The organism is Achromobacter colocynthidis, assembly GCF_057334535.1.
In genome coordinates, this window is record NZ_JBHFIZ010000038.1 from 301,604 (window position 1) to 359,274 (window position 57,671).

Annotated in this window: 55 protein-coding genes (2 of these 55 running past the window's edge); 17 read left to right on the forward strand and 38 right to left on the reverse strand. The window is 60.8% G+C overall.

The features are described from left to right. Together ACE04A_RS25525 and ACE04A_RS25530 are read right to left on the reverse strand one after the other, a co-directional pair. Positions 1-684, reverse strand: partial view of a metal ABC transporter permease gene (locus tag ACE04A_RS25525; RefSeq protein ID WP_485820687.1) — the 5' portion only. It extends 183 nt beyond the left edge of the window; the window shows 684 of its 867 coding nt (coding positions 1-684); its start codon is at positions 682-684; the stop codon falls past the left edge of the window. Beyond that, entirely contained in the window at positions 681-1,403 is a 723-nt protein-coding gene (locus ACE04A_RS25530) for a metal ABC transporter ATP-binding protein (RefSeq protein ID WP_259251061.1), read from the reverse strand. The genes ACE04A_RS25525 and ACE04A_RS25530 overlap by 4 nt, the downstream gene beginning before the upstream one ends. 417 nt (positions 1,404-1,820) lie before the next feature. Here ACE04A_RS25530 and ACE04A_RS25535 point away from each other — a divergent pair, with 417 nt between their 5' ends. The 5 genes from ACE04A_RS25535 to hslU all read left to right on the forward strand — a co-directional run bounded on the left by ACE04A_RS25535 (position 1,821) and on the right by hslU (position 6,456). After that, on the forward strand, positions 1,821-2,324 hold the full coding sequence (locus ACE04A_RS25535; RefSeq protein WP_100853858.1) for a Fur family transcriptional regulator: 504 nt from the start codon (positions 1,821-1,823) through the stop codon (positions 2,322-2,324). Positions 2,325-2,646: 322 nt separating this feature from the next. Continuing rightward, positions 2,647-3,774 (forward strand): CobW family GTP-binding protein, encoded by a 1,128-nt coding sequence (locus tag ACE04A_RS25540; protein WP_046802983.1) that lies wholly within the window; start codon positions 2,647-2,649, stop codon positions 3,772-3,774. Between the two features lie 126 nt (positions 3,775-3,900). Further along, positions 3,901-4,365, forward strand: a complete 465-nt coding sequence (dksA, locus tag ACE04A_RS25545; protein WP_006216410.1) for an RNA polymerase-binding protein DksA — start codon at positions 3,901-3,903, stop codon at positions 4,363-4,365. A gap of 132 nt (positions 4,366-4,497) precedes the next feature. Continuing rightward, complete coding sequence (gene hslV / locus ACE04A_RS25550; protein ID WP_006216412.1) at positions 4,498-5,037, forward strand: ATP-dependent protease subunit HslV; 540 nt, start codon at positions 4,498-4,500, stop codon at positions 5,035-5,037. Positions 5,038-5,121: 84 nt separating this feature from the next. Continuing rightward, positions 5,122-6,456: an ATP-dependent protease ATPase subunit HslU gene (gene hslU / locus ACE04A_RS25555; protein ID WP_485820662.1), complete on the forward strand. Its 1,335-nt coding sequence runs from the start codon at positions 5,122-5,124 to the stop codon at positions 6,454-6,456. 196 nt (positions 6,457-6,652) lie between these two features. Here the strand turns inward: hslU and ACE04A_RS25560 are convergent, their stop codons facing one another. Next, positions 6,653-6,958, reverse strand: a complete 306-nt coding sequence (locus ACE04A_RS25560) for a copper-binding protein (protein WP_448718288.1) — start codon at positions 6,956-6,958, stop codon at positions 6,653-6,655. A gap of 207 nt (positions 6,959-7,165) precedes the next feature. Here ACE04A_RS25560 and ACE04A_RS25565 point away from each other — a divergent pair, with 207 nt between their 5' ends. From ACE04A_RS25565 to rfbC, 5 genes are read left to right on the forward strand one after another with little or no spacing between them, the layout of a single operon-like run. Further along, on the forward strand, positions 7,166-7,720 hold the full coding sequence (locus ACE04A_RS25565) for a cob(I)yrinic acid a,c-diamide adenosyltransferase (protein WP_259251066.1): 555 nt from the start codon (positions 7,166-7,168) through the stop codon (positions 7,718-7,720). 48 nt (positions 7,721-7,768) lie between these two features. Beyond that, entirely contained in the window at positions 7,769-8,830 is a 1,062-nt protein-coding gene (rfbB, locus tag ACE04A_RS25570; RefSeq protein WP_259251068.1) for a dTDP-glucose 4,6-dehydratase, read from the forward strand. Between the two features lies 1 nt (position 8,831). Next, on the forward strand, positions 8,832-9,740 hold the full coding sequence (gene rfbD / locus ACE04A_RS25575) for a dTDP-4-dehydrorhamnose reductase (RefSeq protein WP_448718287.1): 909 nt from the start codon (positions 8,832-8,834) through the stop codon (positions 9,738-9,740). After that, complete coding sequence (gene rfbA / locus ACE04A_RS25580) at positions 9,737-10,618, forward strand: glucose-1-phosphate thymidylyltransferase RfbA (protein ID WP_259251070.1); 882 nt, start codon at positions 9,737-9,739, stop codon at positions 10,616-10,618. The genes rfbD and rfbA overlap by 4 nt, the downstream gene beginning before the upstream one ends. Continuing rightward, on the forward strand, positions 10,618-11,160 hold the full coding sequence (gene rfbC, locus ACE04A_RS25585; protein WP_448718286.1) for a dTDP-4-dehydrorhamnose 3,5-epimerase: 543 nt from the start codon (positions 10,618-10,620) through the stop codon (positions 11,158-11,160). Before rfbA ends, rfbC begins: the two co-directional genes overlap by 1 nt. Here the strand turns inward: rfbC and lipA are convergent, their stop codons facing one another. Next, entirely contained in the window at positions 11,161-12,183 is a 1,023-nt protein-coding gene (gene lipA, locus ACE04A_RS25590) for a lipoyl synthase (protein ID WP_259251072.1), read from the reverse strand. It abuts the gene before it with no gap. Between the two features lie 174 nt (positions 12,184-12,357). Between lipA and ACE04A_RS25595 the strand changes: the two genes are divergently transcribed. Further along, entirely contained in the window at positions 12,358-13,170 is an 813-nt protein-coding gene (locus tag ACE04A_RS25595; RefSeq protein ID WP_448718285.1) for a substrate-binding domain-containing protein, read from the forward strand. A 325-nt stretch (positions 13,171-13,495) separates the two neighbouring features. On the opposite strand, the gene ACE04A_RS25600 is transcribed toward ACE04A_RS25595, so the two are convergent. From ACE04A_RS25600 to ACE04A_RS25645, 10 genes are all read right to left on the reverse strand, one after another. Continuing rightward, the gene (locus tag ACE04A_RS25600; protein WP_438859899.1) at positions 13,496-14,218 is read right to left on the reverse strand and encodes a tetratricopeptide repeat protein; all 723 of its coding nucleotides are present in this window, start codon (positions 14,216-14,218) and stop codon (positions 13,496-13,498) included. Positions 14,219-14,238: 20 nt separating this feature from the next. Next, complete coding sequence (gene lipB, locus ACE04A_RS25605; protein ID WP_485820663.1) at positions 14,239-14,889, reverse strand: lipoyl(octanoyl) transferase LipB; 651 nt, start codon at positions 14,887-14,889, stop codon at positions 14,239-14,241. 12 nt (positions 14,890-14,901) lie between these two features. Continuing rightward, positions 14,902-15,174: a YbeD family protein gene (locus ACE04A_RS25610; RefSeq protein WP_006216435.1), complete on the reverse strand. Its 273-nt coding sequence runs from the start codon at positions 15,172-15,174 to the stop codon at positions 14,902-14,904. A gap of 114 nt (positions 15,175-15,288) precedes the next feature. Further along, on the reverse strand, positions 15,289-16,155 hold the full coding sequence (locus tag ACE04A_RS25615; protein WP_448718283.1) for a D-amino acid aminotransferase: 867 nt from the start codon (positions 16,153-16,155) through the stop codon (positions 15,289-15,291). A 134-nt stretch (positions 16,156-16,289) separates the two neighbouring features. Then, positions 16,290-17,552, reverse strand: coding sequence for a D-alanyl-D-alanine carboxypeptidase family protein (locus ACE04A_RS25620; RefSeq protein ID WP_485820664.1), 1,263 nt, complete (start codon positions 17,550-17,552; stop codon positions 16,290-16,292). Between the two features lie 145 nt (positions 17,553-17,697). Then, positions 17,698-18,351, reverse strand: a complete 654-nt coding sequence (locus ACE04A_RS25625; protein WP_050446133.1) for an alpha/beta hydrolase — start codon at positions 18,349-18,351, stop codon at positions 17,698-17,700. A gap of 54 nt (positions 18,352-18,405) precedes the next feature. Beyond that, the gene (locus ACE04A_RS25630) at positions 18,406-19,047 is read right to left on the reverse strand and encodes an ABC-type transport auxiliary lipoprotein family protein (protein WP_448718421.1); all 642 of its coding nucleotides are present in this window, start codon (positions 19,045-19,047) and stop codon (positions 18,406-18,408) included. A gap of 2 nt (positions 19,048-19,049) precedes the next feature. After that, positions 19,050-20,006: an MlaD family protein gene (locus ACE04A_RS25635; RefSeq protein WP_259251080.1), complete on the reverse strand. Its 957-nt coding sequence runs from the start codon at positions 20,004-20,006 to the stop codon at positions 19,050-19,052. After that, positions 19,993-20,832 (reverse strand): ABC transporter ATP-binding protein, encoded by an 840-nt coding sequence (locus tag ACE04A_RS25640; protein WP_100853848.1) that lies wholly within the window; start codon positions 20,830-20,832, stop codon positions 19,993-19,995. Before ACE04A_RS25640 ends, ACE04A_RS25635 begins: the two co-directional genes overlap by 14 nt. Further along, positions 20,832-21,962 carry an MlaE family ABC transporter permease gene (locus ACE04A_RS25645; RefSeq protein ID WP_448718281.1) on the reverse strand — a complete coding sequence of 377 codons (1,131 nt, stop codon included), beginning with the start codon at positions 21,960-21,962 and terminating at the stop codon, positions 20,832-20,834. The genes ACE04A_RS25640 and ACE04A_RS25645 overlap by 1 nt, the downstream gene beginning before the upstream one ends. A 95-nt stretch (positions 21,963-22,057) precedes the next feature. Here ACE04A_RS25645 and ACE04A_RS25650 point away from each other — a divergent pair, with 95 nt between their 5' ends. From ACE04A_RS25650 to ACE04A_RS25660, 3 genes are read left to right on the forward strand one after another with little or no spacing between them, the layout of a single operon-like run. Next, a complete protein-coding gene (locus ACE04A_RS25650; protein WP_447992186.1) occupies positions 22,058-22,909 on the forward strand; it encodes a biotin--[acetyl-CoA-carboxylase] ligase in 852 nt (283 codons plus the stop codon). Then, positions 22,906-23,712: a type III pantothenate kinase gene (locus tag ACE04A_RS25655; protein WP_279994243.1), complete on the forward strand. Its 807-nt coding sequence runs from the start codon at positions 22,906-22,908 to the stop codon at positions 23,710-23,712. Before ACE04A_RS25650 ends, ACE04A_RS25655 begins: the two co-directional genes overlap by 4 nt. Before the next feature lie 15 nt (positions 23,713-23,727). Further along, positions 23,728-23,928, forward strand: a complete 201-nt coding sequence (locus tag ACE04A_RS25660; protein WP_448718279.1) for a hypothetical protein — start codon at positions 23,728-23,730, stop codon at positions 23,926-23,928. A gap of 31 nt (positions 23,929-23,959) precedes the next feature. Here the strand turns inward: ACE04A_RS25660 and ACE04A_RS25665 are convergent, their stop codons facing one another. The 19 genes from ACE04A_RS25665 to ACE04A_RS25755 form a co-directional block, all read right to left on the reverse strand. Beyond that, the gene (locus ACE04A_RS25665) at positions 23,960-25,357 is read right to left on the reverse strand and encodes a 3-deoxy-D-manno-octulosonic acid transferase (protein WP_448718278.1); all 1,398 of its coding nucleotides are present in this window, start codon (positions 25,355-25,357) and stop codon (positions 23,960-23,962) included. A gap of 1 nt (position 25,358) precedes the next feature. Further along, entirely contained in the window at positions 25,359-26,396 is a 1,038-nt protein-coding gene (gene waaC / locus ACE04A_RS25670; protein WP_259251086.1) for a lipopolysaccharide heptosyltransferase I, read from the reverse strand. A gap of 32 nt (positions 26,397-26,428) precedes the next feature. Next, positions 26,429-27,478 (reverse strand): UDP-glucose 4-epimerase GalE, encoded by a 1,050-nt coding sequence (gene galE, locus ACE04A_RS25675; protein ID WP_448718277.1) that lies wholly within the window; start codon positions 27,476-27,478, stop codon positions 26,429-26,431. Positions 27,479-27,493: 15 nt separating this feature from the next. Further along, positions 27,494-28,348: a glycosyltransferase gene (locus tag ACE04A_RS25680; protein WP_485820665.1), complete on the reverse strand. Its 855-nt coding sequence runs from the start codon at positions 28,346-28,348 to the stop codon at positions 27,494-27,496. After that, positions 28,348-31,068: a glycosyltransferase gene (locus ACE04A_RS25685; RefSeq protein ID WP_448718275.1), complete on the reverse strand. Its 2,721-nt coding sequence runs from the start codon at positions 31,066-31,068 to the stop codon at positions 28,348-28,350. The genes ACE04A_RS25680 and ACE04A_RS25685 overlap by 1 nt, the downstream gene beginning before the upstream one ends. Positions 31,069-31,105: 37 nt before the next feature. Continuing rightward, positions 31,106-33,163, reverse strand: a complete 2,058-nt coding sequence (locus ACE04A_RS25690) for a glycosyltransferase (protein WP_448718274.1) — start codon at positions 33,161-33,163, stop codon at positions 31,106-31,108. Continuing rightward, positions 33,153-34,271: a class I SAM-dependent methyltransferase gene (locus ACE04A_RS25695; RefSeq protein WP_448718273.1), complete on the reverse strand. Its 1,119-nt coding sequence runs from the start codon at positions 34,269-34,271 to the stop codon at positions 33,153-33,155. Before ACE04A_RS25695 ends, ACE04A_RS25690 begins: the two co-directional genes overlap by 11 nt. 35 nt (positions 34,272-34,306) lie before the next feature. Then, a complete protein-coding gene (locus ACE04A_RS25700; protein WP_485820666.1) occupies positions 34,307-35,686 on the reverse strand; it encodes an ABC transporter ATP-binding protein in 1,380 nt (459 codons plus the stop codon). After that, a complete protein-coding gene (locus ACE04A_RS25705; RefSeq protein WP_485820667.1) occupies positions 35,676-36,560 on the reverse strand; it encodes an ABC transporter permease in 885 nt (294 codons plus the stop codon). The genes ACE04A_RS25700 and ACE04A_RS25705 overlap by 11 nt, the downstream gene beginning before the upstream one ends. After that, positions 36,511-38,610 (reverse strand): glycosyltransferase family 4 protein, encoded by a 2,100-nt coding sequence (locus tag ACE04A_RS25710; protein ID WP_448718270.1) that lies wholly within the window; start codon positions 38,608-38,610, stop codon positions 36,511-36,513. Before ACE04A_RS25710 ends, ACE04A_RS25705 begins: the two co-directional genes overlap by 50 nt. After that, positions 38,610-39,917 (reverse strand): glycosyltransferase family protein, encoded by a 1,308-nt coding sequence (locus tag ACE04A_RS25715; RefSeq protein WP_448718269.1) that lies wholly within the window; start codon positions 39,915-39,917, stop codon positions 38,610-38,612. Before ACE04A_RS25715 ends, ACE04A_RS25710 begins: the two co-directional genes overlap by 1 nt. A gap of 313 nt (positions 39,918-40,230) precedes the next feature. Further along, positions 40,231-40,602 carry a GtrA family protein gene (locus ACE04A_RS25720; RefSeq protein ID WP_448718268.1) on the reverse strand — a complete coding sequence of 124 codons (372 nt, stop codon included), beginning with the start codon at positions 40,600-40,602 and terminating at the stop codon, positions 40,231-40,233. Further along, positions 40,592-43,450 carry a hypothetical protein gene (locus ACE04A_RS25725; RefSeq protein ID WP_485820668.1) on the reverse strand — a complete coding sequence of 953 codons (2,859 nt, stop codon included), beginning with the start codon at positions 43,448-43,450 and terminating at the stop codon, positions 40,592-40,594. Before ACE04A_RS25725 ends, ACE04A_RS25720 begins: the two co-directional genes overlap by 11 nt. Before the next feature lie 28 nt (positions 43,451-43,478). Continuing rightward, entirely contained in the window at positions 43,479-44,213 is a 735-nt protein-coding gene (locus ACE04A_RS25730; RefSeq protein ID WP_448718266.1) for a glycosyltransferase family 2 protein, read from the reverse strand. After that, the gene (locus tag ACE04A_RS25735) at positions 44,210-44,608 is read right to left on the reverse strand and encodes an HAD family hydrolase (RefSeq protein WP_448718265.1); all 399 of its coding nucleotides are present in this window, start codon (positions 44,606-44,608) and stop codon (positions 44,210-44,212) included. Before ACE04A_RS25735 ends, ACE04A_RS25730 begins: the two co-directional genes overlap by 4 nt. A 4-nt stretch (positions 44,609-44,612) precedes the next feature. Beyond that, positions 44,613-46,094, reverse strand: coding sequence for a capsular biosynthesis protein (locus tag ACE04A_RS25740; RefSeq protein WP_448718264.1), 1,482 nt, complete (start codon positions 46,092-46,094; stop codon positions 44,613-44,615). Beyond that, complete coding sequence (locus tag ACE04A_RS25745; protein ID WP_448718263.1) at positions 46,069-47,007, reverse strand: hypothetical protein; 939 nt, start codon at positions 47,005-47,007, stop codon at positions 46,069-46,071. The genes ACE04A_RS25740 and ACE04A_RS25745 overlap by 26 nt, the downstream gene beginning before the upstream one ends. After that, a complete protein-coding gene (locus ACE04A_RS25750) occupies positions 46,991-47,821 on the reverse strand; it encodes a glycosyltransferase family 2 protein (RefSeq protein WP_448718262.1) in 831 nt (276 codons plus the stop codon). The genes ACE04A_RS25745 and ACE04A_RS25750 overlap by 17 nt, the downstream gene beginning before the upstream one ends. Positions 47,822-47,887: 66 nt before the next feature. Next, positions 47,888-49,036 (reverse strand): MraY family glycosyltransferase, encoded by a 1,149-nt coding sequence (locus ACE04A_RS25755; protein WP_448718261.1) that lies wholly within the window; start codon positions 49,034-49,036, stop codon positions 47,888-47,890. 590 nt (positions 49,037-49,626) lie between these two features. On the opposite strand from ACE04A_RS25755, the gene ACE04A_RS25760 reads away from it, so the two are divergent. The 3 genes from ACE04A_RS25760 to ACE04A_RS25770 all read left to right on the forward strand — a co-directional run bounded on the left by ACE04A_RS25760 (position 49,627) and on the right by ACE04A_RS25770 (position 52,536). Continuing rightward, the gene (locus ACE04A_RS25760; protein ID WP_259251098.1) at positions 49,627-50,196 is read left to right on the forward strand and encodes an SRPBCC family protein; all 570 of its coding nucleotides are present in this window, start codon (positions 49,627-49,629) and stop codon (positions 50,194-50,196) included. A 99-nt stretch (positions 50,197-50,295) separates the two neighbouring features. After that, entirely contained in the window at positions 50,296-51,648 is a 1,353-nt protein-coding gene (locus ACE04A_RS25765) for an MFS transporter (RefSeq protein WP_259251100.1), read from the forward strand. Positions 51,649-51,666: 18 nt separating this feature from the next. Then, positions 51,667-52,536 carry a DMT family transporter gene (locus tag ACE04A_RS25770; protein WP_485820669.1) on the forward strand — a complete coding sequence of 290 codons (870 nt, stop codon included), beginning with the start codon at positions 51,667-51,669 and terminating at the stop codon, positions 52,534-52,536. 9 nt (positions 52,537-52,545) lie between these two features. Here ACE04A_RS25770 and clsB read toward each other — a convergent pair whose 3' ends face one another. The 5 genes from clsB to ACE04A_RS25795 form a co-directional block, all read right to left on the reverse strand. After that, on the reverse strand, positions 52,546-53,757 hold the full coding sequence (gene clsB / locus ACE04A_RS25775; protein WP_485820670.1) for a cardiolipin synthase ClsB: 1,212 nt from the start codon (positions 53,755-53,757) through the stop codon (positions 52,546-52,548). Then, on the reverse strand, positions 53,754-54,620 hold the full coding sequence (locus ACE04A_RS25780) for an endonuclease/exonuclease/phosphatase family protein (protein ID WP_259251104.1): 867 nt from the start codon (positions 54,618-54,620) through the stop codon (positions 53,754-53,756). The genes clsB and ACE04A_RS25780 overlap by 4 nt, the downstream gene beginning before the upstream one ends. Positions 54,621-54,892: 272 nt before the next feature. Beyond that, complete coding sequence (aspS, locus tag ACE04A_RS25785; protein ID WP_046802942.1) at positions 54,893-56,680, reverse strand: aspartate--tRNA ligase; 1,788 nt, start codon at positions 56,678-56,680, stop codon at positions 54,893-54,895. Between the two features lie 40 nt (positions 56,681-56,720). Beyond that, positions 56,721-57,386 (reverse strand): DUF502 domain-containing protein, encoded by a 666-nt coding sequence (locus ACE04A_RS25790; protein WP_404976393.1) that lies wholly within the window; start codon positions 57,384-57,386, stop codon positions 56,721-56,723. A 16-nt stretch (positions 57,387-57,402) separates the two neighbouring features. Beyond that, positions 57,403-57,671: the 3' portion of an FmdB family zinc ribbon protein gene (locus ACE04A_RS25795; RefSeq protein WP_485820671.1), read on the reverse strand. The gene runs 70 nt beyond the window's last position; the window shows 269 of its 339 coding nt (coding positions 71-339); its start codon lies off the right edge, out of view — the gene reads right to left on this strand; its stop codon occupies positions 57,403-57,405.

Here is a 57,671-nt window from a genome sequence, read left to right on the forward strand (position 1 = left end):
CTGCCGCGCTGCCGACCGTACCCAGAAGCGCGCGGCGGCGGCGGGCAGCATCATGATCCCCACGACCATCAAGGTGCCCAGCACCTGAAAGCCCGCCACCAGGTTGACCACCACCAGCACCAAAAACCCCATGTGGACCCAGCCGCCCCCGCCGCCGCTGGCCCGCAGGAAACTCGGATCCAGGCATTCGGCGACCAGCAGGCGGTAGATGGCGGCCAGCACCAGCAAGGTCACGCTGGCCGTGATGGTCACCAACAGCAGCGCCGCGTCGTCCAGGCCCAGCACCGTGCCGAACAGCACGTGCAGCAGATCCATGTTCGAGCCGCGCAAGGACACCAGCAGCACGCCCAGCCCCAGCGATATCAAATAGAAAGCGGCGAAGCTGGCGTCTTCACGCAGCGGGGTCAACCGCGCCCCCACCCCGGCCAGCAAGGCGACCGCCAAGCCGGTGGCGATGCCGCCCAGCATCATGGCGCCCAACGACAGTCCGGACAGCAGGAACCCCGCCGCCACCCCCGGCAAGATGGCGTGCGACATGGCGTCGCCCATCAAGCTCATGCGCCGCAGCACCAGAAACACGCCCAGGGGCGCCGCGCCCAGCGACAAGGCGCAGGCGCCGGCCAGCGCGCGCCGCATGAAGCCGTAGTCCACAAACGGTGAAACCACCCATTGCGCCAAGGTCATGCGTAGGCCCTCGCATGCCATTGCCTCGCCACCTTCAGATGCGCGTCGCTCAAGACGCTGGCGGTATCGCCCCAGGCCACGACAGAGCCCGACAACAACAGGCATTCGGGAAAGTGGTCGCGCACAAGGTCCAGGTCATGCAGCACGGCGATCACCGTGCGGCCCTGGCCGTGCAGCCCGCACAGCAAGGCCATCAGGTCGTCGGCGGTATGGGCGTCGACCGCGGCAAAGGGCTCGTCCAGCAGCAGCACCGGCGCGTCCTGCACCAGCATCCGCGCAAACAGCGTGCGCTGCATCTGCCCGCCCGACAAGGTGTCCACCCCGCGCCCGGCGGCGTCCGCCAGGCCCACCGTTTCCAGCGCATGCATGCAGCGTTCAAGTTCTTCGTGGCGAAAACGGCGCCACGCGCCGACCCGTCGCCAGGCGCCCATGGCCACCAGGTCCAGCACCGTGACCGGAAACGATCGGTCCAGTTCGGCCGCCTGCGGCAACCAGGCCAGTTCGGAACGCCCCCCGCCGCTGATGCGTACGCTGCCCGCCATGGGGCGCAGCACGCCCATGATGCCTTTGATCAAGGTCGACTTGCCCGCCCCATTCGGCCCCACCACGGCCGTCATACCGCCGGCGGCAAAACACCCCGACACGGACTTCAACGCAGGGTGGCCATGCCAGCCAAAAGATGCATCGGCCAGCTCGATGGTGACGGGCGCCTTGCTCATCGCGGCCACCAGTCCAGCGCCCAAGCCGTCAGCGCCCACAGCAGGGCGGCCGCCACCACGGCAACGGCCATGCGACGCCAGGCGGAAACCAGAAAGGCAGAGCGGGGAATCTTGCCTTGCCGAAGCGCGGCGCCAGGCCGCGGGGGCAAAAGCGTGAAGTGAGACATGGAAAGCGGGCAGGCTAAAGACTGAAGACGTAGGGGCGGACAGGGGGAAGAAGCACGCACCGGCCAGCGAAACCACGGCTAATCCGACATGCGTAGACCGCCTGAACTCGGCCCGGCTTATTTTTACAATGTTATATCATAACTAAACTGACTTGAATCTGGCCGAGGGTGCCCGCATATCTGAGTTTTCTGCTACTTTCCTGGCATCTCGCGCGCGGCGCGCGCGTCTTTCATTCAGATAAAGTCCACCATGCCCGCTCCGCCCCGTTCCCCCCGCAGCGACACCGTCGGCGCCCAGCTCAGCGTCGCCGAGACGCTGTGCGAACAGCGCGGCCGCCGCTTAACCCCCATCCGCCGCAAGGTGCTGGAACTGCTGCTTCGCCACGGGCGCAGCCTGAAGGCGTATGAATTGCTGGACGCCATGCGCGAAGTGCATCCCGGCGCGGCGCCTCCCACCGTGTACCGCGCGCTGGACTTCCTGATGGACGAAGGCCTGATCCACCGCCTGGACGCCGTCAACGCCTGGAGCGCCTGCCATGACGCCGGCGGCGCCCCGCATGATTTATTAGTGGTGTGCACCGGCTGCGGCGCGGTGGCCGAAGTGTCCGACCCCGCCATGAGCCGCCAATTGGCCGAACGGGTCGCCCAAACGGGCTACGCCCTGGCCACGCACGAGACCGAGATCCGTGCGCTCTGTCCCCAATGCCAGAAAAAGCAGCCCGCCGACGCTGCGCATCATCACCACCATCACTGAAGCGGCATGTGGCTGGGCGCCCGTCATCCCCTGGCGCATTCCGGCCTCACTTGAAATCCGCAAAACCGCCCCAAAATAGTGATATCGCCGGATACTTGCCGGCCTACAGACGCGATCCGGACGGCTTCGGCCCCTGGGTTGATCCGGGGTTTGCCCCCTGCCCCCGACTGTGCTGTAATCCTGCGTCCGGCCGCTGTGGGCGGCCCACGCAGCCTGTGGCAAACATCATCCCGCACGGGGCAAAACACCCTGTCAGCCTATGTTGAATGCCTGGGCTTCAGCTTTGACTTCACAGTCTTGACTTCACGCTAGCAGCTTCGCCATGAACACCCCGCGCAGTTTGGACAAAATGGTTCCCGTCACCATCCTCACCGGCTTTCTCGGTGCGGGCAAGACCACCCTGCTCAAACGCATCCTGACCGAATTCCACGGCCGCCGCGTTGCGGTCATCGAAAACGAGTTCGGACCGGAAAGCATCGACAACGACCTGCTCGTGCAAGACAGCGATGAAGAAATCATCGAACTGTCCAACGGTTGCGTCTGCTGCACGGTGCGTGGCGACCTCATGCGCACCCTGTCCGAGCTGCGTGTCAAGCGCGAAGCCGGCGAACTGACTTTCGAGCGCGTCATCCTGGAAACCACGGGCATGGCCAACCCCGGCCCCGTCTGCCAGACGTTCTTCATGGATGACGACATCGCCGAGTACTACCGCCTGGACGCGGTGGTGACCGTGGTCGATGCCAAGCACGGCATGTCCACGCTGGACGAACAACCCGAAGCCCAGAAGCAAGTCGGTTTCGCCGACCGCATCCTGATCTCCAAGCGCGACCTGGTCAACGAAGTTGACTACGAAGCGCTGCGCCACCGCCTGGTTCACATGAACCCGCGCGCGCCGATCACGCCGGTCAATTTCGGCGAAGTCGACCTGAAGTCCATCATCGACATCAGCGGCTTCAACCTGAATTCCATTCTCGACATCGACCCGGAGTTCCTGGCCGATGAGCACCCCGACGCCGCCCACAGCCACGCCCACGACCATGGGCATGACCACGGGCACGATCATGGCCACGGTCACGACCACGACCATGATCACGAAGGCGATTGCGGGGCGCATTGCGATCACGCGCACCATCACCACCCCAAGCACGACGACGAGATCGGTGCGTTCGTGTTCCGTTCCAACAAGCCGTTCGATCCCGCGCGCCTTGAGGAATTCCTGGGTGGCGTGGTGCAGGTCTATGGCCCCGACCTGATGCGCTACAAGGGCATCCTGTACATGAAGGGCATCAACCGCCGCATGTTGTTCCAGGGTGTGCACATGATGATGGGCGCCGAACCCGGCAAGCCGTGGACCGCGGCTGAAAAACCGTCCACCAAGATGGTATTCATTGGTCGTAAGCTGCCCCAGGAGATTTTCACCCGGGGCTTGGAGCAGTGCCTGGCGGGGTAATCCCCCTTCCCGACGTGACGCGATGCGACGAAGGCAGTACTGTGAGGTACGAGTAACGTAGTCAGCAAGCAGCACGAACCGGGAAAGGACGCCCGCGCCAGGATCGATTCATAGTGGAGTGTTTTCATGGCTACCAAGGCAGCAACTAAAAAATCAAGCAAGTCGACGAGCGATACGGCGATTGATCTGCCCAGCGAGAAGGAATTGCTGGCCATGCCCGAGTCCGACTATATGAACGAACGCCAACTGGCTTTCTTCAAGGAACGGCTCAAACAACTCGAACAGGACATCCTGGCCAACGCCGGCGAGACCACTGAGCACCTGCGCGAAACGCAGTTCGTGCCCGACCCCGCCGACCGCGCCACCATCGAGGAAGAACACGCACTTGAGCTGCGCACCCGCGACCGCGAGCGCAAGCTGCTGAAAAAGGTGCAACAGTCCATCGCCCGCATCGATAGCGGCGAATACGGCTGGTGTGAAGAAACCGGCGAACCGATTGGCGTACCCCGCCTGTTGGCCCGCCCCACGGCCACCCTGTCGCTGGAAGCGCAGGAACGCCGTGAGATGCGCCAAAAGCTGTACGGCGACTGATCCGTCCCGTTTTCGCGCCATGCCCTGAAAGGCTATGCTGGTTTCCAGCATGGCCTTTTTTATTGGCCGTCGCGCACCGCGCTTGATTTCTTTCGAACCGCCCCCAGCTAGTCCTTTCATAGGAAGGAACGCATGGAACAATTTCACGCCACCACCATCGTGTGTGTGCGCCGCGGCAACCGCGTCGCACTCGGCGGCGATGGCCAGGTCACCCTGGGCAACATCGTCGTCAAGGGCACGGCCCGCAAGATCCGCCGCCTGTACCACGACAAGATCCTCGCTGGCTTTGCCGGCGCCACCGCCGACGCGTTCACGCTGCAGGAACGCTTCGAGGCCAAGCTGGAAAAGCACCAGGGCAACCTGATGCGCGCCGCCGTCGAGCTCACTCGCGACTGGCGTACCGACCGCGTCCTGCGCCGTCTTGAAGCCATGCTGATCGTGGCCGACACCGAGCACACGCTGGTCCTGACCGGCAACGGCGACGTGCTTGAACCCGAGCACGGCCTGGCCGCCATCGGGTCGGGCGGCGCCTACGCGCAATCGGCCGCGCTGGCCTTGCTGCGCAACACCGAGCTGTCGCCCGAAGCCGTCGTCAAGCAATCGCTGGAAATCGCCGGCGACCTCTGCATCTATACCAACCAGAACCACGTCATCGAAACGCTGGGTGACTGACATCCGCCACGCGGCGCATGGGAAACCTCCCTGCGCCGCGGCCGCTTCCCCAGCCCGCCGCTCTCGCTTCAAGGATTCGCCCTCATGTCCGCATCCAACATGACGCCCGGAGAGATCGTCTCCGAACTCGACAAATACATCGTCGGCCAGAACCGCGCCAAGCGCGCGGTGGCCGTCGCCCTGCGCAACCGCTGGCGTCGCCAGCAGGTCGCCGAACCCCTGCGCCAGGAAATCCACCCCAAGAACATTCTGATGATCGGCCCCACCGGCGTGGGCAAGACCGAGATCGCCCGCCGCCTGGCCAAGCTGGCCAACGCGCCCTTCATCAAGATCGAAGCCACCAAGTTCACGGAAGTGGGCTACGTTGGCCGCGACGTCGACACCATCATCCGCGACCTGACCGAATACTCGATCAAGCAAACGCGCGAACTGGAAATGCGCCGCGTGCGCACCCAGGCCGAAGACGCCGCCGAAGACCGCATCCTGGACGCCCTGGTGCCACCCGCCCGCGGCGCCTCCGGCGCGCCGGAGCGCGGTGAAGACAACAGCGCCCGCCAGACCTTCAGGAAGCGCCTGCGCGAAGGCAAGATCGACGACCTGGAAATCGAGATCGAGGTGTCCCAGGCCGCGCCGCAGATGGACGTCATGACGCCCCCCGGCATGGAAGAAATGGCCGAGCAACTGCGCGGCATGTTCGCCGGCATGGCTCGCGACAAAAAGAAGCCCAAGAAAATGAAGGTGCGCGAAGCCTTCAAGCTGATCATCGACGAAGAAGCCGCCAAGCGCGTCAACGAAGAAGACCTGCGCACGGTTGCCATCAATAACGTCGAACAGAACGGCATTGTCTTTTTGGATGAGATCGACAAGATCGCCGCCCGCCAGGAATCCGGCGGCGCCGACGTGTCGCGCCAGGGCGTGCAGCGCGACCTGCTGCCGCTGGTCGAAGGCACCACGGTCAACACGCGCTATGGCATGGTTCGCACCGACCACATCCTGTTCATCGCGTCGGGCGCCTTCCACCTGGCGCGCCCGTCCGACCTGATCCCGGAACTGCAAGGCCGTTTCCCGATCCGCGTCGAACTGGAATCGCTGACCGCCGAAGACTTCGTGCGCATCCTGTCGGACACGGATGCGTCCCTGACCAAGCAGTACACCGCGCTGATGGCCACCGAAGACGTGCAGCTGGAGTTCACGGAAGAAGGCGTACGCCGCTTGGCTGAGTTGGCTTTCGACGTCAACGAAACCACCGAAAACATCGGCGCGCGCCGCCTGTACACGGTCATGGAAAAGCTGCTGGACGAACTGTCGTTCGACGCCACCTCCAGCCAGGACAAGCACGTGAAGATAGACGCCGCCTACGTCAATTCGCAACTGGCCGAAGCCGCCAGCAGCCAGGATCTGGCTCGCTACGTGCTGTAAGCCGGTGCAGACTGGGCGCTAGGCCAGTGGGTGCCAAAGGGTGCAATACTTTTGCGCCCTTGCACTTGGCCCACTGGCAAAAAAGCCGCTTATCGCCTGATCGCGATAAGCGGCTTTTTCTTGAGCGCCCCTTTTTCTCTTCAGACCATGCGCTTCGGTTTGCGAATCCGAATCATGAGCTTCAGAGTCATGAACTTCAGTTAGTGATGGCGGTCACAACGTACTTGCCATCCTTGCGCGAGGCCGTAAAACGCACCTTGTCGCCCGCCTTGATCTTGGCCAACAGCGCCGGGTCCGCGTCATAGACCAGCGTCATCGCGGGCAGGTCCAGCGCCTTGATCTCGTCATGCTTGATTGTCACCTTGCCCGCGGCCGGGTCGACACGACGCACTTCCCCGCTGGCGTCAGCCTGCTGCGCAAACGCCAGGGGCGTCGCCAGCGACACAACGGCCATCGCGGTGGCGACGGCCATGGGCATTGCATACTTGCGGTCAAAAGCCATACAGGCATCCTCCATTGACACCGAAAGCCGCCCGGGAAGCACTGCGCCCGGTCTACTTTCCACAGTGCTAGGATACCGCCGTTACGAAACAGTTCCTGCGGCAGAACGCAACAATCCTGACGGTTGATTGCGAGCCTACCTCTTTGCGAGGTGCCCGCTTACCGCTGGACGCAACCCTCCACATTCACCAACTTCAGGACGTTTCACATGGCCAACCGCTTATCTGTCATCGCTACCCGCACGGGGGACGACGGCACCACTGGCCTGGGGGACGGGTCACGGACTCCCAAGGACGCCCCGCGCATCGCCGCATTGGGGGATGTGGACGAGCTGAACAGCGTCATCGGCGTGCTGCTGGCCGAACCGCTTCCCTCCGAGATCTCGATTGATCTGGTGGCAATTCAACACCACCTCTTCGACATGGGCGCGGAACTTTGCATTCCCGGCCATACCGCCGTCACCGACGAACAGGTCGCCCTGCTGGACACGCGTCTGGCGCATTACAACGCTACGCTGACGCCCTTGCGAGAATTCATACTACCCGGCGGAACGCGCGCGGCCGCCCAAGCGCACGTGGCGCGCACCGTATGCAGGCGGGCGGAGCGGGCGGTGGTGGCGCTGGCGGCGGCGGAGCCAGTGAATGCGCCGGTCAGACAGTATCTGAACCGGTTGTCGGATCTGATGTTTGTGCTGGCGCGTTGTATAAACCAGCATGCAGGTCAGAAAGATACATTTTGGGCAGGCGCCCAAGCGCGCCGATAGCTTGCGGCCGGAATACGCCGGTCGCCATCGGCCCAAGGTTCGAAGCATATGAGCATTCTCGTCACCGGCGGCGCCGGCTTCATCGGGTCGAATTTCGTCCTGGACTGGCTCGCGCTCAGCGACGAACCGGTCATCACGCTGGACAAACTGACCTACGCCGGCAACCTGGATAACCTGGCTCCGTTGGCCAGCGACTCGCGCCATCGTTTCGTCCACGGCGACATCGCCGATCAAGCCACCGTGCAGGAATTGCTGCGAACGCATCGGCCCCGTGCCGTGATCAATTTCGCCGCCGAAACCCATGTCGACCGGTCCATCGCCGATCCGGGCGCGTTCATTCAGGCCAACGTGCTGGGCACCTACCAATTACTGGAAGCAACGCGCAACTACTGGTCCGCGCTTGGTTCGGCAGATCAGAACGGCTTTCGCTTCTTGCATGTATCGACCGACGAGGTTTATGGCTCGCTGGACGAAAATGGCTCGCCCTTCACCGAACAGACCCCCTACGCGCCCAACAGCCCATACTCCGCCAGTAAAGCCGCCAGCGACCATTTCGTGCGCGCTTACCACCAGACCTACGGCCTGCCGGTGCTTACGTCCAATTGCTCCAATAACTACGGTCCTCGGCAATTCCCGGAAAAGCTGATTCCGCTGATCATTCACCATGCCTTCACCGGCAAGCCTTTGCCCCTCTACGGCGACGGCCTGCAGCGACGCGACTGGCTATACGTGTCTGATCATTGCGACGCCATTCGCAGGATGCTGGAAGCTGGCACGCCCGGCGCCACCTACAACGTAGGCGGCTGGAATGAAATGACCAATCTGGAGCTGGTCCGCGGGCTTTGCGGGCTACTGGACGAATTGCGACCGCGGGCCGATGGCAGGCCATACGCAGATCAAATCACCCATGTCCCCGATCGGGCGGGTCATGACCGCCGTTACGCGGTTGACGCCTCGCGGCTGCAACGCGAATTGGGCTGGATGCCTGCGGAAACGTTTGAGTCGGGTATCCGGAAGACGGTGCAGTGGTATTTGCACGAAACACAATGGGTGGCAAACGTCGCCAGCGGCGCTTACCGTAGGCATCCGACGCCTTTCGGCGGGAGCTAGCGTGAAGATCCTCTTGCTTGGCAAGAACGGGCAGATTGGCCGGGAATTGCGGCACGCCTTACCCGCGTTGGGTGAAGTAGTGTCCTTGGGCCGCGAAGATATCGATCTGCGCGACCAGGACGCCTTACGCATAACGCTATCGTCCCATCAGCCCGATGTCATCGTGAATGCGGCGGGCTATACCGCCGTGGATCTGGCGGAATCGCATCAGAAGGAAGCCGCACTGCTCAATACGCAGGCTGTCACCACGCTAGCCCACTACGCACAAGACTCGGGCACCCTGCTTGTTCACTATTCCACAGACTATGTGTTCGACGGCTCCAGCACCACGGCCTATAAGGAAACCGACGCCACCGCCCCTCGGAATGTCTATGGCGCCACCAAACTTGCAGGTGAAGACGCCATCAGGGCCAGCCTTTGCGAGGCGTTGATTCTTCGCTGCAGCTGGGTCTATGCTGCACACGGTCAGAATTTTCCGAACACGATATTGCGCATCGCACGCGAGCGTGACCGGTTGAATGTCGTCGCGGACCAGATCGGCGCCCCGACATCCGCGACGCTGATCGCGGACGTCACCGTGCGCGCCATCAAGGCGCATCATCGGTCGTTGCTGGCAAGCGGCATTTATCATCTGTCGGCAAGCGGCGCGACAAGCTGGTACGCCTACGCACAGCATCTGGTTGCCGGCGCGGCAGCGCGCGGGATTCCGCTGCGGCTGACACCAGACGGCATTCGACCCATCACCTCGGCGGACTACAACGCCGCGGCCAGGCGCCCTCACAATTCCCGCTTGAACAGCGCAAAGCTTGCCAACGCGCTGAGCCTGCAACTTGCGGATTGGACGCACGGAGTCGAGCAGGTATTGGATCAGCTTTCAGAACGCGCACACCACGGCGGAGGCAACCTATGACACGCAAAGGCATCGTGCTGGCCGGCGGTTCGGGCGCTCGCCTGCATCCGGCCACGCTAGCGATCAGCAAGCAATTGCTGCCCGTTTTCGACAAACCGATGATCTACTATCCGCTCAGCACACTGATGCTGGCAGGTATACGTGACATTCTGATCATCTCCACGCCGCAGGACATCCCTCGTTTTCAGCAACTGTTGCAAGATGGGTCGCAATGGGGCTTGAACCTGCAATACGCCATCCAGCCTTCGCCGGACGGCCTGGCACAGGCCTTTCTGATTGGCGCGCCATTCATTGGCCAAGGGCAGTGCGCGCTGGTGTTGGGCGACAATATTTTCTATGGCCACGAACTGCCCAAACTGCTGCACCGCGCCAACGCGCGCAGGGAAGGCGCCACCGTGTTTACCTACCATGTCCAGGACCCGCAACGCTATGGCGTGGCCGAGTTCAACGAGAATGGCAAGGTGTTGTCCATTGAAGAGAAGCCCGCCCAGCCGCGTTCCAACTACGCTGTGACCGGTCTGTATTTCTACGACAACGACGTGATCGACATCGCCCGAGGCATTCAGCCCTCCGCGCGGGGGGAGCTCGAGATCACCGACGTGAACCAGCGCTACCTGGAACAGGGCTCGCTCGCCACGGAGATCATGGGGCGCGGCTTCGCCTGGCTGGATACCGGCACGCACGAATCATTGCTGGAGGCCAGTCAGTTCATCGCCACGCTGGAGCATCGACAAGGGTTGAAAGTGGCTTGCCTGGAAGAAATCGCCTATCGCCAGCAATGGATCACCGCCGAGGCACTGTCGAGGCTGGCTGCGCCGTTGTCCAAAAGTGGTTACGGCCAATACCTGAATCGCATCCTCATGGACAAGGTGTTCTGATGAAAGCCATTGCGCAAGCCCTGCCCGAAGTGCTGCTGCTTGAGCCGCGCGTTTTCAGCGACGAACGCGGGTTTTTTTTTGAGAGCTTCAATGAACGCACCTTTGAAGCCGCCACCGGTTTGCAGCGTCACTTCGTGCAGGACAATCATTCGCGCTCGCTCCACGGCGTGCTGCGCGGCTTGCACTATCAACTCGAACGCCCGCAGGGGAAACTCGTGCGCGTCTGCGCGGGAGAGATCTTTGATGTGGCAGTTGACGTGCGGCGCGCATCACCCACGTTCGGACAATGGGTGGGCGCTCACCTTAGCGCGGAGAACAAACACCAAATGTGGATACCTGAAGGGTACGCACACGGTTTTTTGACGTTGTCTGAGTCGGCCGAGGTGCTATATCGGACAACGGACTACTACGCGCCGGAGCTTGAACGCTGCATCCGGTGGGATGACCCCGATCTGGCTATCGCCTGGCCTGGCGGTGAAGCACCGTTACTGTCCCAAAAGGACCATCACGGCGCGTCCCTGAAAACCGCACAACTGGATTGATCAATTCACCCCAGCCGCATGCGCCTGCTCATCCGCATGATACGAAGACCGCACCATCGCCCCCACCGCCGCATGGGAAAACCCCATCGCATAAGCCTCACGTTCAAACATCTTGAACGTATCCGGGTGCACATATCGCAGAACAGGCAAATGATGCTCCGACGGCTGCAGATACTGCCCGATCGTCAGCATATCCACGTTGTGTTCGCGCATATCGCGCATCACTTGCAGGATTTCCTCGTCCGTTTCGCCCAAACCCAGCATCAGGCCTGACTTGGTCGGCACTTCGGGGTGCAGCTTTTTAAACTCGGCCAGCAGCTTCAACGAGTGCATGTAATCAGACCCCGGGCGCGCCTGCTTGTACAGACGCGGCACGGTTTCCAGGTTGTGGTTCATGACGTCGGGGGGGCCGGCGTTCAGGATGGTCAGCGCGCGGTCCAGGCGGCCGCGGAAGTCGGGGACCAGCACTTCGATGCGGGTGGTGGGCGACAGTTCGCGGATGTGCGTGATGCAATCCACGAAGTGGCCGGCGCCGCCGTCGCGCAGGTCGTCGCGGTCCACCGAGGTGATGACCACGTACGACAGTTTCATCGCGGCGATGGTGCGCGCGAGGTTCTCGGGTTCTTTGGTGTCCAGCGGGTCGGGGCGGCCATGGCCCACATCACAGAACGGGCAGCGGCGCGTGCACTTGTCGCCCATGATCATGAACGTGGCGGTGCCCTTGCCGAAGCATTCGCCGATGTTCGGGCAAGACGCTTCTTCGCAGACCGTGTGCAGATTGTGTTCGCGCAGGATGCGCTTGATGTCGTAGAAGCGCGAACCGGGCGCGGCGGCTTTCACGCGGATCCACTCGGGCTTCTTCAGGCGTTCTGCCGGAACGATCTTGATGGGAATGCGCGCCGTCTTGGCCTGCGACTTCTGCTTTTGCGTCGGATCGTAGACGGCTTGCGCAGTGGCCGAAGCGGTTGCGGATGCAGCGGCGGATTCGTTCGGGGGAACAGCGGACTCGGCGAGCGTAGACATTGGGCACCTTCGCAACCGGCGCGCAGGACGGCCCGGTTTGAGACAAAAATGGCATTTTACCCTTCGCCGCTCCGGTGCGCCGCAGGGGTCGCAGAACGTCTGCCAACCCTAACGTATGAGGCATGACCGGCTGGGTTATCGTCTTGCCTGACAAATTTGCTGAATTTCCTTCTTATGTCCCTCCTTCCCCCGCCGCGCCTTGTCGCCCTGATCGCCCCCCGCCTGGACGCCGGACCCGCCAGCCGCGCCATTCAAGCGTGTGCGCAGCGCCTGGCGCCCGAGGGCTACTTTCTGACGGCGGGCCCTTGGCACGACCCGGCCATGCTGCCGCAGCTTGCCGCGCTGCGCCCGGCCGCAGCGCTAGTCATTGGTCCGCTGGACGAACCGGCGTTGCGGGCCGGCTTGGCGGCGCTGGAAATACCGGTGGTGGAAACCTGGAGCGCCTCGGCGCATCCGCTGGACACCGCCGTGGTCATCGACAACGAAGAGGCCGGTCGTGCGGCGGCGCGTCATCTGGCTGAAAAGCGCCATGCGCTGGTGGCCTGCATCAGCGCCGACAACCCGTGGGAACGCGCGCGGCGCCAAGGTTTCATCAGCGCGGCGGCAGCTTTGGGCCTGGATCGGGTGGCGGACATCGTGCAACCGGAAGTGCTGCAGATGAACGATGGCCGCATGGCGTTCTTGCGCTTGCTGGCCACCAATACGATCTTTGACGCGGTATTTTGCACGTCGGACCTGCTGGCCGCGGCGGCGGTGTCGGAAGCTCACAACCGTGACCTGCACGTGCCGCAAGATCTGGCCGTCTTGGGATTTACAGACGACGGCAGCGCCGCGCAATGGGCGCAAGGGCTGACTACGTTGGGGGTAGACGCAGAAGACTTGGGCCGCCGGGCCGCGCAGGTGCTCCTGGACCGTTTGCAAGGCGAGCTGGCGGCCGGCCAGCATCAAACGCTGGACGCAACATTCGAACCTCGCCTAAGCACGTAGGATGGGTGCAGCGCGGGAGGACGGCTAAAAGACCCCGCCGTAAATCGCGCGAAACCCATCAGATGAACGTGATGCTGTAGCGGGATGAATTTAGAACACGGGCATTACTGAATGCCGACACAGTCGAGCGTGGTGGGATGCTGCGTTGCTGGATTGTGTTGTGGCGGAATCTGCCAAGACGGTGCGGGTGCTTGATTGTGTTGTGGCGGAATCTGCCAGGACGCCGGCGCTGCTTGATGGGTTGCGCGCGATCGAACTTGGGGTTCTATTAGTGGTCGTCTCGCGCTTCACCCATCCTACGTCGTATGGTCCTACTTTCCGCGCCTTATACCTCGTACAGCGCAGGAAAGCCGCTGTCTTGCAACAGCGTATTCGCTTCCTTCAAGAATGCTGGCGTGGCGGTTTCTGGTACCTGGACCAGCCATTGCACCGCTTCCTCTTTCTTGCCGCGCAGCAGCAATAGTCGGCCCAGATGAAACATGCCGCGAAAGTCGCCGCCCTCGGCGCAACGCTGGTAGCAGTCGAATGCGCGCTCCATGTCTTGCTCAACCACCTCGCCTGCTTCGTAAAACCGCCCGACCACGCCGATGGATTTCACATGGCCGGTCTGCGCCGCTTGCTGGTAAAGCGCCAGTGCCGCGGCCTTGTTTTGTGTGACGCCGCCCCGGCCAGCGCGCAGCATGTGCGCGTAGTTGTACATGCCCCAATCCAGGCCACGGTCGGCGGCCAGCCTGAACCAATACGCCGCGACGGTATCGTCGGCCGGCACGCCCCAGCCATTTTCATAGCAGCGGCCCACCATATTGATGGCCATCGGATGATCGGCATTGGCGGCACGCTTGAACCAGGCCAGCGCGGCGTCGGGCTGGCGCGCCACGCCCACGCCGTCCAGCAGCATCTGGCCGTAGATGGTCTGTGCTTCGACCAATCCAAGCTCAGCCGCCGCCCCGATCCAGGCGGCGTAGGGCTCCGGTGGACCTTCGCGCAATTGGGCCAGTTGTTCCGGCGTGGTCGCGGCAACATCGGCGGCGGTATATGCGGTCTTCAAAGCGGTCTTCAAATCCGTTTTCAAAGCGTGCTCCTTGCGCGACGCCAGGCGTCCGCCAGATTGTGCGCCAGCGCGTCGCCCACGTCGGTGGGCAAACGGCGCACGCCGCAGGCCGCCATGTCGACGGTACGCAGCCCTTCGTAGCCGCAAGGGTTGATGCCCAGGAAAGGAGCCAGGTCCATGTCCACGTTCAGCGACACGCCATGATAGGCGCGCCCGTTGCGGATCTTGATGCCCAGCGCCGCGATCTTGGCGAGTTCGCCACTGCTGGGACCCAGGGCGGGGGCCGGCACATACACGCCCGGCGCGCCGGGCTTGCGACAGGCGCCGTCCACGCCATGCTGCGTCAGCGTGTCGATGACGGCGCCTTCAAGCAGCGTGACGTATTCCTTCACGTACATATCCATGCGGCGCAGGTCGAACAGCGCGTACGCCATGACCTGCCCGGGGCCGTGATAAGTCACCTGGCCGCCACGGTCGCAATGCACGATGGGGATGTTGCCGGGGTTCAGCACATGTTGCGGCAGGCCGGCCTGGCCTAGCGTGTAGACCGGCGCGTGCTCGCAAAGCCAGATCTCGTCAGGCGTATCGGCGCCGCGCAGCGAGGTATACGCCTGCATGTCCTGCCAGACCGGCAGATAGTCCGCCGGCCGCGCGAGCCACTTGATCACGGCAATTCCGGTTTACAGAACGATGGACACCATCGGATGGCCGTGCAAGGCCTTGTACAGGTTGTCCAGCTGCTCGCGCGAGGTGGCGCGCACGATGAACGTCAGGCCCATGTAGTTGCCGCCCTTGCTGGGCCGCATCTCGACCGTGGCGGCATCAAAGCCGGGGTCGAATTGCAGCACGACGTCAGTCAGCGTCTGGGCGAATTCGGGATGCTGCTTGCCCATGACCTTGATGGGAAAGTCGCTGGGATATTCGATAAGCGATTCTTCGGGCGGAATATGCATGAGTGGACCCTAGAGAGGTGGTTGCCCCTGAATGTTTTTATATGGGGGCAAGCTGCGCACAGGCAAGGCCGGCCGGAAGGGGGGGCGGCTGTGGCAGCCGCCCGGTACAGCGGCTTACAGCGCGGCGATGCGGGCATCATAACCCGCTCGCAACTGCTCAAAAACAGGGCCGGGCTTGCCCGAACCCACCGGCTTTCCGTCAAGGGTGACGATAGCCAGCACTTCCTTGGTAGCCGAAGACAGCATCAACTCGTCGGCGGATTCCACCTCTTGCTGGCTGATGCGGCGCGACTCGAAGGGGATGCCTGCTGCTTCGGCCAGCTCGCCCATCAGGCCATAGCGGATGCCTTCCAGGATCAGGTTGTTCTTGGGCGGCGCCAGCAGCTTGCCACCCGACACGACCCAGATGTTGGTGGACGAGCCCTCGGTCAGGTAGCCATCGCGAAACTGCACGACTTCGTCAGCGTTCGCATCCACCGCTTGCTGCTTGGCCAGCACGTTACCCAACAGCGACACCGACTTGATCTCGCAATGCAGCCAGCGTTCGTCGGGAATGCTGATGGCCGTCAAGCCCTGCGTGCGTTGCGCGGCGGGTGGCGGCGACCACGCCGAGATCATGCCGAACACGGTGGGCGTGACCGGCGTGGCTGGGAACTGGTGGTCGCGCTTGGCGACGCCGCGCGTGACCTGCAAGTACACGATGCAGGTGTCCAGCGTGGTGCGCGACAACAACTGATCGATCAGATCGACCCAGCCCGCGCGATCCAGCGGCGGCGTGATACGCAAGGCGGCCAAGCTGCGATCCAGGCGGTTCAGGTGCTCCGCCATGCGGAATGCCTTGCCCTGGTACACGGGAACGACTTCGTAGATGCCGTCGCCAAAAATAAAACCGCGGTCCAGGACAGAGACTTTCGCCTCGTCGACACGCAGGAACTCGCCGTTGAGATACACCTGGCTTTCGCCCGGCACGCCCGGAATCATGGGGTACTCCTGAAGGATCAAACGTCGCGGACAAGCCCGATAGGCTTGCCTGAAAATGGAAAACGGGCGTTTCGCACGAAACGCCCGCTGCTAGCTTACACCCGCGGCCGCGCCCCGGGCGCGGCGCGATGCGCTTATTCGAACCAGCGCTTCACGGTGTCGACCATGCGGCCAAAGAAGCCCGCGCGCTCAACGGCATCCTGCACCACCAGCGGTTCGGTGCGCAGCACCTTGCCATCCAGCGTGAATTGCAGCGTACCCACCTGTTGGCCCTTGGCCAGCGGCGCGATCAGCGGATCGGTGCGCTGGGCAACCGGCTTCAAATCACCGGCCTTGCCGCGCGGCACCGCGATCGACACAGGTTTCGGCGGACCCAGCTTGACGCTTTCGGCCGTGCCTTCCCAGACACGCGCGTCGATACCAGGTTGGCTCTTGTCGAACAGCTTCACGGTGTCGAAGTTCTGGAAGCTCCAGTTCAAGAGCTTCAGGCTTTCTTCGGCGCGCGTGGCTTCGCTATCCGTGCCCACAACCACCACCAGGATGCGGCGGTCGCCGCGCACCGCCGTCGACACCAGGCAGTAGCCGGCCGAGTCGGTGTGGCCGGTCTTCATGCCGTCCACCGAGGGGTCGGCCCACAGCAGGCGATTGCGGTTCGGCTGCGTGATCTTGTTGTACGTGTAGCTCTTCTGCTTGTAGTAGTGGAAGTAGTCGGGGTGATCGGTGATCAGATGCGACGACAACGTAGCCAGGTCACGCGTGGAGGTCACGTGCTGCGGATCCGGCAGGCCGGTCGAGTTCATGAAGTGGGTGTTCTTCATGCCCAGGCGTTCGGCTTCCTGATTCATCAGCGCGGCGAAAGCGGATTCACTGCCGCCCACGGCTTCGGCCAGCGCCACGGAGGCGTCGTTGCCGGACTGCACGATCATGCCCTGATTGAGCTCGTCGACAGTCACCGGTTTGCGCGGTTCGATGAACATGCGCGAACCGCCGGTGCGCCAGGCGTGCTCGGACACGGGCACCGTCTGTTCCAGCGTCAGGCGCTTTTCTTCCAGCGCGTTGAACACCACATAGGCCGTCATGATCTTGGTCAGCGATGCCGGCTCGACCTTCATGTCGGGGTTGGACGCGGCCAAGGTCTGGCCGCTGTTCACGTCGATCACGATCCATGCCTTGGCGGCGATGGTGGGCGCCGGAACCGCCGACACATCACCCACCGGCACCGCGCCCGAGGCCGTTGGCGCCGGTGCCGCCGTGCCGGCAGCGGCCGGTGTGGCGGCGGGCGCCGGTTGCGACCAGGCGGGCATCGAGGCCGCGAGCATCGCCGACAACACAGCGCCTGTGATCAGGCGGCGGGTAAAGACAACGGGGGAGTGAACGGAATAAGGCAATTTCTTCATCGGCAACGTGGGTCCAAGGAAAGACACCCGCCGGCGCGGGGCTGATGGCTGACAATTATAGGCAGGCGATTGGACCGGTCCGCTTCGCAGGGGGTTCCCGGTGCATTTAAAACATGCAACTTGATGCAACCTTGCCAGGCCGGGGTCAGTCCAGTGCGACTTTCAAGCGCGCCTGCACCAACTGGCGCAGCACCAGCAGCTTGCCATGGAAGAAGTGCGATGCACCTGGCACCACCACCACGGGAATCGAGCGCGGTCGCGCCCAATCCATCGCTTCGGACAGCGGCACCACTTCGTCTTCTTCACCGTGGACCATCAGCGTGTCGTCCGGCACCTGTACTTCATGCGACTGAAAGCGATTGACCGCCGGCCCCATCAGCATCAGCGCGGACGGCAACGCCGCATCGCCCGCTTCGGCAAGCGCGGCATAGGTTTGCGCGGCGACGGCGGTGCCGAACGAAAAGCCCGCCAGCACCCAGGGCGCATCGGCCAGTTCGGGATGCAGCTCACGCATTTGCGCCACCACCGCCAGCATGTCCTGCGTTTCGCCCACCGACTTGTCGAACACGCCTTCCGACTGCCCCACCCCACGGAAGTTGGGGCGCACCGCCACCAGCCCATGCTGCACGCAGGCGCGCGACACAGTCGTGACGACCTTGTTTTCGCGCGCACCGCCTTGCAGGGGATGCGGGTGCAGGACCAGGGCCCAGCCTCGCGGCGTGCCGGCAGGCCAATCGACGGCGCAATCGATGCGGCCGGCGGGGCCGGTGAAGGCGTGGGTATCAGTGCGTGCGGACATGGATCAACTCAACGTGCGTAAAGAAAAAGGAAAAGCGGAAAACCGAAAACGATGTTAACCGCCCGCTTTGGCGGCTGGCGTCATCGTGGCGGGCGTCATGGTGGTGGCCAGCCATTGCGCCAACTGGTCGGCCGCCTCATCGGTGGCTTGCCGCAACGCGGCCACGCCGCCCGCGGCATCCTGCGTGGGCGCTGGCGCCTGCACCAGGATGCGGGTTTGATCCACGACCGAGCGGCCGTTGACCAAAACCGCTTGCAGCAAGATGCGCCCCTGGCTGGTCTGGCCGTCTTCCGAGAACACCTGCTCGAACTGCGACAGGGAAACCTGCAACTGCGGCGTCTGAAGATTGACGCGATCAGCCAGAACGGGACCCTGACGCGACAGGCGGTCGGTAATGCGCTGGCGCACCAGCTCGGACGGCGCCGACGCCCAACGGTAGGTGGCATAGGCCTTGGGCGCGGCGCTGTCGCCCACCCGCCAGATCATGCCGGTATCCGACAACGCGGGCGACGCCTGGAAAGTCAGCGCGATGGGAGCGCGTGCCGGCAAGGCGGGAGCTGGCCGAGCGTCCAGCCCCAGGTCGAAGACGGACGGTGGCGCGGGCACGCGGCCAATGCCGCAACCCGCAAGCGCCAGGGCCAAAGTCAGGGTCAAGGTCCGGGTCACCATCGAAACGGCACTGTGCATCTTCAGCATCTTCATTTGGGCTGTCTCCCGAAACCGGCGAACCCGGCTTCGCCAGGCCCAGGCGCAACAGGCGCCGGGCCGAACAAGAACGATTGCGGCGTGCTGTCGACACGGCGCAGGGTCACGGCCGCTCCGCGCGCGGCCGCACTGACGTTGCCGGCCATGTTGGTAACGGCAGGCAAGGTCTCGCCGTCCAGCCGGGCGGCGGCCAGGGCAATGTCGTTCAGGCTGCGCGTGGCCACTGACAAGGGGCCATCGGGCGCGTTCAGGCGTGCCACCGCCTGGCGAGCCTGCTGCGCCAGATCGGCAATCTCGCGCGCCGCGCGATCCGCCTGGCGCGAGGTGGTGTTCAGCGAATCCAGCAGCGGGCCCAGCTTGGCCATCGTGGGCGCCAGGTCGCGGGTGGCTTGCCGCAATGACTGCGTGATGTCGGTGGCGTTCTGCAGGCTGGCGGTCAGCGCTTGCACGTTTTGTTCGCTCAGCACGCGGCGCAGTTGCTCGGTGGCTTCTTCCACGTTGGAAATCAGCTTGCCGCCGCGCTGCTCGATGCGGTCAAGAAAGCCCGGGCGCAGCGGAATGGCGGCGGGATTTTCCGCCGTGGACGCCAGGCGCTTGAGCGAGGTGCCGTCGTCGCGCAGCTCGACGTTGGCCATGCCCGTCACGCCCTGCACGCCCAGTTCGGCCCAGGTCGACTCGGTGATCGGCGTGTTCGGGGCCACGCCGATGCGGATGCGCACCTGCCCCGGCTTGTTGGGGTTCAGCGCCAGCGACTGCACCTTGCCCACCGGCACGCCCTGATAGCGCACGGCCGATTGCGGGTTCAGGCCGCTGACGGCCGTGGCCGAGATGATTTCGTACGTTTGCAGTTGGGTCCGGTCCCGGCCAATCCAGACGGCCACCAGCACGGCGGCGGCCAGCAGGACCAGCGTGAAGATGCCGGCCATGAGCGCATGACTACGGTTTTCCATGATGCAATCCCTTCGGCGCCAGATCCCCAAGCGCGCGCAAGCCGCGTTCGCCCAGGAAGAATGTGTGAATGAAGGGGTGATCGACCTTCAGTACTTCCGGCACCGTGTCGCACACGATCACCCGCTTGTCCGCCAGCACGGCCACACGGGTGGCCAACGCCAGCAGCGTGTCCAGATCGTGCGTCACCATGACGACGGTAAATCCCAACTGCCGATGCAGGCTGCGCACCAGGTCCACGAATTCGTCGGAGCGCAGCGGGTCCAGGCCCGCCGTGGGCTCGTCCAGGAACAGCAATTCCGGGTCCAGCGACAAGGCGCGCGCCAGCGCCACCCGCTTGACCATGCCGCCGGACAGGTCCGACGGCCGCTTGTCGGCATCATTGGCCGTCAGCCCCACCATGGCCAGCCGGCACATGACGACGTCGCGCACCAGGTCTTCGGGCACCGTGCGCAGTTCACGCAGCGGCAAGGCCACATTGTCGAACACGGACAAGGCCGAGAACAGCGCCCCCGCCTGAAACAGCATGCCCCACCGGTACGACAGGCGCCGGCGCTCGCCGGGCGTCAGGTCAAACAAGGAATGCCCCAGCACTTTCACGCTGCCGGCGGCGGGCTGGTCCAGGCCGATGATCTGCCGCAGCAGAACCGTCTTGCCCGTGCCCGAGCCGCCCACCAGCACCAGGATTTCGCCCGGGAAGACAGTCAGGTCAAGGTTGTCGTGAACCACGTGGTCGCCAAAGGCGGTACGCAGGCCGCGCACCGTGATGACGGGTTCAACCGTGATGCTGTCATCGGTGAACAATCGATGTTGCAGGGCGCTGTTCATCAGATGCCCACCGAACTGAAGATGATGGCGTACAGCGCATCCAGCAGGATCACACCGGTAATCGACGTAACCACGGATGTGGTGGTGCCGCGCCCCAGGCTTTCGGTATTGGGCTGGATGCGCAGACCGAAGTGGCAGGCGATCAGCGCGATCAGGATGCCGAAGGTCACGCCCTTCAAGATGCCGATCCAGTAATTGGTCAATGAAATGGCATCAGGCAGTGACGTCAAGAACCACTGCGCCGACACGCCCAACTGCACTTGCGCGGCCAGCATGCCGCCCAGGAGCGCCATGGCGCTTGTCCAAAGGGCCAGCAGGGGCATGGTTACCGCCAACGCCAGCACGCGCGGCAGAATCAGCCGTTGGCCGTGCGAGATGCCCATGACGCGCATGGCGTCCAGTTCCTGAGTGACCCGCATCACGCCAATCTGCGCGGTGATGGCAGAGCCCGACCGGCCCGCCACCAGAATGGCGGCCAGCACGGGCCCAAGCTCACGCACGATGGACACGCCCAGCAGCCGCACGATGAAGCGGTCGGCGCCGATCATCTGCAACTGCTGCGCCGACAGATACGACAGCACCACGCCGATCAGGAACCCCACCAGCGCGGTGATGCCCAGCGCCTGCGCGCCGGTCCGATACACCTGCGCCGAGATCTCGCGCCATGGGCCCAGGCGCGGACGGCGCAGCATGCTGCCCAGATCCAGAATCAGTTGGCCCAGCATGATGAGCAGGGCCCGGCCGTTCTCGGCCGCCTGAAAGATGGCGCCCCCCAGGGAGCGGACCCAAGCCCAGGATTCGGGCTTGGACGGCGCCGCCTGGACCTCGCCCTTGTTCAGGGCCAGCGCATTGAACACATCCTGCTGGCCGGCCGACCAGCGCACGCGCTCGGGCAGCTTTTCGCCCCAGGCTTGCCAGATGAGCAAGGCGCCGATGGTGTCCAGCCGGCTGATGCCATGCAAGTCCCAACGCACGCCCTCTTCGGCGGCCCGCGCCATTGCCGTGCGCCGACGTTCGACTTCGCCTGCCTGGGCCAGGGCCAGCACGCTCCAGTCGCCCGCCACATGGCAAACTTTCCCGTCCTGACGGAAAGGCACGGCGGCGGGCGCGGATGAAGCGGAATGCGGCATGTAGGCGGGGCACCGATGCAAAATGTATCGCCAATGATAAACGCTACAGGGCTGAAAGGCCGCGAGGGCGGGCCGCGTGCCCTACAATCGCCGCCATGCCCGATCACGTCCGCCCTATCGACCTGCCCGCGCCGGAAGCCCTGGCCCGGGAGCTAGGCTCGCGCCTGCCCGTATTCCAAGACATCGCCTGGACCGGCGACACCGGGTCGACCAACGCCGACCTGCTGGCGCGCGCCCGCTCAGGCGCTGGGGCCGGTAAACCGTGGCTGCTGGGCAGCCACCTCCAGAACGCCGGCCGTGGCCGCGCGGGGCGTCCCTGGCAAAACCAGTCTGGCGCCACGTTGATGTTTTCCTGCGCGTACGACGTCCACCTGCCTGCCGCGCAATTACCCGCGCTGTCTCCCTTGGCCGGCGTAGCCGCCTGCGAGGCACTGCGCGCGGTGGCCGGCCCGCATGCGCGCGGCCTGTGCATGAAATGGCCGAACGATGTGCAATGGCACGACGCCAAGCTGGCGGGCGTGCTGGTGGAAACCACCCGCAACCCGGGCGGCCGCGAAGCCGGCTACACCGTCGTCATCGGCATGGGCGTCAACTTGACCGACGCGGGCGAACTGTCTCGCGCGCTGGGCCGCGAGGTGGCCGATTGGACCCAGGTGCAAGCCGAATCAGGCCGCGTGGCCAGCGCCGCCGACCTGGTCTGCGCCAGCGCCACCGCCTGGCTGGAAGCCGTCCAGACCCTGGAACGCGAAGGTTTCGCTGCGTTCCGCCAGCGGTTCAACCAGGTCGACGCCTTGGCCGGCAGGCCGGTGAACGTGCTGGAGAAAGGCGATATCCTACTTAGCGGCACCGCCTGTGGCGTAGACGAACACGGGCGCCTGCTGGTGCAAACGCCCGAGGGTGCCACCCCGATCTCAATCGGTGAAATTTCGATTCGACGCCAAGCATGATTATTCTTATCGACTCCGGCAACAGCCGTCTCAAGGTGGGTTGGCTGGACGCCAGCAACCCCGACATGCCCCGCGAACCGGCGGCTGTCGCCTTCGACGGCCTGGACCTGGATGCGCTGGACGGCTGGCTGGCCGCGCTGCCGCGCCGCCCCCTGCGCGCGCTGGGCGTGAACGTGGCCGGCGAGGCGCGCGGCACGGCCATCGCCACGATCCTGCAAAAACATGGCTGCGCGGTCACCTGGTCGCTGTCGCAGGCGACGACGCTGGGGCTGGTCAACAGTTACCGCGTGCCGACGCAATTGGGCGCCGACCGCTGGGCCTCGCTGCTGGGCGTGCTGTCGCGCTTGCCGGGCGCGCATCCGCCCTTCGTGCTGGCCAGCTTCGGCACCGCCACCACCATCGACACCGTCGGCCCTGACAACGTTTTCGCGGGCGGCCTGATCCTGCCCGGCCCCGCCATGATGCGCAGCGCGCTGGCCCACGGCACCGCCAACCTGCCCATCGCCAATGGCCAGGTCGTGGCATACCCCGTCGACACGCACGAAGCCATCGCCTCGGGCATCGCCGCGGCCCAAGCCGGCGCGGTGGTGCGCCAATGGCTGGCGGGCCGCCAGCGCTATGGCCAGACCCCGCAAATCTACGCGGCGGGCGGCGGCTGGCCCGAAGTGCATCAAGAGATTGAACGCTTGCTGGCCGACGCCGGCGGCGCATTCGGCGCGGCCCCCGTGCCGGAATACCTGGATCACCCCGTCCTTGATGGCCTGGCCGCGGTCGCGCGCGCCACCCTGGACCCCCACGCCTGAGCGAGGTCTTGCGCCATGCGAGTGCTCTTCATCCTGATATTGCTGGCGAATGTATGGGTGCTGGCGCTGGGCCAGGGATGGATCGGCCTGCGCCCGGAAGACGAAGGGCGCGATACGCGAAAGTTCAGTCAGGAATTGAACGTGGATGCGGTAAAGCTGGTGGGACGGGCGATATCCACGCCCCCCACGGCACCCCCCAACCAGACGACACGCTAAGCATTCTTGGGCCCAAGGGGTGCAATGATGGTCACCCCAGCCAGGGCGCCAGCGCATCCATGGTCCGCCGCGTTGCGCCCGCATGCAGCTCGAACCAGGCGCGGGCGGCACGGCTTGCTTCTTGGCGCTGTGCCTCATCCTTCAGCATGGCCAACGCGGCATCGATTGCCTGGGCGGGATCAGCCTTGCGCGTTGCCGCCCCCGCGGCAATCGCATCTTCCGCCGCCTGCTGAAAATTGAACGTGTGCGGTCCTACGATGACCGGCACACCCGCTGCACAAGCCTCGATCAAGTTCTGGCCACCCAGCGGCGCAAAGCTGCCCGCCACAATGGCCACGTCCGAGGCGGCGTAGTAGAAGGCCATTTCACCCAGGCTATCGCCAAGCAGCACCCGGGTTTCAGGCGCCGGATCGCCGCCAGCGCTGCGCCGGACATACGACACGCCCGCCTCGCTCAGCAGGCGTGCCGCGTCGTCAAAGCGTTGGGGGTGGCGTGGGATCAACAGAAACAGTGGCGCGTCGATGGGGCTGCCTGTGGCGCTGTTGGCGGAGTTGTTGGCGGGGTCGCTAGTGGAGTTGCTGGCAGGATTGCCTGCGGGGTGGCAAGAACCATTGCCGTAATGCTTGATGGCCTCGATGAATGGCGCGTCCTCGCCTTCGCGGGTACTTGCAATGGCGATGACCGGGCGGCCGATACGCGCGCGCCATTCCCGGCCGGCCTGGACCTGCGCCGCCGGCAACACCAAGTCGAATTTCAGGTTGCCAGTCACAACGGGCGTGGGCGCGCCCGCCTGCGCCAGCCGCCCGGCGTCTTCAGCCGTCTGCGCCAGAACAAGATCCAAGCTACCCAGCGCTTCGCGCATCACGCTACCCATCCGTGTCGCCTGGCGCAGCGACGATGCCGAGTAGCGCGCACTGACCAGCGCCATCGGCACCCCTGCTTGCCGCGCGGCCGCCAGCAGGTTGGGCCAGATCTCGCGTTCAATCAGCAGGCCGCAGCGAGGCCGATAGCCCCGCATAAAACGCCGGGTTGCGCCGGGAAAGTCATAAGGCAACCAAGCTTGCCGCAACTGTCCCCGGGAAATGGCGTCGGCGAACAGCCGCTGGCCTTCGGCACGGCCCGTGGCGGTCATATGCGTGAGCAACACAGGCAGCCCCCGGTCGAGCAACGCCTGAAGCAGCGGCTGTGCAGCGCGCGTCTCGCCCAGGCTCACGGCGTGCATCCATACGGGTGCCGTCCAGGCGAAATCTGTTGAAGTGGCAGTAGTAGCCGAAGTAGAAGCAGGGGGTTTTGTATCAGGCCGATGGCCGAAACGTTCACGCGAGAACACGCCCCACTCGCCGCCCGCGCGCTTGGCACGACGAGCCATCCACAACCAGAGCAGCGGGGCCAAGGCCCGCAGTGCCAGCGTGTAGACGCAGCGGTTCATGTCACTGCGCGGCCAGCGCCTGTTCCACCGAGGCCATCACCGCTTCGCGCGATGGCGAAGCGCCCCGGTCGCCCAGGCTGGCGGTGTAGTTCGACCCGACCAGCGGAGTGCGAACCGGCGTGGAAGCGCGGTAGATGCCGATGGTCGGCCGACCCAGCGCGGCGGACAGGTGAGTCAGGCCGCTGTCCAGGCCGACCATCAGACGTGAGCCGGCCAGCAACTGCGCCACCGACGTCAGATCCATACGAGGCATCACTTCCGCCCCGTCCATGCCTGCCACCAGCAGGCCGGCGCGCTCCGCTTCGGAATCGTTGCCCGCCAGGAGCTTCAACGTGCAGCCCGCCTCGCGCAAACGGCGAAACACCGCGCGCCAGTCCTCTTCGGGCCAAAGCTTATCGTCGCGACTGGCCGACGGCATGATCACGGCGTAACCGCGGTCATTGTCCAGATGATGCAGGCGCGGCAGCTCCGTGACGTCCAGGCCGGCGCTACCGACTTCCACCATGGGTTCAGCCGCTTGCCCTGCCTGGCGCACGAAATTCTGCAAGCCGAAGTCCGGCAGGCCGGCATGCTGGTAGCCAAAGGTCAATGCCGCCAACTTGCGCTGGCGGATCACGGCGGGCTGCCAGAATTCAACACGGTGCCGCACGTTATAGAAGAGCGATGCCAGCGGCTCGCGCGCCGACCGCCAATCCAGCCCATGCCGCACGCCGCGCGTCTGCCGCACCAGCCACGCAGACTTCAGCAGCGCCTGCATATCCAGCACGATGTCATATTGGGTGGACCGCAGCCGCTCTTTCAACGCCCGGCGCTCGGCGCGCACCTGGCCCGACCACCACGACTTGCGCCAGCGGCGATGCGCGACTTTGATGATTTCATTGACGGCCGGGTGCCACGAGGGGATCTCGGCAAACGCTTCCTCGACGACCCAGTCAATCTGTGCGTCAGGCACATGCCGGGCAATATCGGTGATTGCCGGAAGCATGTGGACTAGGTCGCCCAGGGAGGACGTGCGAACGATGAGAATGCGGGTGGGCATCAGCTAGAGGAGGAACCGGTGAAGCTGCGAATTTACAATAAAGCTTGAGGTCCGTAACCCTGCGGGTTCTGCGATTGCCAGCGCCATCCATCCGAACACATTTGTTCAATCGTGCGCAAGGCCTTCCATCCGAGCAATTGGTACGCCAAATCGGGATCCGCCCACGCAGACGCGATGTCCCCTGCACGCCGAGGCATGATCTCGTAAGGGATTTGGCGGCCGCTCACGCGTTCGAATGCCGCAATCAATTGCAAAACGCTGGTACCCCGGCCAGTGCCCAGATTAATGGCGGTGAAGCCACCCTCGCCTTTCAAAGCGAATTCGACGGCCCGAACGTGCCCCTCAGCCAGGTCCTCGACGTGCAGATAATCACGCACACCCGTCCCGTCGACGGTATCGTAGTCATCACCAAACACTGATAGGCGCTGACGCTCGCCGACAGCGACTTGGGTGATATAGGGGAACAAGTTATTGGGAATCCCCGAAGGCGCTTCGCCAATACGTCCGCTTACGTGGGCGCCGATAGGATTGAAATAGCGCAATGCAATACCACAGCGCTTGTCGCCGCTTCGTGTCCAATCATTCAGAATCTGCTCCACCATGGCCTTTGTCCAGCCATAAGGGTTCGTCGGGGCGATCCGGTGGCTCTCTGTGTAAGGCAGCGCCAGAGGCTCACCGTACACCGTGGCGGAAGAGCTGAACACCAGGTTGCGGACCTGTGCTTTGTCCATGGACTCCAACAGGGTCAAGGTGCCACCAACATTATTGGCGTAGTAATTCACAGGTTTTCCAACCGATTCGCCCACGGCCTTCAACGCCGCAAAGTGCACCACGGCTGAAACCGGCGTCCCTTGATCGCGCTGAATAGCGAAAAGTTGATCGAGCAGCGCAGCGTCGCGAATATCGCCCTGCATGAATTCAACTGCCGTACCGGCCAGTGCTTCAATCCTCCGAAGTACCTCTGGGGAACTGTTGGAGAAATTATCGAGCACGATCGGGACAAAACCTTCACGGATGAGGGCGAGCAGTGTGTGCGACCCGATATAACCGGTGCCGCCAGTGACCAGCAGTTTCTGTTTCATATTCGACTCATTACTCTAACGGCGCAAAAAGCGCTCATATACCAATCTGCGTAAATTATTCGGCGCTAACCGCACGGGCAGGCGGATCAGCAGATTGAGCAGAAATTGCCTCGGGCCGATAAATTTGCTGCGCAGAAACGTCCGTTGCATATCCCACTCGCTGACCACATATTTCCAGCCACCGCGCCGCGCGAACATGGCGTGCCCCGTTCTCGCTCGAACAAGCACTTCAGGCAGATTTACTGCGCGGGCGCCATATTGCAGCATCCGGACCCATAAAGCGTAGTCCTCGTACATCGGCTCGTCCCCATAGCCACCCGCTGCTAGCGCTGCATCGCGCCGGAACATCACCGTCATATGATTGAACGGATTTCGACTACGCGCGTAGGCTGCGATTGCCTCGTGCGACAACGGCACACGGCGAAGGCGGCCGGCCTCGGCATGCGGGTCTGCGTCGAACTCAAGTATCCACCCGCCGCAGATATCAATGTCGGGATGCGCGCTAAGACAACCAAGCTGACGTTCAAACCGATCAGGCTCCACCAAATCGTCCGTGTCGAACCGCGCTACCCACGAGGTCGAACACGCGTGTAAACCAGCGGTGAGCGCAGGGCCCAATCCCTGGTTCACCGGCAGCCGCACAGAGTGTATCGGCAAACTCGCCCGGTAATTCTCAATCACTTCCAATAGCGGTTGCGTCAGGGGCCCATCTTCCACCAACACGACTTCGTGAAGGCGGGTCTGACAGGTACGCAGGCTTTCCAGCGCGGCCGCCAGATACGCGGGTTGCTCTTTGGAATACACAGCCATCAGAACCGAAAACGGCCGCCATGAGGAGTCCGCGGAGGTTGCGGTCGCGGCCTCTGACATCAAAAGAATCTCCGCACCTTGCTGTAGAGCCGGTAAGCTCCGACCATCATCCGGCGAACACGTGGCCTTTGAACCATGCTGCGCACAAAGTTCACGAGCTCTGCTTCTTTCTCGGAAAGACTTGGGCCGGCAAGTTGCGCGCCGCCAGTCCCTGCATTGTTTACCAGGCTGAACAATACGTTGGCATCCAGGCGGCTCATGCCCACTGTGTTGCGCACCAGTCGGCGGCGTCCGAAATACCGGTTGTATGTTTTGGACATGCTGCCAGGCGTATTGCGGTACAGGTAGCCTGCCGTCGGAATGAGCGAAAATCGCTTGCCGCTCCAAGCCAAACGCGAAAAGAACGCCCAGTCCTCCCATACCGATCGATCAGAGTCGTCCCACCCGCCGAACTCCCGCAAAGCCTGAGTCCTGACTGCGACGTTTGCCGTGATGTACTGATTTTCCAGCATGGCCAAAGCCTTGGCTTCCGGCACACCCAGAGCCTTCCAGAACCAGCCCTCTCGCAACGCTTCGGCGCCGTCCTTCAACTGAAGCGCTTCGCCAAAGTGAATAGCAAAACCCGTCGCCACCACCAACGAAGTATCCGCCCGTAGCGCAGTGACTGCCGTTTCGAGCGTATTACGCAGCAAAACATCGTCGCTATCCACAAAGAATGTGAACTCGCTATTCGACAACGCCAGCCCCGTATTGCGGGCACCAGCCAAACCCCGATTTTCTTGCCGGTGGATCCGCAGAGGGATTTTTTCGCCCAATGCAGCGGCTGCGCGTTGCAGCAATTCACCCGCGTAATCTTCCTCCGAACCATCGTCGACGATGATAACTTCGACAGGAACCAGTCGAGAACGCCTTACGGATTGCAGCAACTCTTCAAGCAGTTCAAATTTGGTGTTGTATACGGGTATCACAACACTCAAATCGCAATCCCGCGAGTGCTGCCACTCCTGCCAGGTTCTTGCAGGTGTCGGGCGCTCTTTGCGCGACCACCACTTGTTGATATCCACCTGTCGTTGACGGATTCGAAGGCGGGACGCATTGAGTGCCTTTTCATACCCAGCCGGCACGGCAGCAAGCATCTGCGCCATCTTCGACTGCAATGCACGGGCATTGGGGGCAGAGAAAAACCTTGCCACATGCTCGGCATCATCGACAACCTCGATCGCGCCACCCGTGTTGTACGCGACTAATAACGTACCCATCAGCAACTGCTCGAGAATCACGAATGGATAATTCTCGCCCCGCGATGGCACCACGAATAGGCTGTCCGGAGCCCGTTCCTGCACGAATGCGATGAGTTGCGCGTGCGTGAGATGCAAATCCCTGTACGTCGCATGTTTCGCAATGCGCGCACGATCCTCTTGCGACGGCCCCAAAGGCCCAAGGGACACAATCTCTTCAATACCAGCCAATTGTCCGGCCTCGCCCAATGCCTCAATGGCTTGAACAAAATCGGGCCAACCCTTCAATTGGTTGTACTTGCCCACGAAAACAATACGCTTGACCTTCCGATACGAAATCACACCCGTATCGCGTACCAAGTCCAAATCAAAGGGTAGGCGCGTAATGCTCAGGTCTGCCGGCTCGTAGCCAAATTCATGTTGAAGCAGCTGCTTGCCCAGATACTCCGAAGGCGCAAAACAAGCGTCGGCATGTTTGAACAGATAGCTGTCGCGAATGGCCTGCGCCGCTTCGTAAGGCGTGTAATTCATGGCGCCCTCATCCTGTGCGCCATATTTCACGTAGTCGATTGAGCCATGCATGAACACCCGAACCGTCACCGACGGCGGCAGACAACCCGTTCGTTTGGCTTGAACGATTCGAAAACCAATCGATTTGTAATCCTGCGACTCGATCACGGCGAGATCGGGGAGCAGGAACATGATGCAATACAGGGCCTCCAGAAGGCCCAATCCATCAAAAAAACCTTCCTTAGTGCCCTGCTCTCCGAACATGCGGGGTACAAACGTGCGCCCGTCCTTTGCGACGGATGCGGGCACGTCTATATCGCAAAACAAAACGGAAACCTTTGGATCAACCGCTTTGATGTTGGTGGTGTATGTGCCTATCCCGCCAGTCGGGCGGATCGACGCATCTTCCGTTGTGACCAGCAGCAGATCAGACGCCACCAGGTCGGTGGAAAAACCCAAGTTCGCCAGGTGCTTGGCGTAGCTGGGCTTGGTCAGCGCAGTCTCACGGATGGTCGCCGGGCCCTGCTTTCTTTCTGATGTCGCATGGAATCCGCCCGCATCGAGAAAGCTGGCGAACTGTGTCGCGGTCCAATTGCGCTGCCGACCTGTGTCCACGCCATGCACGAACATAATAGGCCGCCCGGATTCCATACAAAAGCGTTTCAGCGCCAGCAGAAACGGCCTCGGATCGACGAGGTCGGCCAGGAAGCCCGCGCTAACCACCCAAGAAGCGGAGTCGGAATGGGCGCGTACGAACGCGTCCGCTTGACCTTGCCAGGTATCGGCGCCCGATGCGAAAGGCAATTGACCAGGCGTGCTGGAAGCGGCATGACAAAACACGTGCTCCCGGCCTACAGCGACAGGACTTTCGAAGGCGCCGCAGATGTTGATATGCGAGAGGCCATGCGCGTCCGCGAAGTCGATCGCTTCGGAGGGGACCTTATGTATCGCCGGCACACCAAACAGATTGCCCTGAAGCGAGGATTGTCCCGCCCCAAATCCGGCAAACATCGACAGAACCTTCAGGTCCATACTTCCCCCTCCCGACCTTCCAAACTATGCATACCAATCACCGCTGCGCCTGCTGCTTTTCCTGATTCCGATGGAATTCGTCTATTGCTGACTCAAAGAAGCGCGCGAACGCTTCCACGCGAATGCGCCAATCCCACGGTTTAATGGATTCGAGGTTTTCGTTTGACAACTTCGCAAAAAGCGATCTGTTTTCGTGCATCTGACGAATCGCGGCGGCGATCGCCTCGGGAGACCGCTCGGCAACAATAAACGCTTTCTGCTGCGGGCCGAACGCCTCGGGAACGATACCCACATCAGTGGAAATGACAGGCACGCCGCACGCCATCGCTTCCAGCACCGGGTTAGGCGTGCCCTCGATCAAAGACGGGCATACATACAGATCGATGCCGCCGTAATAATCGGGCATATCGACATGCGCGACATAGCCGGTCTGCCGATCTGCAAACCGCGTCTCCACCGGCACACCTTGTTCGCGCAATAGCGCAATCGCCGGCATCAGGATTGTATTGAATCCCTTGATGTCGGGCAGTTCAGCCGCCCATTTGCTATTGCCCGCCCAGCCGATGACGATGGGTCGATCACCCATGTCAGTGAAGCGCTCGAGCTTGCGCGGCGTAAAGAGGTCTAGATCCACGCCGTCCTGGGTGACGCATGCCGGCGCGGGCATTTCGGGAATGGACTGATAAATGTCCGCCAAGCGCTTTGACGCCACGGTGTATGACGTCGCGCGCTGTTGGAAGAAACTTAGCCGATCGACAATTTGGCCGTCATCCAAATGCAGATGGTCGTAGACAGAAGTCGTCACCGGCTTGTTCTTCACGAACCGGCGTTCGAATTCGGCAAAGCTGATGCCAGTGCGCGCGATGCATCCCCTTGCCCATTCGTGATCTATCAGACGCAGATACTCGCGCCAGAAAAAATGCACCAAATGGCAATCGGCTGCAGCCATGAAGATTTGCCCGGGCTCTGGCATCTCCTGCGAAGAAATAAGCTTAAATTCAAAACGATCGCCCAAATACCGTTGAATCTGCCGCGCGATGTTTGAAAAGGCCCAGCCCTCCACATCGATCACCAGCGCAACCTTCGGACGCGTTGTGGACTCTGGAGGCTCCGTGGCAAGAACTGCCGCCTCGGGCGTACCCGACAAACCCAGAGCCTCGTGACGCAACGCAAGCCAATGCTCGAGGCCGTCGCCCCAGATGTCGAAGCCGTGCTTCTTTTCAAGATAACGAGCGGACTGATAGATCACGTTTCGCGAAAAACGCTCTCGCTCATAGTCCCGATCGCTTTGGGAGGCCGGAGGCGGATGATCGTGGATCAAGCCCAGAACTGACGTCGTGCCAACCTTGTACCCCTCCTGAAAAAGACGAACGGAGAAATCGATGTCTTCGAACCCGACGAACATATTGTCGTCGTAGCCACCCAAGCGCTCAAAGGTGGTTTTTTTGAGCACACACGCGCCGCCCAGCAAGAAGGTGGACAGAAACGGCTCCATGGCGGACTGCTGTAATTCGCCCTGCTTGCACGCGCTGCCAGCGCCCAGATGCAAACCCGTAGGTTCGGTGCAGACGTACAGATGACCTCCGGCGGCAAAAACGGTCTTTCCATCGGGATTGAGCAACGGCACATTCAAGAAATGGCAGCCAAGCGTCGCGATGTCCTGCTGGATGGAAGGCAGAATATTCGTCGTCAGATAGATATCGTTATCCAGGCACAATACCCACTCGGTGTGCACCTCTGACATGGTGCGGTTACGGCCTCCCGCGACGCCATAGTTCTTGTCCAGCGCCACAATTCGCGTACGAAACGGCATCTGTTCACAAATGCGCGCAAGCTCGCCCAGCGTCTCTCGCTGCGATCCGTTGTCGATGACGAGAAACTCTCCGGCGAAGTCCGGCACGTGCAGAGCCACCGAACTCAGGAGCTTTTCGGTAAGCGCCGCCCGGTTCAGTGACAAACACGTGATCGTCAAATTGACGCCATCTCGTCCGATGTTTGCATTACCGCCCGGAGCCTGGTGCAAAATACGATGCCTCTCGTCAGAGACATAGGTATAGGCACGCAGGCCAGGAACCAACAGAGTGTCAATTGCCACGGCCGCCCTTCCAAAAACGACGGTAAAAAGACATGAGGGTGCGCCGCATTCCTGCCGGCACCAATCCACTCAACCGTTCATATCGCGCGGCTGCCCAAGCCATCGATGCCTGGGTTTGCTCTGCGACGGCCAATCGATGCACACGATCGGCGAGTTGCTCGCGTGTCAGCTGCAGTTCCAGACTCAACGCTTCCACACGTAATCCCAATACCCTCGCTTGCTGTTCAAGGGCGGCACGTTCGGCGGCACGTTCGGTATTGTGCTGCGCACGCTGCGCTTCCAATGCTTCTTTCACCGAAGGCAGATGGCCTTGGAAAATTCCAGTACGGAAGGAGTCCATCGAAAGCGGAAGAATCGCAGCACCGGCACTGACACCTTGCCCAGCAAGTTCGCCTTCCGTCCAGATACCGACGAAATAACTCGCGTTCTCGGGCTGGGGCCCGGCCTTGTTGTCGCTCGGCACCAGTTGAGCCGCCAACATCGGAACCATGTTCAACATTTGCAGTTGACCGGTTTCACCATCGTCGGATGGATACTGCTGATGCCGCAGGTTCAGAAAGCCGGTCATCGGCCCGCCAAGAAACCAGCCCTTGCCTGCGCCGAGGACACCTTCCGTCATCGATTTGAATTCTTCGAACAGATACTTCCGAAGATGGTAGGGATTCTTTTCCTGCTCGGTGGGGAAATACCACCAATCGTTTGGACAACTGATAGCGATGACACCACCGGGCTTGAGCAAGCGCTTCACGTTTTCCAGAAACTTCACGGGATCGGTAACGTGCTCGATGGTTTCGAACGACACGATAACGTCGAAACTTTCCGGTTGGAACTTCTCCAGCAGCGTCTCGCCTTCGCTCTGCACGAAGCTCACATTCTGACCGCCAAAATGCTGCTGCGCAGCTTTCACCGCGTCGTGCGAGATATCCACGCCTACGACTTCCGATGCGCCCCAATCCGCCAGCAAGCGAGATCCATAACCTTCACCACATGCCACGTCCAAGACACGCTTGTTCGGACAGTAAGGCTGTGCAAACGAGTATCTTGCAATATGGATGGCAGCCTCCAGCCCGTCATACTGGGTGCTCTTGTCAAAGTTCAATCGTTCCATTTGTTCATTCTCACCGTTGACCGTGACCGGTCAATTTATCGCTTTTCGATAAGGTTAAATTTCCACTCTCGAGGCAGGGACAGGATACCCACTGCCTCAAAATTGTCGAGGACTTGAAACGCGCAGGCGTTGTTCGCATCGGCATGCACAACAAAGCCACCTTCGTCGTTGATCGCGACTCGCCACTTGTAGCTTCCCCCTAACAAGGGAAAGGCGGGAAAGCTGACCGAATACGTGCCGCTGGCGCATCCCGGATGCGGGGGCATACCATCCATCAGCGTCGTCGTTCCGCAAATATAAAGTCCGTCATGACGATAAAGATTGAATACAAAGCTGACTCGATCCGGGATGTGGCTGGTCAGCGCGTGGAACGAAACGTTCAGTTTGATATCCTGCCCCGTGGCCACTTCCGAGATGCGCTCATCACCTTGCGCATCGGTGAGCCACACATCGTCGATCACATACAGCTTCTCGGGCATTGGCCCGGACTTGGGGACGGCGGCCTCCCCCGAGGCATCAAACAACGCTGCGTCCGCGCCTTCTTGCAATGCATCATCCGGGTTGGACGTATCCAGTACATCCAGTTCCTTAGGCATGGACGCGGTGTGTCCGTGCCCAGCAGCTGCCTCGCGCTCCTCGAACTCCATCAAGGCCGCCTGCATGTCGATGGTGTACTTGTCGATCACTCTCCCGGCCTGCCCGAACTCCACTTGCCGGCCCTGATTAAGATACAGGGCGCGGCTACAGATAGATTTGACCTGATACTGGTCATGGGAAACGAACAGGATCGTGCACCCGGCATCACGGATGTCGTAAAATTTTTTCAAACAACGCCGCTGAAAAGCCGCATCGCCAACAGCCAAAATCTCATCGACAATCAGAATCTCTGGATCGGTATGCACGGCGACCGAAAACGCCAGTCGGGCAAACATGCCGCTTGAATACTTTTTGACCGGACTCTCGATGAACTCACCGATGTCGGCAAAACCGGCAATCTGGTCGAATCGTTGATCAATCTGTTCGTAGGTCAACCCGAGCAGCGATGCGTTCAGATAAACGTTTTCGCGCCCAGTGAATTCGGGATTGAACCCGGCGCCAAGTTCCAGCAGCGCAGCGACTCGTCCATAAGTCTGAACAGACCCCGTCGTCGGCGTGACCGTACCGCAGATCATTTGCAACAAGGTGGATTTACCCGACCCATTGCGACCCACAATGCCTACGGTTTCGCCCTTCTTGACATCAAAAGATACACCCGAGAGCGCCCAAAAATCCTCCGAGAAACTCTTCGCTTGTCGACCGAACAGGTTCGCGCCGCGCGCAAACAATGCTTGCTTCAATCTATCTTGGGGTTTCGCGTAGATTGAATAACACTTCCCCAGGTTCTCTACGTGAATCGAGATGTTGTCAGACGACATCGGCGAACCCCTTACGAACCTTTTGGAACCAAGCAATGCCCAGCACAAACACGACAAAACCGATTGCGGTGTAGATGCTCCAGAGCGACCAATTCAAAGACTTGCCGAAGATCAGGACGTTGCGCGTCTCCTCAACCACGAAGGTCATGGGATTCAGCTTCACGTAGATCTGCATGCGCTCCGGGATTGCCGAAAGCGGATAAAAAATGGGAGACACAAACGTCAGCACGATGGTTAACAGCGACACGGCTTGGGCTGTATCCCGGATATACACGCCCAGGCCAGCCAAGAACCAGGAGATGCCCAGTGAGAAAAGCGCCAGCGGGACCAACACCATGGGCAGATAAACGATAGTCCACGGTATGTTCCCCAGGAAGATAATCTGTGCGATGAGGAGAACAACAAAGCTCACCAGCAGATGAAATGTCGCGGATCCGAATGCAATGACAGCCAAAGTCTCAAGCGGGAATACCACTTTCTTCACATAGGAGACATTCGACAGCACCAGCGACGGGGCTCTGTTCAAACACTCCGCGAACAGGTTGTTCATAATCAAGCCGGCGAACAGAATCACCGCGAAATCGCCGTGTGACTGCGTAGGCGCAGTCCCCGCCCACTTTGCCTTGAAAACGACCGAGAAAACAAATGTGTAGACGATCAAAAGCAAAAGCGGATTAAACAACGACCATGCCAGCCCGAGCACCGACCCACGATAGCGGCCCAGCACTTCGCGCTTGATCATTTGCACTATCAGCTGCCGATGCCGAGTCAACATACCTCGCACCAGCTCAAATACTTCCCGAATCAAGTCAGACCTCTCATAATCATTTCTCTTCACGCCGTTGCGGGCCATTTCGACCTCTGCCCAGCGCATTCAGACGCCGCCTCATTCCCTGCCATGCCGAACGAGAGCGGCGATATGTATAAGCAATGGATCGTCCCAAAAATAGCAATACCAAAATGACGGGCGTGGGCAAAGCACTCATATTGTCGAGGACTCTTCTTCTACGCGAGTCCTGGCCCGACGACATGTTCCACGTTGCCACCGCATACTGGGCGATTCGCTTCTTGCGCTCCAAACTGAAATTGCCATTTAGCAAATACGAGAACTGTTTGGGCGAGGGGTACTGGTCAGGTTCGGCGACAACGTGAACCCAAGCTCGCGGTATCACCAAGCCCATCGCGTGCTCCCGGGTCAAGTCCCACAGATACTTCAGCTCTGCATACTCCCCCATGCCCGCGTCAAACACATCAAGCAACTGCCGTCCACTCTGGGTACGCATCACGCTGCGTGTAAACGGACTCCGCCCAGATGTCGGTGCAACGTCCAACATCAATGGGAGCGCATACGCCGTGGGTCCACCCCCCTGCTCCATCCAACTGCTGACGTAGGCGATTTTTTGACGGCTGGCCAGCACTGCCGAAGCTGCGCTCAAGAAGCTTGGATCTACGCGGTCCGAACTTCGTAGCACCAACACTGCCTGCCGGGTCCGCACGGCATGCACGTCCACGTCCCTGCCGGTCGGGTCCACACAGCGTACATTGCTGCCGAACAGCACGACAGTGGGCTCGGTGGCGTCAGACGCCGCACGTAGCAACAAGAGCGTCTCACAGCCGGCGCGCGTCGTTACCTCACTGACAAGCTGGGCATCATGCACGCTGTCCGTCAGGATCAGCACCAATATCCCGGCCTCCCGGCTCTCCGGCGCGATGGTCTTTGCCGCAGGGCTCTCGCGGTAGATCTGCGCAACCTCATCCAAAACAACGGGATAGGGGTACGACAAGCGCTGCCTCAACCCGGCGTCATTCCAAAGTCGAGCCATGCAAGACACCAGGGCGTCAGAGGAGCCGGACTCGAACTGCAGGCAATTGCGCTCGTGTACGAAGAAATCCTTGAACCCCGGAATATCGGACACGATCATCGGCACGCCAGCGGTGTATATCTCGTGCGCCGCATAGCAAAAAGACTCATACCGGTTAGGAAATACCGCAAATCGAACGTCGCGAAGCAAGGCTTCGGTTTGCTCGTGCGTGACGTGCCCAATGAAATGAAACCGCCCGCGCAAGTCCTGAGGAATACGCCGGATCAGGTATTCAGCATAGGGATACGCGCCATCCGGAGGCTGATTCGAGTCGCCTCCAAGGAAATAGAATTCGGCCTGGGATTCAGGATATTGCCGCATCCAGGATATGGCTGAATCAACAAGCAGATCCACGCCCTTGATCGCAAACAGACGGCCGTAAAACAAGACGCCATTGGCTGAAGGAGAAACCTGCTCCCTTCGCAGCACTTTGCGCAATGGGGGTACCGCTATCGACTCTTTTCCCGGCAGCCACGGATACAGCGGCAGGAGAGATTCCTCGTAGAAGCCCGCCGAAGGCACGATTACCGTGTCCGCCAGCGCCAAGGAGGCCCGCTCCAAGGAGTACAAGGTGTAGAGATCCCGATGCAACGCATTGGTCAAATCAACGGTATCCATCGCCTCGATCGTGGCATGGAACCGGACAGCGATCCTCGTTTCCTCGTAAGCCCCGAGTGCAAGCTTCTCGCTCAATGCGTAAAAAGCGGTGCCGTAGAAATCGAAGAACTCGATCAAGTCGGGGCGCTGTAGCGCATGCACACGCAAGGCCGCCTGATGCAGCACAAAGGCGCGCCAGTCATACCAGCAGATGAACTGCGCAGCGTCAGCGATGTCGGCGCCAAGCAGCGATTCCACCCGATAGGCGACGCAGTTGTGCGCATTGGGAAGCTTTGCCCGCTCAACCTGATCGAAGCGGTCGAATACTTCCTCTGTGACATCAAGCAGGAACACGACGCGATCGCCGGCCGCCAGCAATTGGCTCGCAAGGTTGTGCAGCAGCGCACCGCAACCGCCTCGCGTCACAGGATACAGCTCGTAGGTAACGAAGCAGGTGGTGCGCATCAGTCCAGGAACTGCCTGACTGTGGCGACCGAAAGAGCGTTGTATCGCATGGCGTACGCCTTGTACGCCGAGACGATTTCGTCGCGTTCACGCAAAACGTCTCCAATGCGGGCCGCAATCTCGCTCGCATCATCCGGCACATCCACAACCAGCCTGCTGCGCAGGTAGGGATCGTCCTCGAAATAGGGCGTATTCGGACCCACGATGCAAGGCGCGCCGACCGCAAAACTCTCAAGCGGCAACATCGGAGCGCACTCGTTCAACGTGACGTAGAGGTTCACATGGCAAGCCGCTAGATGCTCCGGCATCTCAGCCTGTGGAACCATGCTTCCAACGAAATCATGGGGCACACCGAATTCCTCGCAGAACTCGCGCATCCGTTGTGAAGCCACGGATCCGACCACGATGGCGTTATCAATCATCGACGCGGCTGCCAGCATTTCGTAGGGCGGCTTGTGCCGGAGCTCCGAAATGCTCCAGATGCCCAGGCGGCTTGCGCCATCGGCGACCTGTGAGGCGTGCTGCGGCACCTGGGTGTACCGGTTCAGCAGGAAGCTGGCGTCCACGCCATTTCGGCGCAGAATTTCGTCCTGTCCTCGCTTCACACATCCGATCCGCCGAATCTTCCCTTGCCGCTGAAGCGAGCAGACCAGACGAAAGCTCCGCCAAGCGTAATCTTCGCTGGCTTGCATGAACGTCCCGTGCCAGACGGCGTAGAGGGGAATGTGTTGCGCCGAGCGATGCAAGGATTCGACCAAATGCTGATAGGTGTACGGAAAGCCTTGGAAAACAATAGCAGAAGGTCTGCAATCTGCCAGACGACGCGCAATTTCTTGAGCGATCGGTGGCGACAGATCGTCGCGCAGAAACAGCAAATGCTCAAAGATCTGTGACGCGGAACTACGTATGCCCAGCCATTCCGGGTGAGCAATCGCAACCGGCTCGCCTTGCCGCAGCGCCTGCAGCCGCGCCAGAAATTCGCCGGATGAGTAGCTCGCATGATCCGCACGGACTTCAGTCGCTGAAGGCGATCCGGCCACGGGGCTGCCGGACACTTGCTGGTGCCTGCGCAATCGAGAGACAGCGCGGTACAGCGTGCCAAGCGGGCTGCGGGAAATCGCCGACCCGATCCGGTATGCCGGCGACTGAATCACTTCCTCGTACCGGGCGGACAGTTCCGCAAGCTGTACGCGTGACTGCGCCAACTCAGCCCCCAAAGCCGGGCCTTTGACAGGCTCGGCCGCGGCGTCGGGAGGATTGCCTCCCGGAATGTGCTCGCCAGCGGCAGGCGTTGAACGGATCATCATATGTTTTTATATGTCAAGAATCGGGGCGGCCGCTTCAGCACACGCGGCAGCGCTGCATCAACAATTGCCGCTTGAAGCACCGCGTCGGCATGGATCAGGGCATGGCCGCCCTTCATAGCCAACCGCGTAAGTCGAAGAATTTTAGTTCAAAAAGAAGGCGGCGCTGGGCCGACAGGAAAGCCGGTCCGTCTTGCGAATGATGTTAAAGCCAAGTATTGCGACCTACTACGTGCGGTGACGATGTATCTCCACTCATGCACCTCTTCTGACACGCCGCAATCTCGGTACCAATGCGTCGATGGAACCGTCGAAATCAAATTCCAGGGCGACCGACTTCGGCCAACCATTTCATAAAGAGATAATTGGCCAAAAAGGTAAAGGGCGTGACGACTATCTTCGCCACGATTGAATGCATGCCAACGGTGGCCAGGAAATTCACTGTCAGGGACGCTAACGTGACGGCGACAAATTGATATAGCCAATAGGCCATCAACTTTCGCATCATGTAATGCCCCTCATACTTAAATATGGGCCGCAAGGACGAGAAATAGACGAAGGTCACTGCGACAGTGGCGGCAATGCCATTAGCGACGCCCGGTATGAATCCCGCCGCACCGAGTGCGACAAAAATCGAAAAATCTATCAGCCAGCCCAGGCCGGAAATCAAACCAAACTTAAGAAGCATCTACACAACCCCGGACGCGCTGGCGCCACTCTATCCATGCCAGCAATGGCAATAACGTACCAAGTATCTGCAGTTCACTTAGATAAAGAAAGACCGATGCTGGCTGCATCAACCAGAACAGCCCCGCGCGTGCGATCAATGCGACGGCAAGCAGCGACGCCGCGGGATGATGCCGGAAGCCAAACATCAGAGCAACTGCGCACAATAGCTGCAAAGCGCCAAACGCGATGCCTTCGTACCATGCGTACATCTTCGCGGCCAGAGCCGGAAACAGGTGCTCCGCCGGCCGGTAGCCTGCAAGGGCTACCATGCTGCGCCAATGGACATCCTGTCCACCCAAGTGGTCGAAGTAAGGGGGCAGAGAAAATGTCCGATCAATATGCCCTTTTGCGAGCCAAGCCGCAGCCTGGTTCATCCCTAACGATTTCACGAAGGTCGCTGTTCTCAACGTGAAAAATTCCGCGGGATGATGCAACGCATTGAAGATGAAAGCGCGCTGCAATTCGGCCAACGTTTCCGGCGAAGGGGAACCCTTGTCAGACTGATGCCAATAGATCACATCCGAAGGAGTCCAGTGTTCAACGGAATAATCCACCTTCAATACCTTGTCCAACGTTGTGCTCAAGGCTAGGCGCTCGCCCTGGGTCAGCGCCTCACCCCGAAGCATGCCGACCAGCGGATTCACAAAAGCCGAGACCTTATATAGCCGCATCTCTGCCCTGCCATGGTCGCCCCGTTCCATCACATAGCGCGTCGACAACGGCGTCGCAGCCAACCACAAGACAACGATGGACAAGCATGCCAAAACGTTGCGCCGGCGTGGTCGCATAAATGCGAACCCGCACAGTAACACTCCCACGTAGACAATATTGTCCGTCCGCAACAGCACAAGCAACGTGCCCAGCAGCGCAATCATGGCGTAGTGCGAGGGAGACAACGATGCAGATTGTCGTCTGCCCCCTGTCAACAGCACATAGCAAAACAAACCGAATCCGCTCAAGACAACACCATTGACCGCATCACGCAATTCAGTTGCGGCCACCATTGTCGTTCCCGTAAGCAGGAACATCCCGGCGGCAAAAACATTGATGACCCAGCCGCTGGCGTCTTCTTCGAGTGCACGTAGTGCCACCCACAACACCACCAGACACACAATAAACGCTTTTAATAGCAGCGAAAACTCAAGGCCACCAAGGTTGATTAAGGCGGAAACAAGGAGAGGGTAACCAACCCCGTACCATAATGAGACTCCGCCGGTGCCATGCTGGATGACGGGGCTTATAGCATCCCAACCGATAATGCCGGGCCAGCCGACAACGATAGTGGCCACCATCCACACACCAGCAATTGCCAGCAGGCATGCCGTTGACGCCCGTCTGCCTTCCCTGGCTCTGGCCTTGACCATATTGCAGATCGCGGCAACAGGGATGATCAGCAAGACGCATAAGCCGGCGATCAGCGCGGTAGCCAACCTACGAGCGAGCTCTGCGTGATTCCATGGAAAGGTCAGCTTCGGATATGCATACTCGCCAGGACCGATCGATTCCATTGGCGCATACCGCCCCGTCTGTGACGACAGGCGCAACATCAACGCCGGCTGTTCCGGCGTGTCCAAATACACGCGATCGACGGCGTGCACGGGGCCATTCCACGCGTTGTAGCGGAAATAGGCCGACGTCCAAGCCACCATCAATCCGTCGCCGTAAGGCCAGCAAACAGCGAAGAGCCGCTTGGCATCCGTAGACCCCGTCGAATCGGCGGCGGCCGGAGCCGCGATGGCCGTCAGTTTTTCACCCACGCGGGCGTGCAGCTCGCCGGCACGACGCGGATCGAATTCAACAACAAGAGGAGTGTCCCGAGTGCACGACAACTTTGAAGATGCATCTGCGCCAGCCTGTGTCCAGACATTGAGCGGCGCGGTATTCGTCTGCAATCGCAGCGACGATATGCCGGCAAAAGACGCAGGCGCGCTTGCCTGATAGTAGGCATACGGCAGCGGCAGACCTTCGACCTTGCCTTGCGCCGTCCCCAGAAACACCGTGGCGGGGTGGCCATTGGCATTGCCGTTCGCGGGAGCGGGCGCGCCGACGGCCAGGAATTCCACATCGCCCGCTATGGAATGCGTCATGGCCAGCCACACACATGTCGCCGTCAGTATTGCAATCACGGCGATACCGACTCTGAATGCGCTGTGTCCAAATATGTAGGCGGCGCATATGTAAAAGACGGCCCACGCAAACAGCAAAGCCGTCAATATTCGGAACGGCGCCGAAAGGATCGAACTCTTGGGCGGCGGCAACGGTATGTCCGTCGCGGATGACTCTGCGGAATAGAGATCTATGCGGGATTTGCGATCATCGACGCCGACCTCCACGATGCCCGAGTAGGGACTTTTGCCCAGCCGCACTACAGAGCCGGCTTGCCACGATTTGGGCACCTGGACAGTCTTGGCCGTGTCACCGTAGCCGACCACGACGCCATCTCGCTTCGCCCAACCATCAAAGCCGCTAACGCTGAATTGACCCGAGGCCAGCCCCACTCCCGTGAGCCATACCTCGGCGCCCTTCGCGTCCGGATGCTTATCGCCAGTCACGCTAAGCGTCACCGTCGGGTATAGGCCTATCGATGGGGCAGCGTGCCAAAACACCGCACCAGCCACTACGCCCGCTGCAATGGCCAACAGTGAAACCGGTTTCGCAATTGCGCGCCGTGCCACGACCCCCGCGATTGCCGTGGCCGCACCCAAGACCGCCAATGAGCCGTAACTCGGGATGACGAACCCATACGCAATCAAGCCTACAACCACCAGCAAAGTTGCAAGAACCGTGCCGTAAAAGGCATTCCGCATACGTATCACGCGCGCGTCCAAAGACAAGTCACAAGGAAGGGGGCTGGGCGTTAAGGAATTGCTCCAATTCAACTGGCGTACCGAGCGGGATTACCGCCGAAGCGGGCAAGGGTTGAACATATATGGGCAGCCCCTTCCCAAGCAGATGGTTGTACATCGGCGCAATGTAGCGTTCGCCCTTGGCCAGTCCCTGGCCGCCGCTGAAGAACTCACGATACAACTCACGGTACAGGTCCACGGATCGGAAGCCATACAGGCCAACCGTCGCCCAGTCCGAAATGCGCTCCTTCTCGCGAATATCCGTGACGCGAAAATCTGCATCCACCTTGGCAAAGCTCCAACCATCGCCCAGGCCATTGAAGCAAGGTATCCAGCCATCGCCCCGGACGTCGACGGGAGCGAGGCTGTCCGGGTGCACAAACGTGTCGATGTTATAGACAAACATAGGCGATGCCTCGTCCTGCACGCTGTCGGCCCCCAGCATTGCAGTCGTGGCTTGCCCATCCGTCAGCGCATCGATTTCCACAATGGACACCCCAGCCAGGCCGAGCAGCGTGCATTCCTGCTCAATAAATGCTCTTGCCTGGTCCTGCCGCTGCACGACGAATATCGCTTCAGCACCCGCCGCCCAAAACTGGCGCAAGCTCAGCATGGACCATGCGAACAGGGATCGGCCGTGGGCCTCGATTTGATATTTGGGAACATTCCAACCGGCGTCGCGGAAACGCTTTCCCATTCCCGCCATGGTGATGATGACGATCATTCCTTTCCTTTCTCCACACCCAGCAGGGCAAGAATCTCTTGATAATTCAACCGACAAAACTCGTCAGGCCTTATCGTTCTATCGTCAACATAAAACCCGTTGGTTCCCGGCCAAGGCTTGCCAAGATGCAGCTCGTCGTAGGGAATATCATGCTTTTTCAACCAATCAATCAGCACGGGCAGCGTATTCGCGTTCAGCAATCCCGTATTGCCCTGATAGGTCCGCATATTTCTTGCGGAGTTGAGAACTATGTAAAAACCTTCACGTTTATATTCACGAAGTTTTTCCACTACTGGCCAGAGAGGTTCAACGTCAGCATACGGCTGCCCATCCCGCCGGATCTCGCACAGAGTTCCGTCCACATCGAAAACCAGAACCTTATCACTACGAATCATCGACTCAGCTCCAATTCGATTTAACTTCTACCTGATCCAGAATACGATCAGCATTCAGCAGAAACGCCAACACCTTCACCGGAGCATCAATATGAAGCGGAGTCATACTGATAAACAGGGAGGCCTCGAACAATCTCACCAGCCGGGGTACAAACCCCGCTTGCAAGCATTGGCTCCTGAACATTTTCGCGTAGCTGCTTTCGTCATGACCATTAATAATCAATTTAGGTCGATTAACATCGTCCAGCTCAACCCGGAATAGCCCTGCGTTGATGAAATCATAAGACCCTTCAATCGAATGCGACAGTTTTGCCACGTCGTAGTACGCAGGCATAAACAGATCTTCCAGCTTTGATCCGCCGCGCGCATCGATGAACTTCATCGTACCCTCTGCTCTCCCATAGAGAATATTGGAGAAACAAAGATCACCGTGGCTAAGTACCGGTGACGGAAACTTTACGTCTTTGGTGAGCGTAGCGTAAAGACGATTGTATCTATCCAAAATCGCTCTTACACCGCCGAAAGCCAGTTTGCACTGCACTTCGAGCCCAGGGAAAATATCGCTCTTTTCCAGCGTAGCGATGCGGTCTGCCACCTTCCCAAGAAACAATCCCTCATTACCAGGGTCGCTCGATGCCTCGGTGCGCGCAGTCCGGCAATTTACAAAATGGAATATGCGTCGTAGCAACTGTGCAAATTGATGGGGGGTGAACGCGCGATGCGTCCACTGCAACGCTACGTCGGGCACAAAGAGGCGCTCCATCCTGTAGCTGGCTGTCTGCGCTTCTTCCACAAATCCGTAAGGCTGCACAAAGTATCGCTGCATTTCCGGCGGTAGCAATGCGTAGAAGTCATACTCCCGCCGAAGCTTCGCTGTGTCGCTGGAGCGCTTGAGCACCGTGAAGCGATCCGTCGCAGCCACCGAATTGAAATGGCGGACATCAAAAGAAGAGGTCGCGACAGACAAAAACTGCGCGGGGTCTCGCAAGTCCGCCATGCCGATGTCATCAGGCACTGGCTCCATCGATGACAGGAGATCGGCCATTGCCGCCTGGTGCTCACCTTGCAGCATCGCCTCGACGAACATGGCCGCGTCGTCCTCGATCACCACAGCGATGGGTAAACCGGTAAACACTTCGCCTTCAAACGACGGTGGGAGGACTTTGACAGAGCATTCGGCCAGCGTCAGTTTCTCCAGGAACAATGACACCGTCTCTTCGTCATTCAGCATCGCCAGGTAGGACGGCACATAAACCACCCTTGCACGCTCATGCAGTGCGCGGCGCAGTAAATAGTCCTGATTCTGGGCTTCACTTTCGAGGATCAGTAACTGTACGCCCTTCGGCAAACGGCCAACAGCCCCGGCAATCCGATCCTTCAGCGTTCGACGCTGCACACGAAGGTCAGAGAACCTGACAAGACTTAGGTGGTGGCTGACATCTTCCGGAACGTCGAACGAATTATCGTATACCACTAGCGTTTTCATCACGGATTCCAATGTCACAAGTGTCTTGCAAACGCTGACGAATATAGGGAATAAGCACAAGGCATCCGAGCACCTGTACGAGCAGCGCCTGCGCATATACACTCAAGATCCAGGGCGATACGCCTGTACCGCTCTGCGAATCAGACGGAGAGAGTCCGGGAATAAGTTTGGCCAGCAACTCCGTGAACCCCGTTATCATCGGAAAATCGCGCGCAACAATACTCGCAATCGCAAACAGTTCAAATGTCCAGATGAGCAGCGTGAGTATCGCAAAAGTTAATACCCGGCCTTGTAATATTTTGCGCGCATCGCCAGAAAAGGTTTTCAAGTAGCCCACTCCGCGCAGCAACTGAACTGCGCGGCGGCCCGAGTAAACCCTCATGATGTGCAGATTAATTCGAGACAGGTTTTCAGGCACAGCCCACAGAAAAATCAGCGACAACGCGAGAAACAGCAGCATCACCCCGATAAATGGCAGGAGAAACGGCCGGGCATCTTGCGCTGAATACGACAAGCCAATCGCCACGACAGCAAGCAGCGCAGCATCGAACGCACGCTCGACCCAAACCACCACCATGCCAAAACGGACACCCTTGGTGCTCCAGCCGATTTCCAGGATACGAATCAACTCCCCCGACTTGAATGGCATGGCGAGGGACACGGCCGTGGTGTACCAATACAGGCGAAGCAGCTGGCGCAACCGCCCGCCGCCGATCAACAACCATAAGCGGACCATGCGCACTGCATGCGAGGCGAGATACAGGCTGCTACTGATCACAAGCATGGTCAACCCTGCCCTGGGTTGCTCGAACACCGCGGCAATGCCCGCGATATTGACGACCAGCCCCCAGAGCAGGAAGCATGCCCCCAACGCAAGCACCAGGCGCTGGCACAGCCTAGCGTAACGTAGCATCGTCGGAGCTCGACTCAACTCGATTTGAATGAACGATCGAAAATGGGTAATCCCCACTTTCCCTGCCCGAATGATTTGAAGATAAAAAAGATCGTCTGGCGATGGCGAAGTTCACGAGCAAGCCAAAGGTGCGCTTGGCTTGGCGAAACAGCCTGACGTTGGACAGCTGGTCGTCTTCGCGCCACGATATCGGAAAAAATCGCAACTTCCAATTCCACGCCGCGGAGGCGAGAATCATGTAGTAATTAAAAGTCAGATCATTTCCGAAAAAACGCCAATTGAATTTTTTCAGTGATTCGATTTTGTACAGATTCAGGCCGGCGCCCAAATCATATAACCGTTGCCCAGCAACGACTGAAAACAAAAGATTGAATACACGATTCCCGAAGGTGCGGAAGGCCGAATACCCGTGCAGTCGGGCACCCGCCATAAATCTCGCTCCCAACAGGCTATCGACGTCCCGATGCTTGCCAGCCTCTAGCATGGGAAGCAGGTCTGCGATATTTCCCTGATCATCGCCATGCAGCACGATCAGATAATCGAACCCTTGCTTGATCGCGTAATCGAAAGCCGCTTTATGCGACCCTCCCAGGCCGTAGTTTTCATCGTTCCTGGCAACGATTACCGGAACGCTTTTTAGGCTGTCTGCCGATTTAATGGCTGCTTCCAAGGTGCCGTCCGGACTTCTATTATCCAGAACTAGAACCTCACAATCCAATGCGGCTGCTCCTGCCAATTGAGCCACAGTGCGCGGAATCTGCTTCTCACATCGATAGCATGGGATGAAAATCAGAAAACGCTCGCTTTTTGCCATTCAAAACACCTTATTTTAAAAAAAACGGCGACACACGAAGCCCGGCATCGAAGTTGCCTAGCAATTTTACCAACGCCTTCTTCTGGACGCCTTTTTTTTAACAGCCAAGGCCCCAAACTTGTGCTTACGGCTGATCACCATCCATTTAGGCATTCTGAAAAGCACCAATCTTCGATAAAGCACTACGTACAGGATCGAAAACAATGCCACAAAGAGCATTAACAAGTACTCATTCTGCCAAAAAAGGACGGCCGGAAGTACAGCGAATGATGACAATAACCACAGATATGGCGAAGTCATCGCATTACGTTGTGTTCTATGCTTAATGTCGGTAGAACCCACGGCCCAGCGCACAAGACGCTTATAGATGAGCATATGAAGATGCACACCATCCGGAACTCCTGGGGATTGTCCGCGCAGCAATTTTTTCCGATATATCGAAAATAGAGTTTCAAACACCGGATAGATGCACAGCAACAGGGGAAACCAAGCGGAGACATTGGGATGGCGCGCAAGCATCAAAACTGACAAAACACCAATCATGAACCCGATGAAATACGCTCCGCCATCACCTAAAAAAATAAGCCCGCGGGGATAATTCCACACCAGAAATCCCACTATGGAACCCATCATCCCCACAGAAACCGTAAGGATGAGGCGATCGCCGACATAATAAGAAACGTACGCAAATCCAGCAAAAATCATTACTGATACAACGGCGGCCAAGCCATTATAGCCATCAATGATATTGATCGCATTGGCGGCTCCCGCGATCGCAAAGGCCGTGACAACAAATGAAATCGGACCGAACTGCAGCAGCCAGTCGATGCCGAATATATTCAATCTGTCCAGCGTTGCGCCCAGGAAATAATAGGCGGCCATGCCCGAAATCATTGCAAATGCCAGTCGGGACAGAACCCTGACTTTCTTGGTCAGATCTTCAGCCAGGCCGCCCAGAAATGCAGGCATCGCGACAGCAAGCAAAACCAAGGGTTCATAACCGAGGGCTGGCTCGCGAAAAATCGCCAGCAGCATGACGGCAAGCATCGCAATAACGATCGACACCCCGCCAATACGCGGCACCGGCCGGTCGTGGTATTTCTGCGCGCCAGTTGTTTGATGATCGAAACTAAATCGACCATGCAGTGCGTTGAATCGCACCAGCAGCATGGTAATAACCAAAGAAACCAGAAAGGCGACAAGCAAATAGACCATATCTCTTTGAACCCGTTGAAGCGGGCATTTTAATACTTAACCTTGGTTAAGCTATTTCTGATTTAACCTATAACGTGTACCAACGTAACGTCCTACGGACACCACCACGCTTTGGATTCAAATCGCACGACATCTCGGCCGCATACGACAAAAGATTTCAGCAACAAAAAGTCAATCAATTCATGCCCACTGTTATTCTTAAATTAGAAATACAGGTAGAAATTGATAGTTTTTTGAAGTTTAACCAAACCTTTGCGATTCCTCGATTGGCCAGCGTCATCCATTTGACTGAGATACTCTAACTTCATATACCGCAAACACTCAGCCGCCAGTCATGAGCGCGATGACGCGCGATCGTAAGCCAGATTACAACTGTGGGACAGCCATCCGCCACTTGTGTCGGAACCGCGCAACATCATCTGATTGAATTTCGGAGATATGAGTGCGCAACGCCGATATTCGGGTCGTGAAATGGAACTCATTCTACTTTTTGGGCGCTCGCGGTAGTCAACGCGCATGCTCGCATGGCTGGGTAACTGGCGTAAATCCTGCTTTAGAGCAAAAATGAACATATAAATAAGGAGACAGCCATGCGCATTGCCGATGCCCAATGGATTCCTTCAACGCAACACCAGACATGGGATGCGTTGACTGACCCGAGAGTCTTGCAGAAGTGCATACCGGGCTGCGTGGAAGTTGCGATGCGCAGCCCTACCGAATACGGCGTCACCTTGCGGGCCAACATCGCGGGGATCGACACCGACTACGAGGGCGAGATCCTGCTCTCGGACGTCAACGCTCCCGACAGTTGCACACTCGTCTTCGAAGGCAAGGGCCGCGCGGCCTGCCTGGCCATCGGTACCGCGCAGGTCAACCTCAGCACCAAGGACCAAGGCACCCGCGTCGCCTACACCGTGGCGGGCATGGCCGGGGGCAAGTTGGCCGAATGCGGGGAAGGCCTGCTGCTGAAAGCGGGCGACAAGATCATTCAGAAGTTCTTTGCCGCCTTCATCGACCACATGGCGACCCAGCCGCGCGTCGCGCCGCCGCCCCCTCCTCCCGAGCCCGAACCCCGCGGTCTGTCCAATTCCCGATGGTCATGGCTGCTGGTCGTGTTGGTTATCGCGGTTTTCTGGGGTTATCACTCGTTTTACAAGTGAAAACCCTAGTGGGCCGGTGATATCCTAGGCGGCATGACTCCGCCGCCGCCACCGACACAGCCAGCCGCCGAATCCCCTCGCTCTCGACGAGACTTGCTGATGGCCATGGCGGGCGTGTCGGCGACGGTGGTGCTGGCCGCGTTGGATTCCACCATCATCAGCACCACCCTGCCTCGCGTGGCCGAGGCATTGAACGGCATGGCGCTTTACGCCTGGGTGGGCACCGGCTATCTGCTGGCCACCGCGGCGTCCATCCTGATCTTTGGCCGGCTGGGCGACATGTTCGGCCGCAAGCCCTTGATGCTGGTGTCCGTGCTGATCATCGCGCTGGGTTCCATCGCTTGTGGACTGGCGCAATCCATGACGCAACTGATCGTGTTCCGCACCCTTCAAGGGGTCGGCGGGGGCATGATGATCGCCACCGCGTTCGCGGCGCCGGCCGACCTATTTCCCGATGCCAAGCAGCGGGTGCGCTGGATGGCGTTGGTGTCGGCCGCGTTTGCCATGGCCAGCGGGATCGGCCCGGTGCTGGGCGGCGCGGCGACCCAGGCGCTGGGATGGCGCGCCGCGTTCTTCATTTCGCCTATCGCGGCCGCCGGCGCGTTTTTTCTGTTGGCGCGCTACTTCCCGCGCATCCGCCCCATGCACGATGGCAGCCGCAAAATCGATTGGGTAGGCGCCATCTTGCTGGTCTTGGCCGTGGGCGCCCCGCTGGCGGCGCTGGAACTGGCCTTCGCCCGGGGCGAACATGCCCATCCCTTGTTGGGCGCCCTGTTGGCGGTGATTGGCGTGGCCGCCATCGCCATCCTGATTCCCACTGAGCGGCGCGTAAAGTCCCCCATTTTTCCGCTACGCGTGCTGGCCGGGCAAGAATCCCGCCTGCTGAACCTGTCCGCCATGATGGTGGGCGCGGTCATGTTTGTGCTGATCTTCTATAGCCCGCTGTTGTTGCAGCAGGTGTTGGGCTACTCGCCCAGCGAAGCGGGTTTGCTGCTGACCCCGCTGGTCGCGGCGATTTCAGTCGGCAGCATCATCAATGGCCGGATGTTTCCCAAGCAGACTGAACCGCAACGCCTGATGGTGTTCGGCGGCCTGCTGCTGGCGGCCGGTACGCTGATGGTGCTGTTGATTTCGCCCGGGACCTCGGCCTGGTGGATTCTTGCGGCCTTCTTCGTCAACGGCTGCGCGCTGGGCTTTCTACTTCCCAATCTGACGCTCTTCATGCAGATGCTGAGCGAACGCCGCGACGTGGGCGTGGCGTCGGCGCTGGTCCAGACCACGCGCGCGATCGGCAGCGCCTTGGGTACCGCGCTGGTGGGCATCATGATTTCACACGGCACGGTACTAAACGGAGTGCGGGCCGGCCTGGTCTTGTGTATTGTCCTGTCCCTGGCCTGTGCGCTGCTTGCGCATCGAGTCAAGATGAAGAATCTGGTCACTGGCCGGAAATAAGGCAAACCGAGACACATCATGCGTCAACGCAATCTGTTGGACCTGCTGCTGCTGGCGGCGGTCTGGGGCGGCTCTTTCCTGTTCATGCGCCTTGCCGTGCAGGACTTCGGGCCCATCGCCCTGATCGAGTTGCGTGTCGGCCTGGCCGCGCTGTTCCTGCTGCCGGCGGCCATCTGGCGCGGCAAGCTGCCTGTGATTGCGCGGCACTGGAAGCCGCTGCTGGTGGTGGGCACCTTGAACGCCGCCGTGCCCTTCCTGCTTTACGCCTACGCCGCGCAATCGCTGGGCGCGGGCTTCCTGTCGGGGGCCAACGCGGTGACGCCGGTATGGGGCGCGGTGGTCGGGTGGCTGTGGCTGAAAGACAGGTTGCCGTGGATGCGGTCGCTGGGCCTGTTGATCGGGTTCGTGGGCATTATCGTGCTGGTGTGGGACAAGCTGAATTTCCAGACCGGAGGCACCGGGCCCGCCGTGCTTGCCGCCGTGTCGGCGCCCGTGTTCTACGGCATCGCCGCCAACTGGACCAAGCGTTTCCTGACCGGCGTGGACGCCTTGGCCAGCGCCACGGGCAGCATGATCGCGGCGTCGCTCGTGCTGCTGCCGCTGGCGATATCCGCCTGGCCGGAGACGCCCGCGTCAATGACCGCCTGGATCTCCACGATCTTGCTGGCTGTCGTCTGCACGGGCGCGGCCTACATCATCTTCTTCCGGCTGATCGCCAATGTGGGACCGACCGCCGCCGTCAGCGTCACCTTCCTGGTGCCGATTTTCGGGGTGGTGTGGGGCGCGTGGTTGTTGGACGAGAGCATCACGCCGTCCATCGCGCTGGGCGCCGCCATCATCCTGGTGGGCACCGCGCTGGCCTTGGGGCTGATCAAGCGCCGTGCCTGAGCCGGCGCTTCAGTATTTATCCGACGACCCCGTCAACGCCACGCCTATGCGCAGCAGCGTATAAGACACCGCGTCCACCCAGCGCCGCAACCATCCCCGGCGCTGGTAATCCAACGGCCGGATGAAGCGGCCGCCGTCGCGGATGGCCGTTTCCAGGCGTTCTTGCAGGTCCCACGCAAAGGGCTGGCTGTCGACGACCACGTTGGCCTCGCGCGCCAGCAGCAGGCTGAACGGATCCAGGTTGGACGAGCCCACCGTGGCCACGTTATCAATGACGGCGACTTTGGCGTGCAGGTATCCCGGCATGTACTCGAAGATCTCGATGCCGTCACGCAGCAGTTGGTCGTACAGCGAGCGCGTGGCGTGGTACTGCATGCGGTATTCGACTTTGCCTTGCAGCAGCAGCCGCACCCGCACACCGCGCGCGGCGGCTTTGGCGAGGGCGCGGCGGAACTGGCGGCCCGGAAAGAAATAGGCGTTGGCGATCAGGATATCGCGACGCGCCTGCGTGATGCCATACAGATACGCGCGTTCGAACGTCTGGCGATACCGCAGGTTGTCACGCAGCACCAGCGCCGCGCGCAAGGTGCCGCAAGGTTCAACCGGCGCATGGTGCGGCTTGGTGAGCCGCATGCGGCTCCAGTCGCGCGGATGGCGCCGCAACCGCGCCCAGTTCAAACGCACCCACAGCAAGTCCTGCGCATAGGCCGCTTCGGTGACGAGCGGGCCTTCCACCTGCACCGCGAAATCAAAGCGCGGCGCGGAGATGCCGTCCGTGGGATCCAAATCATCGTAATCGTCGATGACGTTGATGCCGCCGATGAACGCAATGCGTCCATCCACAATGGTGACCTTGCGATGCAGCCGTCGCAGCCGGCTGCGCGACGGAATAAAGCGAGCGAACCAGCGCGGTTCAGGCCGGAAGATGCGGCATTGGGCGCCTGCGTCCAGCAGCATCGCGCGCACGTGCTCGACGTTCATGGCGCTGCCGAAGCCGTCCAGCACCACCCGCACTTTGACGCCGCGCCGCGCCGCCGCCGTCAGGCACTCCAGCACCTGCGAGCCGGTGCGATCCACCATGAAAATATAGGTTTCCAGATGCACGCTGACCTGCGCGGCGTCGATAGCCGAACACAGCGCCGGGAAGAAGTCGGCGCCGTTCTGCAACAAGCGGATGTTGTTGCCGTCCGTCCATTCCAGCTTGACCTGCTCGGTCTTCACGGAAGTTCCAGCTCCGCCAGCAAGGGGGAGTGATCCGACAACCGCGCCCACTCCCTACCGCGCAACACGCGCGCGCTGCGCACGGCAAACCCGCGCTGGTAGATGCGGTCCAGGCGAAACCACGGAAACACGGCGGGAAAGGTACGGGGCGGCGGGTGCAGCATGCGCGCGCTGCCGTCCATGCCAAGTTGGTTGGTGCGTTCCATGACGGACAGGCCGCCATTGGGCAACCCACGCAGCGCGTTGCTCAGCCGTTTGACCGAATCGCGCAAGCGCGGCAATTCGCCGCCATGGCTACGGGGCGCATGGGAAAACACTTCATACAGCCCCAACTGTTGAACGAACAGCGGCGCCAGGCGGTCATTCCAATCGTTGAAATCCCCTGCGATCAGAATGGGCTCACCGTCCGGCACCATACGCCGAATGCGCTCGGTCAACGCCAGCACCTGGCGCGTGCGGCTGCCGGCAAACAGGCCCAGATGCACCACAAAGCAATGCACCGGGCGGTCGCCCACGTCGATGCGCGCATGCAGCAGGCCGCGTTGCTCCAGGCGGTGGTCCGAGATGTCGAGGTTTTCGTGATCAAGAATGGGAAAGCGCGAAAGCAGCGCATTGCCATGGTCCGTGGCGTGGCGGACGGCATTGCGGCCGTAGGCCACATCCAGCCGCAAGGCAGCGGCCAGGGATTCGTGTTGCGCGTGGAGCAAGGATCGTTGCTCGTTGCGGCCCTGGACTTCCTGCAGGAAGACAAGATCCGGGCGCAGGCCATACAAACCTAAGCGAAGTTCATTCAGGGAGTCGAGCCGGCCCAATGCCGAACGGCCCTTGTGAATGTTGTAGCTGACGACACGGATGAGCGACATAAAAGCGATGGCGCCTTTTGAAAGCAGAGGAACCACTGGCCAGACCCAAGAGCAGCCCCGGCAAGCACCGCCAACAAAGCGGCGTCTGCCAGATTACTCCAATTCAGCAAGCCCCAGCCGCAACAAGAACACTCACCGCAAGCATTGGCTCCCAAGAACTCAACACCCCGCAAGCAAGTACCCCTGCCGAGCCGGGCCGCCGAGGATCCGGCTCCGCCGGTCCCGCGAGGCGCCCCCCTGGGGGGAGGCGCCCCCGGCGCCTCGGGGGGGGCTTACTTAGCCTCGACGTTACGCAAGCGGATGTGCAACTCGCGCAACTGCTTTTCGTCGACTTCGGAAGGCGCTTGCGTCAGCAGATCCTGAGCGCGCTGCGTCTTCGGGAAAGCGATCACGTCGCGGATCGATTCGGCGCCGGTCATCATCGTGACGATGCGGTCCAGGCCGAACGCGATACCACCGTGCGGAGGCGCGCCATACTGCAACGCGTCCAGCAGGTAGCCGAACTTTTCCTGGGCTTCCTCGGCGCCGATCTTCAGCGCGCGGAACACCTTGCTTTGCACTTCTTCGCGGTGGATACGGACCGAGCCGCCGCCGATTTCCCAACCGTTCAGCACCATGTCGTAAGCCTTGGCGAAGGCCTTGCTGGGATCGGTTTCCAGGAAGTCTTCGTGGCCGTCCTTCGGGCTGGTGAACGGGTGGTGGGCAGCGGTGTAGCGGCCGTCTTCCTCGTCGTATTCGAACATCGGGAAGTCAACCACCCACAGCGGCTGCCAACCGGCTTCGAACAGGCCCGTCTTCTTGCCGAATTCGCTGTGGCCGATCTTCACGCGCAGTGCGCCGATGGCGTCGTTGACGACCTTCTCGCGATCCGCGCCAAAGAAAATGATGTCGCCGTCTTGCGCGCCGGTACGCTTGACCAGTTCGGCCAGCGCGGCGTCGTGCAGGTTCTTGACGATGGGCGATTGCAGGCCGTCACGGCCCTTGGCCACTTCGTTGACCTTGATGTAGGCCAGGCCCTTGGCGCCGTAGATGCCGACGAACTGCGTGTAGCCGTCGATTTCGCTGCGGGACATTTCCGCGCCGCCGGGCACGCGCAGGGCGACCACGCGGCTGCCGGGCGCCGTGGCGGCGGCGGCAAACACCTTGAAGTCCACATCACGCATGACGTCGGTCATGTCGGTGAATTCGAGCTTCACGCGCAGGTCCGGCTTGTCCGAACCGTAGCGACGCATCGCTTCCGTCCACGGCATGATGGGGAACGGCTGCGCCAGGTCCACACCCTGCACGACCTTGAAGACGTGACGGATCAGGTTTTCAAAGATTTCACGGATCTCGAACTCGTTCAGGAACGAGGTTTCGCAGTCGATCTGGGTGAATTCGGGCTGACGGTCAGCGCGCAAGTCTTCGTCGCGGAAGCACTTGGTGATCTGGTAGTAGCGGTCAAAGCCCGACACCATCAGCATCTGCTTGAACAACTGCGGCGACTGCGGCAGCGCGAAGAAGTGGCCGGCGTTCACACGCGAGGGCACCAGGTAGTCGCGCGCGCCTTCGGGCGTGCTCTTGGCCAGCATCGGGGTCTCGATATCGATGAAGCCCAGCTGGTCCAGGAACTTGCGCGTTTCGATCGACACGCGGTAACGCAGCATCAGGTTGCGCTGCATTTGCGGGCGGCGCAGGTCCAGCACGCGGTGCGTCAGGCGGGTCGTTTCCGACAGGTTGTCGTCATCCAATTGGAACGGCGGCGTGACCGACGCGTTCAGGATTTCGACTTCCTTGCACAGCACTTCGATTTCGCCCGAAGCCAGTTCGCTGTTGGCGGTGCCGGCCGGACGCTCGCGCACCAGGCCGGTGACGCGGACGCAGAATTCATTGCGCAGGCGCTCGGCGGTGGCGAAGGCGGCGTTATCCGGATCGAACACGATCTGGGCCAGGCCCGCGCGGTCGCGCAAGTCGATGAAGATGACCCCGCCGTGGTCGCGGCGGCGGTTCACCCAGCCGTACAGGGTGACGGTCTGGCCGAGATGGTCACGGCAAACCTGGCCGGTGTAGCAGGTACGCATGCGGGATGACTCCGTTGTGTGCTTAGTTTGAGCGTAAGGGTTACGAATCGCCGCGAGGCGCGTCTTGCACGCCAGGCGCCGGAGAGAGCGGAGCCGGTTGGCCCTCGGGCGCAAGCGCCTGGGCCGGGGCGACCACGCCCATGGAAACGATGTACTTCAAGGCCGCGTCCACGCTCATCTGAAGATCGATCGCGTCGGCGCGAGGCATCATCAGGAAAAAGCCGGACGTGGGGTTCGGCGTTGTCGGCACATACACGCTGATGTGGTCGCCTGGCATCAGGCTGGCCACTTCACCGCTGGGTGTACCGGTGACAAAAGCGATGGTCCAGGAACCCGCCCGCGGATACTGCACCAGCACCGCGCGGCGAAACGCCTGTCCGTTCGGGGCAAGCACGGTATCGCTGACCTGCTTGACCGAGTTGTAGATGGAACGCACCAGCGGAATACGGCCCAGCAGGTTTTCCCACTGGTCCACCATGGTACGGCCGATCAGGTTGGCCGCAAACACGCCCGTCAACAGCACCACCACGATGACCAGGACGAAGCGGAAGCCGGGGATGTCGATGCCGAACAGCGATTCGGACGACAGAAAGCCAGGCACGAACCCTTCCAGGGTGGCGACCAGCAAACCCAGCACCCACACCGTGATGACCAGGGGAACCCAGATCAGCAGGCCGGTGATGAAGTACTTTTTGATAAGGCGCATCCGCATCGCAAGGGCTCTAGGTGGCGGACGACCCTGCGGCAGGCGTACCTGCGGCAGGCGATCCGGTAGCCGGAGCGCTTGCCGCTGGAGTTGCCGCCGGCGTGGCGGCCGGCGCCGAAGCAGGCGCCCCGCCTTCCGCTGCCGCCCCGGTGGACGCAGCGCCCCCGGAACCATTGCCACGGAAATCGGTGACGTACCAGCCGGAACCCTTGAGCTGGAATCCAGCCGCGGTCACCTGCTTGGAAAACGTGCTTTGGCCGCATTCGGGGCAAACCGAAAGGGGCG

Coding starts and splice junctions, on each gene's coding strand:
- ACE04A_RS25765 (WP_259251100.1), top strand. CDS start 50,296: ATGGCCATGGCGGGCGTGTCGGCGACGGTGGTGCTGGCCGCGTTGGAT.
- waaC (WP_259251086.1), bottom strand. CDS start 26,396: ATGCCCACCCGCATTCTCATCGTTCGCACGTCCTCCCTGGGCGACCTA.
- ACE04A_RS25725 (WP_485820668.1), bottom strand. CDS start 43,450: ATGCGGAATGCCTTTTACGGCACGGTTCTTGCAACTTTGCTGGTGGTT.
- ACE04A_RS25755 (WP_448718261.1), bottom strand. CDS start 49,036: ATGGTCTATTTGCTTGTCGCCTTTCTGGTTTCTTTGGTTATTACCATG.
- ACE04A_RS25790 (WP_404976393.1), bottom strand. CDS start 57,386: ATGCGCCTTATCAAAAAGTACTTCATCACCGGCCTGCTGATCTGGGTT.
- lipA (WP_259251072.1), bottom strand. CDS start 12,183: ATGTCTACGCTCGCCGAGTCCGCTGTTCCCCCGAACGAATCCGCCGCT.
- ACE04A_RS25560 (WP_448718288.1), bottom strand. CDS start 6,958: ATGGCTTTTGACCGCAAGTATGCAATGCCCATGGCCGTCGCCACCGCG.
- ACE04A_RS25720 (WP_448718268.1), bottom strand. CDS start 40,602: ATGCTTCTTAAGTTTGGTTTGATTTCCGGCCTGGGCTGGCTGATAGAT.
- ACE04A_RS25615 (WP_448718283.1), bottom strand. CDS start 16,155: ATGATTCCGGGCGTGCCGGGCGAAAGCCAGGTGTATCTCAACGGCGAG.
- rfbA (WP_259251070.1), top strand. CDS start 9,737: ATGACACGCAAAGGCATCGTGCTGGCCGGCGGTTCGGGCGCTCGCCTG.
- rfbB (WP_259251068.1), top strand. CDS start 7,769: ATGAGCATTCTCGTCACCGGCGGCGCCGGCTTCATCGGGTCGAATTTC.
- ACE04A_RS25705 (WP_485820667.1), bottom strand. CDS start 36,560: ATGCGCTGGGCAGAGGTCGAAATGGCCCGCAACGGCGTGAAGAGAAAT.
- ACE04A_RS25750 (WP_448718262.1), bottom strand. CDS start 47,821: ATGGCAAAAAGCGAGCGTTTTCTGATTTTCATCCCATGCTATCGATGT.
- ACE04A_RS25645 (WP_448718281.1), bottom strand. CDS start 21,962: ATGCCGCATTCCGCTTCATCCGCGCCCGCCGCCGTGCCTTTCCGTCAG.
- ACE04A_RS25770 (WP_485820669.1), top strand. CDS start 51,667: ATGCGTCAACGCAATCTGTTGGACCTGCTGCTGCTGGCGGCGGTCTGG.
- ACE04A_RS25630 (WP_448718421.1), bottom strand. CDS start 19,047: ATGCTGAAGATGCACAGTGCCGTTTCGATGGTGACCCGGACCTTGACC.
- ACE04A_RS25665 (WP_448718278.1), bottom strand. CDS start 25,357: ATGAACCGCTGCGTCTACACGCTGGCACTGCGGGCCTTGGCCCCGCTG.
- ACE04A_RS25625 (WP_050446133.1), bottom strand. CDS start 18,351: ATGTCCGCACGCACTGATACCCACGCCTTCACCGGCCCCGCCGGCCGC.
- galE (WP_448718277.1), bottom strand. CDS start 27,478: ATGAAACAGAAACTGCTGGTCACTGGCGGCACCGGTTATATCGGGTCG.
- ACE04A_RS25745 (WP_448718263.1), bottom strand. CDS start 47,007: ATGCTACGTTACGCTAGGCTGTGCCAGCGCCTGGTGCTTGCGTTGGGG.
- aspS (WP_046802942.1), bottom strand. CDS start 56,680: ATGCGTACCTGCTACACCGGCCAGGTTTGCCGTGACCATCTCGGCCAG.
- ACE04A_RS25715 (WP_448718269.1), bottom strand. CDS start 39,917: ATGATGATCCGTTCAACGCCTGCCGCTGGCGAGCACATTCCGGGAGGC.
- ACE04A_RS25780 (WP_259251104.1), bottom strand. CDS start 54,620: ATGTCGCTCATCCGTGTCGTCAGCTACAACATTCACAAGGGCCGTTCG.
- ACE04A_RS25730 (WP_448718266.1), bottom strand. CDS start 44,213: ATGATCGTCATCATCACCATGGCGGGAATGGGAAAGCGTTTCCGCGAC.
- ACE04A_RS25640 (WP_100853848.1), bottom strand. CDS start 20,832: ATGAACAGCGCCCTGCAACATCGATTGTTCACCGATGACAGCATCACG.
- ACE04A_RS25635 (WP_259251080.1), bottom strand. CDS start 20,006: ATGGAAAACCGTAGTCATGCGCTCATGGCCGGCATCTTCACGCTGGTC.
- dksA (WP_006216410.1), top strand. CDS start 3,901: ATGGCTACCAAGGCAGCAACTAAAAAATCAAGCAAGTCGACGAGCGAT.
- ACE04A_RS25595 (WP_448718285.1), top strand. CDS start 12,358: ATGTCCCTCCTTCCCCCGCCGCGCCTTGTCGCCCTGATCGCCCCCCGC.
- ACE04A_RS25760 (WP_259251098.1), top strand. CDS start 49,627: ATGCGCATTGCCGATGCCCAATGGATTCCTTCAACGCAACACCAGACA.
- rfbC (WP_448718286.1), top strand. CDS start 10,618: ATGAAAGCCATTGCGCAAGCCCTGCCCGAAGTGCTGCTGCTTGAGCCG.
- ACE04A_RS25685 (WP_448718275.1), bottom strand. CDS start 31,068: ATGGACCTGAAGGTTCTGTCGATGTTTGCCGGATTTGGGGCGGGACAA.
- ACE04A_RS25540 (WP_046802983.1), top strand. CDS start 2,647: ATGAACACCCCGCGCAGTTTGGACAAAATGGTTCCCGTCACCATCCTC.
- ACE04A_RS25740 (WP_448718264.1), bottom strand. CDS start 46,094: ATGAAAACGCTAGTGGTATACGATAATTCGTTCGACGTTCCGGAAGAT.
- ACE04A_RS25695 (WP_448718273.1), bottom strand. CDS start 34,271: ATGGAACGATTGAACTTTGACAAGAGCACCCAGTATGACGGGCTGGAG.
- ACE04A_RS25710 (WP_448718270.1), bottom strand. CDS start 38,610: ATGCGCACCACCTGCTTCGTTACCTACGAGCTGTATCCTGTGACGCGA.
- ACE04A_RS25650 (WP_447992186.1), top strand. CDS start 22,058: ATGCCCGATCACGTCCGCCCTATCGACCTGCCCGCGCCGGAAGCCCTG.
- ACE04A_RS25610 (WP_006216435.1), bottom strand. CDS start 15,174: ATGCATATTCCGCCCGAAGAATCGCTTATCGAATATCCCAGCGACTTT.
- ACE04A_RS25565 (WP_259251066.1), top strand. CDS start 7,166: ATGGCCAACCGCTTATCTGTCATCGCTACCCGCACGGGGGACGACGGC.
- ACE04A_RS25680 (WP_485820665.1), bottom strand. CDS start 28,348: ATGTCAGAGGCCGCGACCGCAACCTCCGCGGACTCCTCATGGCGGCCG.
- hslV (WP_006216412.1), top strand. CDS start 4,498: ATGGAACAATTTCACGCCACCACCATCGTGTGTGTGCGCCGCGGCAAC.
- ACE04A_RS25655 (WP_279994243.1), top strand. CDS start 22,906: ATGATTATTCTTATCGACTCCGGCAACAGCCGTCTCAAGGTGGGTTGG.
- ACE04A_RS25620 (WP_485820664.1), bottom strand. CDS start 17,552: ATGAAGAAATTGCCTTATTCCGTTCACTCCCCCGTTGTCTTTACCCGC.
- ACE04A_RS25735 (WP_448718265.1), bottom strand. CDS start 44,608: ATGATTCGTAGTGATAAGGTTCTGGTTTTCGATGTGGACGGAACTCTG.
- ACE04A_RS25535 (WP_100853858.1), top strand. CDS start 1,821: ATGCCCGCTCCGCCCCGTTCCCCCCGCAGCGACACCGTCGGCGCCCAG.
- ACE04A_RS25660 (WP_448718279.1), top strand. CDS start 23,728: ATGCGAGTGCTCTTCATCCTGATATTGCTGGCGAATGTATGGGTGCTG.
- ACE04A_RS25530 (WP_259251061.1), bottom strand. CDS start 1,403: ATGAGCAAGGCGCCCGTCACCATCGAGCTGGCCGATGCATCTTTTGGC.
- hslU (WP_485820662.1), top strand. CDS start 5,122: ATGTCCGCATCCAACATGACGCCCGGAGAGATCGTCTCCGAACTCGAC.
- ACE04A_RS25700 (WP_485820666.1), bottom strand. CDS start 35,686: ATGTCGTCTGACAACATCTCGATTCACGTAGAGAACCTGGGGAAGTGT.